Source organism: Rhodococcus sp. 2H158, assembly GCF_053764755.1.
In genome coordinates this window covers 112,593-168,262 of the sequence record NZ_JBSNCE010000007.1, presented here as the reverse complement: position 1 = coordinate 168,262, position 55,670 = coordinate 112,593, and the positions used below count along the sequence as shown (strand labels likewise).

At 68.8% G+C, this 55,670-nt stretch carries 57 protein-coding genes and 1 pseudogene (2 of these 58 cut by a window edge); 17 read left to right on the top strand and 41 right to left on the bottom strand.

Annotated elements, in window-relative coordinates; translation table 11 throughout:
• Positions 1 to 122: the 5' end (the start) of a DUF3703 domain-containing protein gene (locus ACWPOB_RS09015; protein ID WP_100056812.1), read on the bottom strand. 220 nt of this gene lie to the left of the window's left edge; 122 of the gene's 342 nt are visible here — the first part of the coding sequence; its start codon is at positions 120 to 122; its stop codon lies beyond the left edge, outside the window.
• A 168-nt stretch (positions 123 to 290) separates the two neighbouring features.
• On the opposite strand from ACWPOB_RS09015, the gene ACWPOB_RS09010 reads away from it, so the two are divergent.
• Entirely contained in the window at positions 291 to 446 is a 156-nt protein-coding gene (locus ACWPOB_RS09010; RefSeq protein ID WP_455400595.1) for a hypothetical protein, read from the top strand.
• On the top strand, positions 446 to 880 hold the full coding sequence (locus tag ACWPOB_RS09005; protein ID WP_050034502.1) for a hypothetical protein: 435 nt from the start codon (positions 446 to 448) through the stop codon (positions 878 to 880). The genes ACWPOB_RS09010 and ACWPOB_RS09005 overlap by 1 nt, the downstream gene beginning before the upstream one ends.
• A 103-nt stretch (positions 881 to 983) precedes the next feature.
• Here the strand turns inward: ACWPOB_RS09005 and ACWPOB_RS09000 are convergent, their stop codons facing one another.
• Positions 984 to 1,376 (bottom strand): hypothetical protein, encoded by a 393-nt coding sequence (locus ACWPOB_RS09000; protein WP_100056811.1) that lies wholly within the window; start codon positions 1,374 to 1,376, stop codon positions 984 to 986.
• A 246-nt stretch (positions 1,377 to 1,622) separates the two neighbouring features.
• Between ACWPOB_RS09000 and ACWPOB_RS08995 the strand changes: the two genes are divergently transcribed.
• Genes ACWPOB_RS08995 through ACWPOB_RS08980 form a run of 4 tightly spaced genes read left to right on the top strand, consistent with a single transcriptional unit; the run spans position 1,623 to position 4,175 of the window.
• On the top strand, positions 1,623 to 2,312 hold the full coding sequence (locus ACWPOB_RS08995; protein ID WP_100056810.1) for an energy-coupling factor ABC transporter permease: 690 nt from the start codon (positions 1,623 to 1,625) through the stop codon (positions 2,310 to 2,312).
• Positions 2,309 to 2,671 (top strand): PDGLE domain-containing protein, encoded by a 363-nt coding sequence (locus ACWPOB_RS08990; RefSeq protein WP_100056809.1) that lies wholly within the window; start codon positions 2,309 to 2,311, stop codon positions 2,669 to 2,671. The genes ACWPOB_RS08995 and ACWPOB_RS08990 overlap by 4 nt, the downstream gene beginning before the upstream one ends.
• Positions 2,668 to 3,426, top strand: coding sequence for a cobalt ECF transporter T component CbiQ (gene cbiQ / locus ACWPOB_RS08985; RefSeq protein WP_455400594.1), 759 nt, complete (start codon positions 2,668 to 2,670; stop codon positions 3,424 to 3,426). Before ACWPOB_RS08990 ends, cbiQ begins: the two co-directional genes overlap by 4 nt.
• Positions 3,423 to 4,175 carry an energy-coupling factor ABC transporter ATP-binding protein gene (locus ACWPOB_RS08980; protein ID WP_455400593.1) on the top strand — a complete coding sequence of 251 codons (753 nt, stop codon included), beginning with the start codon at positions 3,423 to 3,425 and terminating at the stop codon, positions 4,173 to 4,175. Before cbiQ ends, ACWPOB_RS08980 begins: the two co-directional genes overlap by 4 nt.
• Before the next feature lie 6 nt (positions 4,176 to 4,181).
• On the opposite strand, the gene ACWPOB_RS08975 is transcribed toward ACWPOB_RS08980, so the two are convergent.
• From ACWPOB_RS08975 to ACWPOB_RS08885, 19 genes are all read right to left on the bottom strand, one after another.
• Positions 4,182 to 4,922, bottom strand: coding sequence for a DUF6390 family protein (locus ACWPOB_RS08975; protein ID WP_455400592.1), 741 nt, complete (start codon positions 4,920 to 4,922; stop codon positions 4,182 to 4,184).
• A gap of 26 nt (positions 4,923 to 4,948) precedes the next feature.
• Positions 4,949 to 6,082 carry a hydrogenase formation protein HypD gene (gene hypD / locus ACWPOB_RS08970; RefSeq protein ID WP_006941958.1) on the bottom strand — a complete coding sequence of 378 codons (1,134 nt, stop codon included), beginning with the start codon at positions 6,080 to 6,082 and terminating at the stop codon, positions 4,949 to 4,951.
• 27 nt (positions 6,083 to 6,109) lie between these two features.
• Entirely contained in the window at positions 6,110 to 6,382 is a 273-nt protein-coding gene (locus ACWPOB_RS08965) for a HypC/HybG/HupF family hydrogenase formation chaperone (RefSeq protein WP_100058375.1), read from the bottom strand.
• 16 nt (positions 6,383 to 6,398) lie between these two features.
• Positions 6,399 to 7,484, bottom strand: coding sequence for a hydrogenase expression/formation protein HypE (gene hypE, locus ACWPOB_RS08960; protein ID WP_100058374.1), 1,086 nt, complete (start codon positions 7,482 to 7,484; stop codon positions 6,399 to 6,401).
• On the bottom strand, positions 7,481 to 8,161 hold the full coding sequence (locus ACWPOB_RS08955) for a D-sedoheptulose-7-phosphate isomerase (protein ID WP_455400591.1): 681 nt from the start codon (positions 8,159 to 8,161) through the stop codon (positions 7,481 to 7,483). The genes hypE and ACWPOB_RS08955 overlap by 4 nt, the downstream gene beginning before the upstream one ends.
• Positions 8,158 to 8,898 carry a HypC/HybG/HupF family hydrogenase formation chaperone gene (locus ACWPOB_RS08950; protein WP_455400590.1) on the bottom strand — a complete coding sequence of 247 codons (741 nt, stop codon included), beginning with the start codon at positions 8,896 to 8,898 and terminating at the stop codon, positions 8,158 to 8,160. Before ACWPOB_RS08950 ends, ACWPOB_RS08955 begins: the two co-directional genes overlap by 4 nt.
• On the bottom strand, positions 8,895 to 11,237 hold the full coding sequence (gene hypF, locus ACWPOB_RS08945; RefSeq protein WP_455400589.1) for a carbamoyltransferase HypF: 2,343 nt from the start codon (positions 11,235 to 11,237) through the stop codon (positions 8,895 to 8,897). The genes ACWPOB_RS08950 and hypF overlap by 4 nt, the downstream gene beginning before the upstream one ends.
• A complete protein-coding gene (locus ACWPOB_RS08940; RefSeq protein WP_455400588.1) occupies positions 11,234 to 11,491 on the bottom strand; it encodes a HypC/HybG/HupF family hydrogenase formation chaperone in 258 nt (85 codons plus the stop codon). The genes hypF and ACWPOB_RS08940 overlap by 4 nt, the downstream gene beginning before the upstream one ends.
• A 3-nt stretch (positions 11,492 to 11,494) precedes the next feature.
• Positions 11,495 to 11,992, bottom strand: a complete 498-nt coding sequence (locus ACWPOB_RS08935; RefSeq protein WP_455400587.1) for a hydrogenase maturation protease — start codon at positions 11,990 to 11,992, stop codon at positions 11,495 to 11,497.
• A gap of 1 nt (position 11,993) precedes the next feature.
• A complete protein-coding gene (locus tag ACWPOB_RS08930) occupies positions 11,994 to 12,113 on the bottom strand; it encodes a DUF6893 family small protein (protein ID WP_003935321.1) in 120 nt (39 codons plus the stop codon).
• Entirely contained in the window at positions 12,110 to 13,486 is a 1,377-nt protein-coding gene (locus ACWPOB_RS08925) for a hypothetical protein (RefSeq protein ID WP_455400586.1), read from the bottom strand. Before ACWPOB_RS08925 ends, ACWPOB_RS08930 begins: the two co-directional genes overlap by 4 nt.
• The gene (locus ACWPOB_RS08920) at positions 13,483 to 14,154 is read right to left on the bottom strand and encodes a DUF6084 family protein (protein ID WP_029547184.1); all 672 of its coding nucleotides are present in this window, start codon (positions 14,152 to 14,154) and stop codon (positions 13,483 to 13,485) included. The genes ACWPOB_RS08925 and ACWPOB_RS08920 overlap by 4 nt, the downstream gene beginning before the upstream one ends.
• Positions 14,151 to 14,777, bottom strand: coding sequence for a DUF5947 family protein (locus ACWPOB_RS08915; RefSeq protein ID WP_455400585.1), 627 nt, complete (start codon positions 14,775 to 14,777; stop codon positions 14,151 to 14,153). The genes ACWPOB_RS08920 and ACWPOB_RS08915 overlap by 4 nt, the downstream gene beginning before the upstream one ends.
• A complete protein-coding gene (locus ACWPOB_RS08910) occupies positions 14,777 to 15,649 on the bottom strand; it encodes a NifU family protein (RefSeq protein WP_455400584.1) in 873 nt (290 codons plus the stop codon). The genes ACWPOB_RS08915 and ACWPOB_RS08910 overlap by 1 nt, the downstream gene beginning before the upstream one ends.
• 3 nt (positions 15,650 to 15,652) lie before the next feature.
• Positions 15,653 to 17,437: a nickel-dependent hydrogenase large subunit gene (locus ACWPOB_RS08905; protein ID WP_003935326.1), complete on the bottom strand. Its 1,785-nt coding sequence runs from the start codon at positions 17,435 to 17,437 to the stop codon at positions 15,653 to 15,655.
• Between the two features lie 24 nt (positions 17,438 to 17,461).
• Positions 17,462 to 18,517: an NADH-quinone oxidoreductase subunit B family protein gene (locus ACWPOB_RS08900; protein WP_029547180.1), complete on the bottom strand. Its 1,056-nt coding sequence runs from the start codon at positions 18,515 to 18,517 to the stop codon at positions 17,462 to 17,464.
• Between the two features lie 111 nt (positions 18,518 to 18,628).
• Positions 18,629 to 19,420: a hydrogenase nickel incorporation protein HypB gene (hypB, locus tag ACWPOB_RS08895; RefSeq protein WP_100055088.1), complete on the bottom strand. Its 792-nt coding sequence runs from the start codon at positions 19,418 to 19,420 to the stop codon at positions 18,629 to 18,631.
• A gap of 4 nt (positions 19,421 to 19,424) precedes the next feature.
• A complete protein-coding gene (locus tag ACWPOB_RS08890) occupies positions 19,425 to 19,754 on the bottom strand; it encodes a hydrogenase maturation nickel metallochaperone HypA/HybF (protein ID WP_100055087.1) in 330 nt (109 codons plus the stop codon).
• A 72-nt stretch (positions 19,755 to 19,826) separates the two neighbouring features.
• Positions 19,827 to 20,219 carry an ArsR/SmtB family transcription factor gene (locus ACWPOB_RS08885; protein WP_100055086.1) on the bottom strand — a complete coding sequence of 131 codons (393 nt, stop codon included), beginning with the start codon at positions 20,217 to 20,219 and terminating at the stop codon, positions 19,827 to 19,829.
• Between the two features lie 163 nt (positions 20,220 to 20,382).
• Here ACWPOB_RS08885 and otsB point away from each other — a divergent pair, with 163 nt between their 5' ends.
• On the top strand, positions 20,383 to 21,195 hold the full coding sequence (otsB, locus tag ACWPOB_RS08880) for a trehalose-phosphatase (RefSeq protein ID WP_455400624.1): 813 nt from the start codon (positions 20,383 to 20,385) through the stop codon (positions 21,193 to 21,195).
• A 37-nt stretch (positions 21,196 to 21,232) separates the two neighbouring features.
• A complete protein-coding gene (locus ACWPOB_RS08875; RefSeq protein ID WP_100055085.1) occupies positions 21,233 to 23,665 on the top strand; it encodes a glycoside hydrolase family 65 protein in 2,433 nt (810 codons plus the stop codon).
• 84 nt (positions 23,666 to 23,749) lie between these two features.
• Here the strand turns inward: ACWPOB_RS08875 and ACWPOB_RS08870 are convergent, their stop codons facing one another.
• Together ACWPOB_RS08870 and ACWPOB_RS08865 are read right to left on the bottom strand one after the other, a co-directional pair.
• Entirely contained in the window at positions 23,750 to 24,259 is a 510-nt protein-coding gene (locus ACWPOB_RS08870; protein ID WP_100055084.1) for an O-acetyl-ADP-ribose deacetylase, read from the bottom strand.
• On the bottom strand, positions 24,256 to 25,254 hold the full coding sequence (locus ACWPOB_RS08865) for an ADP-ribosylglycohydrolase family protein (RefSeq protein WP_455400583.1): 999 nt from the start codon (positions 25,252 to 25,254) through the stop codon (positions 24,256 to 24,258). The genes ACWPOB_RS08870 and ACWPOB_RS08865 overlap by 4 nt, the downstream gene beginning before the upstream one ends.
• A gap of 77 nt (positions 25,255 to 25,331) precedes the next feature.
• Between ACWPOB_RS08865 and ACWPOB_RS08860 the strand changes: the two genes are divergently transcribed.
• The gene (locus tag ACWPOB_RS08860) at positions 25,332 to 26,012 is read left to right on the top strand and encodes an NUDIX hydrolase (protein ID WP_455400582.1); all 681 of its coding nucleotides are present in this window, start codon (positions 25,332 to 25,334) and stop codon (positions 26,010 to 26,012) included.
• An 18-nt stretch (positions 26,013 to 26,030) separates the two neighbouring features.
• On the opposite strand, the gene ACWPOB_RS08855 is transcribed toward ACWPOB_RS08860, so the two are convergent.
• The 3 genes from ACWPOB_RS08855 to ACWPOB_RS08845 form a co-directional block, all read right to left on the bottom strand.
• A complete protein-coding gene (locus ACWPOB_RS08855) occupies positions 26,031 to 26,438 on the bottom strand; it encodes a hypothetical protein (RefSeq protein ID WP_006942012.1) in 408 nt (135 codons plus the stop codon).
• Between the two features lie 80 nt (positions 26,439 to 26,518).
• Positions 26,519 to 27,067, bottom strand: coding sequence for a GNAT family N-acetyltransferase (locus ACWPOB_RS08850; protein ID WP_455400581.1), 549 nt, complete (start codon positions 27,065 to 27,067; stop codon positions 26,519 to 26,521).
• Positions 27,068 to 27,203: 136 nt separating this feature from the next.
• Positions 27,204 to 28,445, bottom strand: a complete 1,242-nt coding sequence (locus ACWPOB_RS08845) for an oxygenase MpaB family protein (protein ID WP_455400580.1) — start codon at positions 28,443 to 28,445, stop codon at positions 27,204 to 27,206.
• Between the two features lie 80 nt (positions 28,446 to 28,525).
• On the opposite strand from ACWPOB_RS08845, the gene ACWPOB_RS08840 reads away from it, so the two are divergent.
• From ACWPOB_RS08840 to ACWPOB_RS08830, 3 genes are all read left to right on the top strand, one after another.
• Positions 28,526 to 29,125 (top strand): TetR/AcrR family transcriptional regulator, encoded by a 600-nt coding sequence (locus tag ACWPOB_RS08840; protein ID WP_455400579.1) that lies wholly within the window; start codon positions 28,526 to 28,528, stop codon positions 29,123 to 29,125.
• Between the two features lie 603 nt (positions 29,126 to 29,728).
• A complete protein-coding gene (locus ACWPOB_RS08835) occupies positions 29,729 to 29,950 on the top strand; it encodes an SRPBCC family protein (protein ID WP_100055080.1) in 222 nt (73 codons plus the stop codon).
• Positions 29,951 to 30,002: 52 nt separating this feature from the next.
• Complete coding sequence (locus ACWPOB_RS08830; protein ID WP_455400578.1) at positions 30,003 to 31,052, top strand: nitroreductase/quinone reductase family protein; 1,050 nt, start codon at positions 30,003 to 30,005, stop codon at positions 31,050 to 31,052.
• A 115-nt stretch (positions 31,053 to 31,167) separates the two neighbouring features.
• Here the strand turns inward: ACWPOB_RS08830 and ACWPOB_RS08825 are convergent, their stop codons facing one another.
• From ACWPOB_RS08825 to ACWPOB_RS08795, 7 genes are all read right to left on the bottom strand, one after another.
• Positions 31,168 to 31,833, bottom strand: a complete 666-nt coding sequence (locus ACWPOB_RS08825) for a GAP family protein (protein ID WP_455400577.1) — start codon at positions 31,831 to 31,833, stop codon at positions 31,168 to 31,170.
• Between the two features lie 677 nt (positions 31,834 to 32,510).
• Entirely contained in the window at positions 32,511 to 33,281 is a 771-nt protein-coding gene (locus ACWPOB_RS08820; RefSeq protein ID WP_455400576.1) for a dienelactone hydrolase family protein, read from the bottom strand.
• A 548-nt stretch (positions 33,282 to 33,829) separates the two neighbouring features.
• The gene (locus ACWPOB_RS08815) at positions 33,830 to 34,981 is read right to left on the bottom strand and encodes a zinc-binding dehydrogenase (protein WP_100055077.1); all 1,152 of its coding nucleotides are present in this window, start codon (positions 34,979 to 34,981) and stop codon (positions 33,830 to 33,832) included.
• A complete protein-coding gene (locus tag ACWPOB_RS08810) occupies positions 34,978 to 35,808 on the bottom strand; it encodes an N-acyl homoserine lactonase family protein (RefSeq protein WP_455400575.1) in 831 nt (276 codons plus the stop codon). Before ACWPOB_RS08810 ends, ACWPOB_RS08815 begins: the two co-directional genes overlap by 4 nt.
• Positions 35,809 to 35,818: 10 nt before the next feature.
• Positions 35,819 to 37,288 (bottom strand): aldehyde dehydrogenase family protein, encoded by a 1,470-nt coding sequence (locus ACWPOB_RS08805; RefSeq protein ID WP_455400574.1) that lies wholly within the window; start codon positions 37,286 to 37,288, stop codon positions 35,819 to 35,821.
• Between the two features lie 34 nt (positions 37,289 to 37,322).
• The gene (locus ACWPOB_RS08800; protein WP_165038493.1) at positions 37,323 to 38,648 is read right to left on the bottom strand and encodes an MFS transporter; all 1,326 of its coding nucleotides are present in this window, start codon (positions 38,646 to 38,648) and stop codon (positions 37,323 to 37,325) included.
• Between the two features lie 260 nt (positions 38,649 to 38,908).
• Entirely contained in the window at positions 38,909 to 39,691 is a 783-nt protein-coding gene (locus ACWPOB_RS08795) for an enoyl-CoA hydratase/isomerase family protein (protein ID WP_455400573.1), read from the bottom strand.
• A gap of 214 nt (positions 39,692 to 39,905) precedes the next feature.
• On the opposite strand from ACWPOB_RS08795, the gene ACWPOB_RS08790 reads away from it, so the two are divergent.
• The gene (locus ACWPOB_RS08790; RefSeq protein WP_100055072.1) at positions 39,906 to 40,646 is read left to right on the top strand and encodes a GntR family transcriptional regulator; all 741 of its coding nucleotides are present in this window, start codon (positions 39,906 to 39,908) and stop codon (positions 40,644 to 40,646) included.
• A gap of 12 nt (positions 40,647 to 40,658) precedes the next feature.
• Here the strand turns inward: ACWPOB_RS08790 and ACWPOB_RS08785 are convergent, their stop codons facing one another.
• The 4 genes from ACWPOB_RS08785 to ACWPOB_RS08770 all read right to left on the bottom strand — a co-directional run bounded on the left by ACWPOB_RS08785 (position 40,659) and on the right by ACWPOB_RS08770 (position 45,670).
• On the bottom strand, positions 40,659 to 41,711 hold the full coding sequence (locus ACWPOB_RS08785; protein ID WP_100055071.1) for an MBL fold metallo-hydrolase: 1,053 nt from the start codon (positions 41,709 to 41,711) through the stop codon (positions 40,659 to 40,661).
• Entirely contained in the window at positions 41,708 to 42,895 is a 1,188-nt protein-coding gene (locus ACWPOB_RS08780) for a CaiB/BaiF CoA transferase family protein (protein ID WP_100055094.1), read from the bottom strand. Before ACWPOB_RS08780 ends, ACWPOB_RS08785 begins: the two co-directional genes overlap by 4 nt.
• Before the next feature lie 182 nt (positions 42,896 to 43,077).
• Complete coding sequence (locus ACWPOB_RS08775; RefSeq protein ID WP_455400572.1) at positions 43,078 to 44,307, bottom strand: CaiB/BaiF CoA transferase family protein; 1,230 nt, start codon at positions 44,305 to 44,307, stop codon at positions 43,078 to 43,080.
• A gap of 166 nt (positions 44,308 to 44,473) precedes the next feature.
• Positions 44,474 to 45,670 (bottom strand): FAS1-like dehydratase domain-containing protein, encoded by a 1,197-nt coding sequence (locus ACWPOB_RS08770; RefSeq protein WP_100055070.1) that lies wholly within the window; start codon positions 45,668 to 45,670, stop codon positions 44,474 to 44,476.
• A gap of 157 nt (positions 45,671 to 45,827) precedes the next feature.
• Here ACWPOB_RS08770 and ACWPOB_RS08765 point away from each other — a divergent pair, with 157 nt between their 5' ends.
• Positions 45,828 to 47,342 (top strand): MFS transporter, encoded by a 1,515-nt coding sequence (locus tag ACWPOB_RS08765; RefSeq protein ID WP_455400571.1) that lies wholly within the window; start codon positions 45,828 to 45,830, stop codon positions 47,340 to 47,342.
• Between the two features lie 143 nt (positions 47,343 to 47,485).
• On the opposite strand, the gene dctP is transcribed toward ACWPOB_RS08765, so the two are convergent.
• From dctP to ACWPOB_RS08750, 3 genes are read right to left on the bottom strand one after another with little or no spacing between them, the layout of a single operon-like run.
• Positions 47,486 to 48,589 (bottom strand): TRAP transporter substrate-binding protein DctP, encoded by a 1,104-nt coding sequence (gene dctP / locus ACWPOB_RS08760; protein ID WP_455400570.1) that lies wholly within the window; start codon positions 48,587 to 48,589, stop codon positions 47,486 to 47,488.
• Positions 48,590 to 48,628: 39 nt separating this feature from the next.
• Positions 48,629 to 49,921, bottom strand: a complete 1,293-nt coding sequence (locus tag ACWPOB_RS08755) for a TRAP transporter large permease (protein ID WP_455400569.1) — start codon at positions 49,919 to 49,921, stop codon at positions 48,629 to 48,631.
• On the bottom strand, positions 49,911 to 50,513 hold the full coding sequence (locus ACWPOB_RS08750) for a TRAP transporter small permease (protein ID WP_455400568.1): 603 nt from the start codon (positions 50,511 to 50,513) through the stop codon (positions 49,911 to 49,913). Before ACWPOB_RS08750 ends, ACWPOB_RS08755 begins: the two co-directional genes overlap by 11 nt.
• 398 nt (positions 50,514 to 50,911) lie before the next feature.
• On the opposite strand from ACWPOB_RS08750, the pseudogene ACWPOB_RS08745 reads away from it, so the two are divergent.
• Positions 50,912 to 51,832: pseudogene (locus ACWPOB_RS08745) on the top strand (Na+/H+ antiporter NhaA); the annotation flags it as partial.
• Positions 51,833 to 51,919: 87 nt separating this feature from the next.
• Here ACWPOB_RS08745 and ACWPOB_RS08740 read toward each other — a convergent pair.
• The gene (locus ACWPOB_RS08740) at positions 51,920 to 53,356 is read right to left on the bottom strand and encodes an aldehyde dehydrogenase family protein (protein ID WP_455400567.1); all 1,437 of its coding nucleotides are present in this window, start codon (positions 53,354 to 53,356) and stop codon (positions 51,920 to 51,922) included.
• Between the two features lie 154 nt (positions 53,357 to 53,510).
• Between ACWPOB_RS08740 and ACWPOB_RS08735 the strand changes: the two genes are divergently transcribed.
• Together ACWPOB_RS08735 and ACWPOB_RS08730 are read left to right on the top strand one after the other, a co-directional pair.
• Complete coding sequence (locus tag ACWPOB_RS08735) at positions 53,511 to 54,641, top strand: zinc-binding dehydrogenase (protein WP_100055066.1); 1,131 nt, start codon at positions 53,511 to 53,513, stop codon at positions 54,639 to 54,641.
• A 49-nt stretch (positions 54,642 to 54,690) separates the two neighbouring features.
• Positions 54,691 to 55,670: the 5' portion of an AbrB family transcriptional regulator gene (locus ACWPOB_RS08730; protein WP_455400566.1), read on the top strand. The gene runs 67 nt beyond the window's last position; the window shows 980 of its 1,047 coding nt (coding positions 1–980); the start codon lies at positions 54,691 to 54,693; the stop codon falls past the right edge of the window.

Here is a 55,670-nt window from a genome sequence, read left to right as displayed (position 1 = left end):
GGCTGAGACAGGATGTGCGCCCGTTCGAGGTGGCGCCACCGTTGCCGCGGGTCGCCGGCGGTTTTCGACGCGGACATCTCCCGTCGGTAGAGGTCCCGGGCGGCGGTACCGATGCGCGGCATGACCGATCCTTTCGGTGAACGTTGTCGAGCGAGTTGTCAGCAGCATTCCTCGGTCTCGGCTACCGAGCAAGAACGGGCCGCCACGGGTCGATCGTTCACACATGTGCGTGGCCGGAATTCCCGCTCCCCCTCTGCGCCACGAGTGATTCGAGGACGGTCAGGACCGTAGTGACCGCAGCGGCCCACGTGGTCGTCGTCGCTCTCGCACCGACGGCCCTCGTCCTCACCCTTCTCGCCGTGACGAAGGACGGCGGCGTCCCTGTCGCCGCAGGCGCCACTAGGATCGGCGGTCAGGTGCCGATCACAGCAGTCGAGGACGGGTGATGGAAACTCTCGCACGCTACGTGGAACTGTTCGTGCCGATGCTCTGGCTCGGGATGGTGCTCGCCATCTCCTTCCTCGAAGCACCCCTGAAGTTCCGGGCGCCGGGAATCACCATCCCCCTCGGACTCGGTATCGGTCGCCTGGTGTTCCGGGCGCTCAACACGGTGGAGGGGGTCCTCGCCCTCGTGCTGATCGCGGCGTGCCTGGTCTCGTCGCCCGGTACGACCGGGTGGATCCTGCTCCTCGTGACGGTGGCCGTGCTGGCGGTCCAGGTGGCGGTGATCCGCCCGCCGCTGACGCGCCGCTCGAACCGCATCCTCGCGGGGGAGGACGCACCCCGCTCGAAGGTGCACTACGCCTATGTGGCGCTCGAGATCGTCAAGGTCGCCCTGCTGATCGCGCTGGCGATCGTGCTGGCGCGCACGTTCGTCTGACGCCCCCGGCGCACCGGGCTCGTTGCTCCGCCCGAACAGCGCGTGTCCTCGGCGCGGTGCACCCCCGCCCGGCGGGGCCGCCGTCACCTCGGGTCGTGTCGGCTCACCCGGCGGGCCGCTCCTCGGTCGGCGACGTCGTGGCGCCACCCGGGGTCTCGGAGGGCTCCGCCGACTTGCGGGTCTCGTCGGCCACCGGCCGGCCGGCACCCCCGGTGCTCGCCTCTTCCCCGTCGTCCGGTGCGGGACGGACATCCCCGCGCTCCGTCCGTCCCTCGTAGGGCGGGACGACCGCGTCCGCATCCCCGACCGTCGTGGTGTGCCCGGGTCGGTGCGACCCCGCGTCGCCGGGGTCGGCGGAGATCATCTCGTCGTCCTCGAACGCGCCGGCGGGGCGGTCCGCGGGCCCTCCTCCGGGGCCGGTGGAGCCCATGTCGCGCGAGCCGGGGGCACCCCGCTCCGACTGCGGTTCCTCTTGCCTTCCGGTTCCGTCGTTCATCGCTTCTCCTCGGGGATTCGAGCATTCCGACGAATGGACCCCCTCGCTCCATCCGAGCACGCGGCGCCGCGTTTGTCGACAGTCGATCTCGCCGGGGAGACGGCAGGACGCCCCACTGCGGACCGCGCCGCACGAAGGTCCCGGCGGAACGGGACGAACCGGCCCGACGGCCGAAAGCCTGTTCAGTTGTTCAGGTGGGCAGCTAGAATCGCGTCGACGCATCCTCACGTCTCGGAGGTTCTTCCGATGGACGTCGTAGCCATGCACATGAGCGACGGTCTGCTCGACGCGCGGACCTCGCTGGTGTTCTTCGTCGTTGCCGCGCTCGGCCTCGCGGTGGCGCTCCGCAAGGCCCGGTCCGAGCTCGACGAGCGCACCGCTCCCCTGGCCGGCCTCGTCGCGGCGTTCGTCTTCGCCCTGCAGATGATCAACTTTCCGGTCCTGCCGGGCGTGAGCGGGCACGTACTCGGCGGCGCGCTCGCCGCCGTCCTGGTCGGTCCCGCGACCGCCGCCCTGTGCCTGACGGTCGTGCTGGTCGTGCAGTCACTGCTCTTCGCCGACGGCGGTCTCACCGCCCTCGGCGCCAACGTCACCAACATGGCCCTGCTCGGCGTCGTCGCCGGGTACGGCACGGCCGTGGCGCTGCGTCCGCTGCTGCGCCGGTACCCGTGCGGACCGGCCCTCGGCGTGATCTCTTTTGCCGCAGCGCTGGTCGCGACGGTCGCCGCGGCGACGGGGTTCCTGGTCGAGTACGCGGTCGGCGGCACCGCCGGGTCCGCCGGCACCGTCGCTGCGTTCCTGCTCGGCACCCACGTTCTCATCGGCGCCGGGGAGGGACTCGTCACCGCCGTCACCGTCGTCGCGGTGGCCCGGGCGCGGCCCGACATCGTCCATCTGCTCCGCCCGCTGCGGCAGCCGACCCGGGCACCGGCATGACGCGCCGGCGTGTCCTGATCCTGTTCGCGGTGGCGGCGTTCCTGTGCGCGGGGGTGCTGTCGTACCTTGCCGATTCGAGCCCCGACGGACTCGAGGCCGCGACCGCGCGGGGGTGTGCCGTGGTCGAGGTCGACGGTAGCGCCACCGTTACCGGGGAGTGCCCGGCGAGTGCGGCCACCGACCATCCGTGGGACGCAGGTCCGCTGGCCGGTTACACGGTCGGCGGCCACGCCGGATCCACCGGCGTGGCCGGGGTTCTCGGCGTCGCCGTGACCTCGGCGGTGGCCGCCGCGCTGTTCCGTGTGCTCGTCCGTCGACGGGACGCATCCGGGAACAGGACTCCGGGAGCGCGGCCGTGACCACCGCGCTGCGGAGCGGGCCTGCACGCGCGACGACTGCTGTACACCGCCTGCCCACCGAGGTGAAGATCGTCGCGGCAACGGCATTCGTCTTCGTCGTGGTCGCCACTCCGCGCGAGGCGATGTGGGCGTTCGCCCTCCATTTCGCGGTCGTCGCGGCGATCTGCGTACTCGCCGGGATCCGCTGCGCCTGGCTGGCGCCGCGCATGTCGATCGAGGCACCGTTCGTCGTGCTCGCCGTCCTGCTCCCGTTCGCCGAGGCCGGCGAGCGGGTCGGCGTCCTGGGGTTCTCCCTGTCGGTTCCGGGCCTGTACGCGGCGTGGGGCATCCTGGTCAAGGGCACCCTCGGGGTGCTCGTCTCCCTCGTCCTCGCGGCGACCACCCCGGCTCGGGACCTGCCCGCCGGCCTGGCCCGCCTGCGGGTTCCGGCACTGATCACGACCGTAGCGGTGCTCATGCTGCGCTATCTCGAACTGCTTGCCGCCGAGGCAAACCGAATGCACCGCGCCCGGATCTCTCGTGGCGACGACCCACGCACCGTCTACCGCATCGGAGCGACGGCCCGCGGAATCGGGGGGCTGTTCGTCCGTGCCTACGAGCGCGGTGAGCGGGTGCATCTGGCCATGCTCTCCCGCGGATTCACCGGTGCCGTCCCGGCCTTCGGTCCTCCCGCCACCGCGGTGGCCTGGGCCGCGGGCCTGCTGCCGGCCGCCGTCGCCGGTGCCGTGTGCGCCGCCGCCTGGGTGACGGCATGACCGCGGAGCCGGCCGTGCTGCTGTCGGGGGTACGGCACGTCCACCCCGACGGGCACTGCGCCCTCGACGGCGTCGACCTCGCCGTCGCCGCCGGTGAGCGGGTCGCGGTCCTCGGCCCGAACGGCGCCGGCAAGACCACCCTGATGCTGCATCTGAACGGCGTACTGGTGCCGTCGTCCGGGACCGTCCGGATCGGCGGGCTGCCGGTCGCGCGGCACACCCTGCGGGAGATCCGGCGACGTGTCGGACTGGTGTTCCAGGATCCCGACGACCAGTTGTTCATGCCGACCGTCGCACAGGACGTGGCGTTCGGGCCCGCCAACTTCGGCGTTCCCGCAGCCGAACTCGACGCCCGGGTCCGCGAGGCCCTCGAGGCGGTCGGCATGACCGAGCACGCCGACCGCAACACCGCACACCTGTCCGCGGGTCAGCGTCGACGGGTCGCCCTCGCCACCGTGCTGGCGTGCCGGCCCGACGTTCTGGTCCTGGACGAGCCGTCCACCGACCTCGACCCCGTCGCCCGCCGGGAACTGGCCGAGGTCCTCCTCGGCATCGACGGCACCCTGCTGCTGGTCACCCACGACCTCCCGTACGCCGCGCAGTTGTGCAGCCGGGCCGTGATCGTGAGCGACGGACGACTCGTCGCGGACGGTCCGATCACCACCCTCCTCGCCGACACCGAACTGCTCGCCGCGAACCGGCTGGAACTGCCGTGGGGTTTCGCCCTGCCGCAGACCGATCCGTGCTGAGCGTTGTCACCCCGCGGCGAGCCGGCCGTTGGTGCGGTCGAGCTGCCGCATCGTCGCGGCTTCGAGCCGCTCCACCTCCTCCTCCCCGAGCCGGTCACACAGGAAATCCCAGTGCAGCGCGACATGTTCTCCGCGCCGCAGTCCCGGCACGAACACACCGGCACCGGTGCGGCGCCGTACCGTCTCGGCGCGTTCCGCGCCGAGACGCAGGCGGGCACCGTCGAACTCGAGCCGGCGACTGCGCACCGTCGCCGTGTCGGCTTCGATGTCGACGACGGTGCCCCAGCGGATGCGGCACGAGTCGAGAACCTGTACCGGCTGGGGCATCCCGGTGGTCAGCAGTCGCGACCACGGGTACACCCCCAGCACGTGGAACGCGTGCGTCGGCGCCGCCTCGGCAAGCAGCTCGGGTGTCAGGTGGGTCCAGTAGTGACCGGCCCGCGTGCCCAGCCGCTCGAGCAGCCGCGTCCCGAACGCCACCGGATCGATCCGGTCCGTCAGCGCGTTCCCGGTCCAGTAGGCGCGCACCACCTCTGCGTCGAGGGGGTCGCTCCGGCCGGCCAGGGCCGCGATCAGCTCCTGGTAGGGCCACGCTCCGGTGAACCGCCGGGCGGCGGCCACGACCGCCGCGCCGTCGCCGTGCCCGCACGCTGCGGCCTCGAGGGCCGCCGCCCCTGCCGGGCCGCAGTAGCCGAGTGCGTTCGGCGCATGGGCGTAACGGGCGAAGAGCCGCTGCCCTTCCGTCACCACTGCCCCTCCGTCACTGCCACGGATCAGGCCGTTCCGCGTTGCCCCACCAGCGCCGCGGTGTCCCGGTGCAGCCGGCCGAAGTTGTAGTAGGCGGCACACGCCCCCTCCGGTGACACCATGCAGGTGCCGATGGGGGTCTCCGGCGTGCACGCCGTGCCGAAGACCTTGCACTCCCACGGTTTGATGACGCCCTTGAGCACCTCGCCGCACTGACATGCCTTCGGGTCGGCGACGCGCAGCCCGGGCATCGAGAACCGCTGCTCGGCGTCGAAGTCCGCGTAGTCAGGGTGGATGCCGAGCGCGCTCTGCGAGATGAATCCGAGGCCGCGCCACTCGAAGTGCGGCCGCAGCGCGAACGTCTGCGCCATCAGCCGGAGTGCCTGCACGTTTCCCTCGGGCCGCACCACCCGGCTGTACTGGTTCTCCACCTCGCACCGGCCGTCCCGGATCTGCCGCAGCAGCATGTGCACCGAGGCGAGGATGTCGAGCGGCTCGAACCCGGCCACCACGATCGGTTTTCCGTACACGGCGGGGACGAAGCGATAGGGACGCAGTCCCACCACGGTCGACACGTGACCCGGTCCGAGGAATCCCGAGAGCCGCAGATCCGGCGACTCGAGGATCGCCTTGATGGGCGGGACGATCGTCACGTGGTTGCAGAACACCGTGAAGTTGCTCAGGCCGAGCTGTCTCGCCCGCACGAGCGTCACCGCCGTGGACGGGGCGGTGGTCTCGAATCCGACGGCGAAGAACACCACATGCCGGTCCGGGTGGTCCACCGCGATCTTCAAGGCGTCCAGCGGGGAATACACAAATCGGACGTCGGCGCCGCGGGCCTTGGCCTCGAGCAGGTTCCCGCGCGAGCCGGGCACCCGCATCATGTCCCCGAACGTCGTGAACACCACGTTCGGTTGCTCGGCCAGCCACATGGCGTCGTCGATGCGGCCCATGGGGATCACGCACACCGGACAGCCGGGGCCGTGCACCAGCTCCACCGACGCGGGCAGCAGGTGTTCGATGCCGTGCCGGTAGATGGTGTGGGTGTGGCCGCCGCACACCTCCATGAACTTGAACTCCTCCCCGGCGGCGAGGTCGGTGATCGAGGCCACCAGGGCGCGCGCCGCCGCGGGGTCGCGGAACTCGTCGACGAATTTCATGATCCTGCTCCGCCTTTCATCCGGTGCTCACGCGATCTCGGACGCGTTGAAGGCTTCGATCTCGTTGACGTAGTCGGCGCCCATCTTCCGCACCTGATCGAGGGTCAGCTTCGCCTCGTCCTCGTCGATCCGGGCCATCGCAAAGCCGACGTGCACCAGCACCCAGTCCCCGACCTGCAGGCCGGTGCCGGCGAGCAGCCGGACGCTGATGGTCCGCTGCACGCCGTTGACGTCCACCTTCGCCAGATGCTGGGCGGGGTCGACCATGTCGACCACCCGGCCGGGAATCCCCAGGCACATTGCGTCTCTCCTCACTTCAGCAGATCCGGGGCAGCGGATCGCCCACGAGCATGTCCACGATCCGGCTGCCCCCGAACGCGGTACGCAACGCGACGATGCCCTCCGGTTCGGCCAGGATCTCCCCGATCTCCGCGGCGTCGCCGCCGCCGGGGCACGCTCGCAGTGCGGCGAGGGCGGCGTCCGCCTCGTCCGGGGCGACGACCGCGACGAACTTGCCCTCGTTGGCGACGTACAGCGGGTCGATGCCGAGCATGTCGCACGCCCCGGTCACCGTCGGCCGGATCGGCAGCGCGGCCTCGTCGAGCACCACCGCCAGGCCGGTGGCCTGCGCCAGCTCGTTGCAGACGGTGCCGACGCCACCGCGGGTGGGGTCGCGCATCCACCGGGTCGACGGCGCGGCCGCGAGCAGGGCCGCCACCATCTCGTGCACCGGCGCCGTGTCGGAGGCGATGTCCGCTTCGATCGCCAGGTCGCCGCGGGCCAGCAGCACCGCCATGCCGTGATCGCCGAGCGTCCCGGAGATCAGCACCCGGTCGCCGGGACGCACCAGGTCGGCCCCGAGGCGGCGCCCGGCGGGTACCAGGCCGACCCCGGCGGTGCTGATGTAGAGACCGTCGGCGGCGCCCCGGCCCACCACCTTGGTGTCACCGGTGACGATCTCGACCCCGGACCGGGTGGCGGCCGCAGCCATGTCGGCGACGATCTCGCGCAGCCGCGCGATCTCGAAGCCCTCCTCGATGACGAACGCCGCGGACAGCCACCGCGGCCGCGCGCCCGACACGGCGAGGTCGTTGACCGTGCCGTGGACGGCCAGGTGCCCGATCGAGCCGCCCGGAAACGACAGCGGCTTCACGACGAACGAGTCCGTCGAGAACGACAGTCTCTCCCCGGACGCGAGGCGCACGGTGGCGGCGTCGCCGAGTTGCTCGAGTTCGGTGTTGCGGAAGGCGTCGACGAACACCGAATCCACCAGTGCCGCGGAGGCCTTGCCCCCGGCGCCGTGCGAGAGCGAGATCACCGTGTCGCGCAGGCGCGGCCGGCGCCGCCGGAACGCCTCGATCCGTTCGAGGACCCGGTCCTCGCGTTCGGCCGATGTGCTCACCGTCCACCTCCCGTCGCCGATTCCGCGCGCGCCAGGTGTTCCTGCGCGGCCGACCACAGCCGGTACCCGATCAGGGCATGGCTCTCCTGGATCCGGTGGATGCTCTGCGAGCGGATCGTGAAGCAGAAGTCGAGATCGTCGGTGGCGGCCATCCGGCCGCCGTCGTGCCCGGCGAATCCGATGGTGAGCAGTCCCCGCCGCCGCGCCTCCGCCAGCGCCGTCATCAGGTCGTCGGAGTTGCCGGACGTGGACAGCGCGATCGCGACGTCGTCGCCGTGCGCGTGGGCGATGATCTGCCGCGAGAAGATCAGCTCGAACCCGACGTCGTTGCCGAGCGCCGTCACCACCGCCTGGTCCGCGGCGAGCGACCAGGCCGGCACCGGCCGTCCCCGGGCCGGCCGGCTGAACAGCGTCGCCAGGGTCGCCGCGTCGGTGGAGCTGCCGCCGTTGCCGAAGGTGTAGAGCCGGCCGCCGCGAGCGAAGCGCTCGGCCATGCGCTGCCCCGCCGCGACGAGGTCCTCGCCCCATTCGTCCAGCGAAGCCCGTTGCAGACGCGCGCTGTCGGCCGCCTTGCCGCGGGCCGATTCCGCAAGGTCGCGCAACAGGGCGGTGGCGTCGTGCTCCTGCGCGTCGATGAACGGGTACAGGAAGTCGGTGTCGTCCGGTTCGGTACTCACAGCCGTCCCCCCGCGTCGAGTTCCCGCGCGTCGAGTCTGGTGAGGGCGACGCCGCCGTGCACCAGCACCAGGTCGCCGGGCGCGACGTCGCCGAGGAGGGAGACGTCGACCCGCTCCCGGCCGGCCGCGGTCCGCACCGGCGCGGCGCCGGTGTCGTCGGCCGGCCACACCACCTCGCCGAGCCGGCCCTCGTCGCTGCAGGTCACGCACACCTCGTCGGTGCAGCCCGGGTCGGTGAGCAGGCCGGGATGCTCGAAGCACACGTGCGTCAGTTCCCACAGCAGGTGGTACAGCAGCACGAACCGCCCGGTGGCGGGCACCATCGGATCGTCCGAGTCCACCCACAGCACGTGGGTGGCTGCGCCGGGCGCGGGCCGCGGACCCGAGCCGATCCAGATCGTGTCGGTGCCCCACGCGGGTGCGCGCCGGGCGATCTCGCGCACGGCCGGCTGATCGGCGGAGGCGACCGCCAGGATGACGTCGCCGGGGCGGGCGGCGACCCGGCACTGGGCGACCGGGTCCGGCTCCACGAGCGACACCGATGGCAACGCCCGCTTACCCATGATCACGGGGTGCACGAACTCGACCGCCACGTGATGGGCGTGCGGCTCCCACTGCGGGGACACCACCCACAGGGTCGCCCCGGCATGGAACCGGCGGGCCAGGCTCAGCGCCGTCGTGGCGAGGTCGGCGGCGAGTTCCGCGCCGATCGGCTCGGTGTCGTGTGTCGATGTCATCGCGCTCGTCCCGTCCCGGCAGGGTCCACGGCCCGGCTGCGTGCGAACGCGGCACCGAGCGCAGCCTGCCCCAGCGACAGGCCACCGTCGTTCGGTGGCACCCGCCTGTGTGTCAGCACCTCGAACCCTCTGTCCTGCAGCATAGTTCGCACCATGCCCAGCAGGAGCCGATTCTGGAACACGCCGCCCGTCAAGCCGATGGTGCGCACCTCCGCCGCATCGGCGATCCGGGCCGCCAGCCGCACTGTTGCCGATGCCAGCGCACGGTGGAATCCCGCCGCGAGGTCCGCGGCGGGGACCCCGAGCCGGACGCCGGCGACGAGGCAGGCCAGCGTGCCGGCCCAATCCAGCTCGTCCCCGCGCAGCGACGAATGCACCGGCGCGGCATCCGTGGCGGTACGCGCCAGCACCTCGAGTTCGATCGCGGCCTGCGCCTCGTAGCTGATCCGGTGCCGCACCCCCAGCACGGAGGCCACCGCGTCGAACAGCCGGCCGGCGCTGGTGGTGCGCACGCAGCCGACGCCCGACGCCAGCTGCGAGTCCACCAGGGCGCGTTCGGCGGCACCGAGCGCGCTCACGCACGGCAGGTCCTCGATCTCCTCGATGCCGGCCTCCCGCAGCATGGCCAGCGCGACCCGGGCCGGGGTGCGCACGGCGACGTCGCCGCCGGGCAGCGGGAACGAACGCAGGTGCCCGGCACGCCGGGCGTCGCGGGGATCCGTTCCCACCAGCAGCAGCTCCCCGCCCCAGACGGTGCGGTCGCAGCCGTATCCGGTGCCGTCGAACGCGATCCCCAGCACGGGGGTACCGAGCCGGTGATGCTCGGCGAGCAGGGATGCGACGTGCGCGTGGTGGTGTTGCACTGCGTGCAGCTCGACGTCGTGGTCCTCGCAGTAGCGTTCGGCCCACTCCCGGGTCGCGTAGCCGGGATGCGCGTCGGCCACCACCACCTCGGGGGTGACGCGGTGCAGGGCGGTCAGCTGCGCGACCGACGCCTCGAAGGCGCGCCGGCTCTCCACCGTGCCCATGTCCCCGAGATGCGCCGAACAGAAGGCGTAGTCCTGCCGGGTCAGGCAGAAGGTGTTCTTCACCTCGGCGCCGACAGCGAGGACCACCGGCGCCGCACCGCCGAGCAGCACCGGCATCGGCGCAAATCCCCGGGAGCGCCGCAGCGGCAGTTCCACGCCGTCGGCGACCGCGACCACCGAGTCCTCGCACGGCACCGCGATGTCCCGGTCGTGCATCAGGAACAGATCGGCGATGCCGCCGAGCCGGGCCACGGCATCGTCGTTGCGGAAGGAGAGGGGCTCACCGGACAGGTTTCCCGACGTCGCCACCAGCAGCCGCGGCACGTGGCTCTCGTGCCCGGGCACCGGCGCGAACAGCAGATGGTGCAGCGGCGTGTACGGCAGCATCACCCCGAGCTCGTCGAGTCCGGGGGCGACCGCGTCGGCGACGGCCGCGCCGGGACGGGTCCGCAGCAACACGATCGGCCGGGCCGGCGCGGTGAGCACGGCCTGCTCGGCCGCGGACAGCAGGCACACCGCGGCGACGGCCGCGACATCCGGAGCCATCACGGCGAACGGCTTGTCCGGCCGGTGCTTCCGCTCCCGCAGCCGGTTCACCGCGGTGGGGTTCGCGGCATCGCACACGAGATGGAAGCCGCCGAGTCCCTTGACCGCCACGATGTCCCCGGCGGCGAGCGCCGCCTGCACCGTGGCCAGCACCTCCGCGTCTCCGTCGAGCCGGCGGCCGTCGCGTACGGCGAAGATCCGCGGGCCGCAGTCCGGGCAGCAGATCGGCTGGGCGTGGTAGCGGCGGTCCGTGGGATCGGTGTATTCGTGGGCGCAGCTCGGGCACAGGGGGAACCGGGCCATGGTCGTCGACGGCCGGTCGTACGGCAGGTCGGTGATCACGGTGTAGCGGGGCCCGCAGTGGGTGCAGTTGACGAAGGGATGCCGGTAGCGCCGGTCGGCGGGATCGTTCAGCTCGCGCAGGCAGTCGGCGCACGTCGCCACGTCCGGCGGGATCAGGGTGCGCACCCCGTCCGCGTGGTGACTCTCGACGATGCGGAAGTCGTCCTCGCCGCGCGGCATTCGCGGCGCGGCGGCCACGTCGACGAGCACGGCGAGCGGCGGTGCATCGTCGTGCAGACGGCGGGTGAACTCGTCCAGATCCGCGGCGGCACCCTCGATCTCGAGGAACACCCCGGAGTCGTCGTTGCCGCAGTACCCGCCCAGGCGCAACTCGCGGGCCAGCCCGGCGACGAACGGCCGGAAGCCGACGCCCTGCACCACGCCACGCACCACCAGGCGCCGTCGCTCGGCCACGGGGTTCACGGCGCCGCTCCCGGTTCGTCCCGGGGCCGTCCCATCAGTTCGAGCCCTTGCATTGCGCGCCGCGCGCCGGCCTCGTCGACCCGCTCCATCGCGAAGCCCATGTGGATGACGATCCAGTCGCCGGGCGCGAGGTCGGGGTCGTCGAGCATGCCGATGTTCACCTTGCGCTCCTCGCCGGCCACGTCGACGAGGGCGAGCTGCCCGGCGTAGCCGTCGAGCCGCCGGATCACCCGTCCCGGGATGCCGAGGCACACCGCTCAGCCCTCGTCCCCGGCGACCGCGGCTCCCGCCGGCGGCGCCTGCGCACGCAGGCGGCGCACGGTGCGCCGGACGGCATCGACGGCCGGGCCGACGGCCGCGGCGACCGCCGGCGACAGCCCGATGCCCTCCTCGACCGCCGCCACCTGGCAGCCCACCACCACGGTGGGGGGCGCCTGCCCGCCGAGCGCCTCGAGGCTCGCGAACACCGCGGCCGGGTCCATGCCGTGTGCGTCGAGGCCGGCGGGCCCCCGCGTGGCGGTGTCGGCTTCGAAGACCCGCACGGCGCCCGGCTCGCCGGCGCCGGGGACGGCGTCGACGAGCACGAGCGCGTCCCACCCGTCGAGCAGGTCGTAGGCCAGGTGCATGCCGCGGATCCCGTAGTCCACCACCCGGGTTCCGGGTGTGTCGGCCGGGATCCGCCGCACCACCTCGGGGCCGAAGCCGTCGTCGCCGAGGAAGATGTTGCCGATGCCCGCCACCAGGATCCGCACCACGTCACATCCTGCGCATCCGCAGGTACCGCTGGATGTCCGGCAGCGACTGCACCGTCACGACCACACCGCCGATCACCGCGGCGGCCAGTGCCGCGGTGGTCAGCATTCCGATGAATCTCATGGCTCCTCTTTCCTCCCGAGCGGCTCGAGTTCGTCGGGCGCGAAGTACAGGTAGCGCCCGTACCAGTCGTGCAGGTCCGCGGCCGGATCGTCGACGAGGACGACCCCGACGTGGGTCTCGCCGTCCACGTCGGCGTGCACGGTGGCCACGCGCGCCACCCGGTCCCGGAAGAACAGGTCCTGCGCGTCGGCCCGGCGCGACGGGTGCAGCCGCACCAGGCTGCCCTGCGCGACCCGGATCCCGCCGATCAGCACCCCGTCCGTCTCGGGTCGGACGCTGGTGTCCGCCTCGGGGGTCCACCAGTCGACGCCGTCGGGCAGTTCGGGAATCAGCCCGCCCTCGCGGTGCGGGTCCCGCAGGATGCCGTGCAGGGCCTGCATCTCGGCGGGGGTCATCGTCTCGCACCGTTCGACGATCTGCGCGGCCCGGGGATCGGTGGCCCGCGCCTCGGCCTTCTCCTCGTCGGTCAGCGTCAGGACCCGCAGGGTGAGGATCTCGTCGATCTCGGTGGCATCGAACAGGTCCCCGCCGCTCTGCTCGGCGACCTGCGGATGGTCGTACAGGATGATCGGGGACACCAGCAGCGTGGCGGCCTCGCCGGGCGTGGCGGGGTCGGCGTCGCCGGCGAGGACCGGGAAGCACCGGGTGTGTGCGCACTCGTCCGCGAGGCCGGCGACGTCGGCGGGCGGCTCGAGCAGCGAGACGAACCGCCCGCCGCGGGCGGCGAGGATCAGATGCGCGCCGATCAGCGACCGTCGCAGCGCGTCGGCGGCGTCCACGGGTGCCTCGCCGGTGTTCTCGACGGTGAGATCCAGGCGCATCGGCGCACCGGTTCCGGTGGACGGACCCCGCTCCACACGGACGACGGCGTGCACCGGCCATCGCGTGCGTACCACCCGGCCGGTGACGGCACCGTCCGCGGCGGTGAGCGGTTCGATGTCCGCACCGCCGGGGACGGCGACCGGAACCGTACGCGGGACGGCGAGTTCGGTGACCGGCAGCGGCCCGAGGGGAATCTCGCATTCCACAGCCTCGTCCCACCCGATCCACGAGCGGCCCGCGACGGTCAGTTCGGCCACGGTGACGTAGTCGTCGCCGTCGCGGCGCTGCACCGTGCGGGTCTGCAGTTGCAGGAACCGCACGACCACGTCGATCGTGGCGTCGGCGCGCAGTGGGCGCAGCACGCACTGCATGGCCAGCGCCGGCTCCTCGCCGATCCCCGCGGCGGCGGCGCCGGGCGGGCCGAGCACACCGAACTGCCAGCGGGAGTGGTTCTTACGGGAACTCGCCCGGTACGGGTACAACAGGTAGCCCTCGTACAGGACGGCGTCGGCCACCGCCCGCACCCGATCAGCCTGTCCCTGCACGGTCACGACGCCGCCTCCCCCGCGCCGGTCGCCGCGGCCGGCCTCGCCTCGGCCGCGGCGAGCAGTTCGGTGACCGCCGCGTCGAGATCGGTGTGCCCGTGCGCCACCTTGTACCGGGTCAGCGCGGCCAGCGTGTCGTGCCCCATGCGGGCGAACCCGGTGCCGGGGAAGTGGCTGCGGATCATCTCGTGCCACACCGAGACCGGCAGGTCGTAGCGGGCCTCGCGGTCCCACGGCACCGGCTCGACGGCCACCCCGCCACCGCCGCGGCCGAACACCGTCCCGCTGAACAGCAGCAGCAGCGGCACCGCGCCGTCGCCGAGGGCGTGCAGATACCGGGCGGCCGCGACCTCGAAGTCGTACGTGCAGGGCAGCGGCAGTGCCGTCTCGCACTCGCCGGCGAAGCCCGGCACCATCGTCGACGTCTGCAACCACGCGAACGAGGAGAGGGTGCTGCCCCACCGGTCGCGGGTGCCGAACAGGTCTCCCAGGGCGGCCTCGGCGTCCGGACCGTAGCGTCGGCGTGCCGGTTCCAGGCGCACCTGGCAGCGCAGCGCCACGCTGTGCACCGGCGCACCCGTGGTTTCCCGGATTCGGAGGCGCGCCGAGAGGCTCGGGGTGGCGGCATACGGTTCGGGAGCGATGTCGACGACCGTGAAGTCCAGGGCGGTCACGCCTGCCCCCTCGCCGGGGCGGGCCGGCTCCGCCGGGCGACCTCCGCGAAGAAGGCGTCGAGCTCGGCACGGGCATCGGTGCCGCCGTCGAAGCCGCGCCACACCCGTCGCAGCCGGCCGACCAGCGCGTAGCAGGCGTCGATGGGCACCAGATGGCAGTCGGCGGCGCCCCGTCGCGGAACCCGCACGAGCAGCGCCTCCACGTCCGGCAGCGGGGGCACGAGCGACGGGTTGCCGCCGCACAGCGCCTCCCAGGCGTCGAGCGGCAGCTCCGATTCCGTCGCGCCGGCCGGGCCGGGATAGAACGCGACGGTCCGGCCCAGAGACGAATTCCGGAAGAAGAACGCCAGGTTCACCGGGATCTCGAGGCTCGCCCAGGCGCCGGGGGTGAGCGCGAACTCCGGGAAGGACAGGTACCGCTCCGGCACCGCCCGGTAGCGCAGTTCCGCCCCGGGATCGGTGAACAGCAGACAGCAGGCCCGGCACACGCACATCAGCTGGCGTGCCTGCACGTCGACGACGTGCCCGTGCCCGTCGCCGATGCCCACGGCGCACATCTCGCAGCGCTCCCTCGCCGGCCGGGGTGCGGCGATACGCTGCAGGACCTCGAAGGGGGACGGCATCACGCCACCCCTGCGGGTACGGCCACCGACAGCACGCCGTCCCGCACCAGCACCGGCACCGGTTCGAGGTGTTCGTCGCCCGCGTCGAGCCGGACCCCGGCACCGCGCACGTCGAAGTGCGCCGCACAGGTCGGGCACCGCAGCACCGCCGCGTCCGCGCCGGCCCCGGCTCGCCGGTGCAGCGCCGCGCCGGCGAACGCGTGGGTGCAGACCGGGCACCGGTCCCGGTAGGCGAGGAGCTCACCGGCGACGCGGCACACCAGAACCGGCAGTCCGGCAACGACGAAGCCGCCGACCTCGCCTTCCGGGATCTCATCGAGTTCGGGCGCCGCACACCATGTTCCACGAACATCGGGATGCACTCGGGTGAACAGCGCCTCCGCGGGAATGAGTCCTTGCCCCGTGGAGCCGGCGGTCTCGACCTCGAGCTCGGTGATCTCCGGCGCCGCCGCCCGCACCGCCTCCTGCACGGCCAGCTCCAGGGTCACCGCCGACGACGGGCATCCGTGGCAGCTGCCGAGCAGACGCAACCGGACCACGTCGTCGCGGATCGCGACCAGCTCGACGTCCCCGCCGTGCGACCCGAGGTACGGGCGCACCCCGTCCAGCGCCGTGCGCACCCGGGTCTCCACGTCGTGCGGGTGCAGCCCGTGGACCAGCAGCAGGCTGGCGACCAGGTCGTCGCGGGCCAGGTCGTCCATCGCGCCGGGATACCGGGCCAGCGTGTCGCAGATTCCGGCGAGTCCCGCCCCGTAGAGTCCCATCACCTCCCGGACCAGGTCCTCGGCCCGTTCGCGCGCCGCCGGCCCGGCCGCAGAGCTCGCGTCCAGCAGTGCCTCGATACGTTCACCCGACTCCCGCCATCGCTCCATCCGTCACTCCCCGGTGACCGACTGGGTCGGCGAGTGCAGCTTCTCGAGGGTCTTCCCGTCTCCGAGATACATGTGCACCCCGCAGGGCAGGCACGGGTCGAAACTGCGCACGGTGCGCATGATGTCGATGCCCTTGAAGTGCTCGCGGTCGTTCTCCTCGAAGATCGGCTGCCCCTGCACCGCATCCTCGTACGGGCCGGGCGTGCCGTAGCTGTCGCGCGGGCTGGCGTTCCACGGTGTCGGCGGATACGGATGGTAGTTGGCGATCTTCCCGTCGCGGATCACCAGATGATGCGAGAGGACGCCGCGCACCGCCTCGGTGAACCCGCAGCCGATGCCCTCGTCGGGGACCTCGAACGGTTCCCAGGTCTTGGTGCGGCCGGCCCGGATCTCCACCAGCGCCTTCTCGGCGAAGTGCAGGGCGCACGCCGCGGCGTAGGCCTGGAAGTAGGTGCGGGCCCGGTTGCGTTCGAGGGTGTTGCTGCCGTGCTGCGGGATCTTCCACTCCAGCGTCACCGGCCCCTTCAGCGCGGTCTTGGGGAGGTTGATCTGCACGCTCGACCCGGTGGACTTGACGTAGCCGATGTCGACGAGCCCGGCCAGCGCCGTCGACCACAACCGGGCCAGCGGCCCGCCTCCGGTGTCGAGGGCCAGGTAGTCGGTGCCGTCGAACCAGCGGGGCGACATCACCCAGCTGTACTTGTCCTCGAGATCGCGTTTCTGTGGTCTCGGATTGGTGTGCTGGTTCCAGGGATGGCGACGGTCCACCGGGTTGCCCAGCGGATCGGTCTTCACGAACATCTCCTGATCCGTCCAGTCCTCGTAGTACGAGGAGCCGAGCAGGATGCGCAGGCCCAGGTTGATGTCCACCAGCGAGGTCGTCACCAGCTTGCCGTCGACGACCACCCCCGGGGTGACGAACATCTTCCGGCCCCAGTCCTCCATGTCCCGGTAGGCGAAGTTGCACGTCTCCGGGTCCTGGAACGAACCCCAGCATCCGAGCAGGGTGCGCCGCAGCCCCACCTTCTCGTACCCCGGCAGCGCCTCGTAGAAGAAGTCGAACAGGTCGTCGTGCATGGGCACGACCTTCTTCATGAACTCGACGTAGCGCATGAGCCGGGTCAGGTAGTCGGTCATCAGCTGGATCGTGGCGACCGTGCCGACACCGCCCGGGTACAGGGTGGACGGGTGCACGTGGCGACCCTCCATGAGACAGAACATCTCCCGGGTCGAGCGGCTCACGTGCAGTGCCTCGCGGTAGAACTCGCCGGTGAACGGATTGAGCGAGCGCATGATGTCCGCGATCGTGCGGTAGCCGTGCTGGTCCTCCCGGGGGGCACGGGTGTTCTCGGCCTTCGCCAGCACCCCCGGATTGGTCTCGGAGACCATCTTCTCGCAATAGTCGACCCCCACCAGGTTCTCCTGGAAGATGTTGTGGTCGAACATGTATTCCGCGGCCTCACCGAGATTGACGATCCACTCGCCGAGGTGCGGCGGCCTGGCGCCGTACGCCATGTTCTGTGCATAGCAGGAACAGGTGGCGTGGTTGTCCCCGCAGATGCCGCAGATGCGGCTGGTGATGAAATGCGCGTCGCGCGGGTCCTTGCCCTTCATGAACAGCGAGTAGCCGCGGAAGATCGACGAGGTGCTGTGGCATTCGGCCACTTCGCGGTTCGCGAAGTCGATCTTCGTGTAGATACCCAGACTGCCCACGATTCTGGTGATCGGATCCCACGCCATCTCCACCAGGTTGCTGCCGGCGGCGGGATCGGGGACGGTGGCTGTCATCGGGCTGCCTCTCTCGGGGCGGGACTACCAGGTACGGGTCGCGCCGGTGGTGAGTTCCGTGCCGGGCGTACGCCAGGACGGCTCCTTGTCCAATGTGCTCTTCGTCAGGCTCCGCAGCTGCCGCACGGCCGAGCCGTACACGCCGACCGCCCGCGTCGAGAGCTTCCCCCCGGGCGGCTCGTCCATGAACGGCATGAACTTGTCCGGGAAGCCGGGCATCGTGCAGCCGATGCAGATACCCCCGACGTTGGGGCATCCGCCGATTCCGTTCATCCAACCCCGTTTGGGGACATTGCATTTGACAACCGGCCCCCAGCAGCCGATCTTCACGATGCACTTCGGGGAGCCGTACTCCGTGGCGAAGTCGCCCTGCTCGTAGTACCCGGCGCGATCGCAGCCCTCGTGCACGGTGATGCCGAACAGCCACTGCGGCCGCAGCGCCTCGTCCAGCGGGATCATCGGCGCCTGATTCGTCGCCTGGTACAGCAGGTAGGTCAGCGTCTCGGACAGGTTGTCCGGCTGGATGGGGCATCCCGGCACGCACACGATCGGGATACCCGCCTTCGACTTCCATTCCCAGCCCAGGTAGTCGGGCACGCCCATCGCGCCGGTCGGGTTACCGGCCATGGCGTGAATGCCGCCGTACGTGGCGCAGGTGCCCGCCGCGACGATCGCCGTGGCCTTCGGCGCCAGCCGGTCGAGCCACTCGCTGGTGGTGATCGGTTGTCCGGTCTCTTCGTTGTTGCCGAAGCCGGACCAGTACCCCTCGTCGTGCAGCTTCTCGTTGGGGATCGAACCCTCGACCACCAGCACGAACGGCTCGAGCTCGCCGCGGTCCGCCTTGCGGAACCATTCGAGGAAGTCGTCCGCACCACCCTGGGGGCCGCATTCGAAATCGATCAGCGGCCAATGCACCGCGACCTTCGGCAGCCCCGGCAGCGCGCCGAGTGCAATCTCTTCCACACTGGGTTGCGTGGCGGCGGTGAGAGCCACGGAATCGCCGTCGCAACTGAGCCCGGCGTTGATCCACAACACGTGGATCAAGGCCTCTTCGGCCGCCTGGGCCTCGGGTGTGGGCATGCCGACCACCTTCCGGAGCGCCCCACGCTCCTACGCCGCAGGAGTCGACCCTCGGCCCACTTGCGCGGCGCTTTCTCTATTAACGCCCTGTTCCGGAGGGATGTCAACGAATCATGATCGTCCCGACCGGCGGTCGGCGATCCAGCGGTACCACGCCTGCATGCCCTCCCCCGTGGTGGCCGACACCGCGAGCACCTCCACGCCGGGGTTGACCGATCCGGCGTGGCGGACACAGGTTTCGAGTTCGAAGTCGACGTACGGCAGCAGGTCGACCTTGTTGACGACGACGAGATCGGCGACCGCGAAGATGTGCGGATACTTGAGCGGTTTGTCCGTTCCCTCCGGCGTCGAGATGAGCACCACCTTGGCCTGCTCCCCCAGATCGAAGAGGGCCGGGCACACCAGATTCCCCACGTTCTCCACGAACAACAGCGTTCCCGGAGCCGGATCCAGGGCGGTGAGCGCGTCGTGCATCATCTGCGCGTCGAGATGGCATCCGGCACCGGTATTGACCTGCACCGCGGCACATCCCGTCGAGCGGATGCGCTCGGCATCGAGCAGGGTCTCCTGGTCGCCCTCGATCACCGCGATCGGCGCAGAGCCGGACAGCTCACGGATCGTTCGTTCGAGCAGGGTGGTCTTGCCGGCCCCCGGCGAACTCATCACGTTGATCGCCGTCACGCCGCGACCCGCGAGCCACCCGCGCGTACGCTCGGCGAGCAGGTCGTTCTTCGCGAGCACCTGCTGTTCGAGAGTGACGGTCTCGGTCTGTACCGGCGCACTGTCGTACTCGTGGTCGTGCTCGTGGCCGTGGCCGTGGCCGTGCTCGTGGGGAAGGTCGTGCGCGTGCGGCACCGTGATCCGCGGCCCCGCCTCGTCGTCACAGCCACAGGTGGCACACATCGCTTCAGCTCACCTCCATCGACACGATGCGAAGCTCGCGGCCCGACCGCACTTCGACATCGGCACTTCCACAGGAACACAACAGGATCGGATCGAACACCGCGAACTCGGCCCCGCAGGCCCGACAGTGACCGACACCGGCGGGCGTCTCGATGTCCAACCGTGCACCTTCCGCGACGGTGCCCACCGTGACGAGTTCGAAGCAGAACAGCATCGAGTCGGGGATCACGGCACACAACGCTCCCACCGCGACGCGCACACTGTGCACGCGACGGTCACCGGCGCGCTCGCACACCGCGTCCACGACGCTCTGCGCGATCGACAATTCATGCATCGCGGCCCCACTCCGCCCACCTCACGGGCTCGTCTTCACGATAGGCCGCGGGTCCGCCCCGGGGACGCGGAATCAGATGCTTCCGCTGTCCGGGGCGGCGTGGTCACGGTCCGGGTGCGTGTGCCCGGCGTGCTGGTGGGTCGCGCCGATCGAATGCAGCAGCTCGTGGACCGTCTCGTCCACGAGGCGGTACCGCACCATACGACCCTCACGCTCCGCCGCCACCCAGCCCTGGTTGCGCAGCAGGCGCAGCGCGTGGGACACCGCGGTGCCGGTCATCTCCAGGGCTGCGGCAAGGTCCGTGACACAGATGCCCGGCGCGTGGTGCAGGCACAGCAACAAGCGCAGCCGGTTCACGTCGGACAACAGTTCGAAGCGGTGGGCCCACCGGTCGATGTCCGGCGTGTGCAGTGCCGCGACGGCGCGCTGCACGTCGGCGGGGTCGAAGATTGCGCCGGACGTCATGGCTGAAGTCTACGAACCCGCGGGCCGGCGTAGTGCCCACACCCGTACCGCGGGTGCGGACCGGACACCCCCCTCGTCCCACGACACGGTCCTACAGTGGAAGGGTAGACCGTGGCCGTGCCGCAGGCGCGGCGTCCGCCGCGCCACAGGGGGTGCTCCGATGATGGAGGAAACTTCGGTCCGCGATCTGCCTCGCGCGCTGGGGAACGAAAGCCTGACCCGCCGGCTGGCGGAGTGCCGGCCTGCGGTGTTCCTGGACTACGACGGAGTACTCACCCCGATCGTGCCGCGACCGGAGGACGCGGTGATCTCGGACGGCATGCGCACCGTGGTCCGGGAACTCGCGTCACGCTGCCCGGTATGCGTCGTCACCGGCCGGGACCGGGCGGTGGTGCAGCAGCTGATGGGTATCGACGACCTGGTGGTGGCCGGCAGCCACGGCTTCGACATCTGGACCCCGCAACGCGGCTCCGTCTCCGACGACCGGGTCGCCCGGTTCGCGGACCTCGTCGCGGCGGTGACCGACCGGCTCCGCACCGAGATCGGGGCAATCCCCGGTGCGCTGGTGGAGCCCAAACGGGCGTCGGTCGCCGTGCACTACCGGCTCGCCGAGCCCGCCGACCGGAACCGGATCGCGACGGTCGTGCAGGGGTTGCTCGCCGAGTACCGCGGCGAGCTGAAGGTCACCCCGGGGAAGATGGTGTACGAACTCGCGCCCGCCGTCGACTGGGACAAGGGCCGAGCCGTGCTGTACCTGATCGAGGTGCTCGACCTCGGCTCCGCCGACACGGTACCGGTGTACCTGGGCGACGACATCACCGACGAGGACGCCTTCCGGGCGCTGCGCGGACGTGGGATCGGCATCCTCGTCGGCCGGGCGGACGATCCGGAGATGGCAGGCCGGACCACGGCCGCCGAGTTCGTGCTCTCCTCCGTCGACGAGGTGGAGCGCTTTCTGACCGCACTGGCGCGGTGATCGCGGACCACGCCACGGGAGTCCGGGAGGGAACGTCGTGCAGGAGCCGAAGTTCGAGCTCGACTACGACCGGTTCGACAGCGCGTCGGAGGGACTGCGGGAGGCGCTGACCTCCACCGGGAACGGCTACTTCTGCACGCGCGGCACCGCCGAGTGGGAGGACATGAGCCCCATCCACTACCCCGGCACCTACGTGCACGGGATCTACAACCGCGAGACTACGATCATGGGCGGACGCCCGGTGCTCAACGAGGACCTGGTCAACGTGTCCAACTGGCTCGTCCTCAAGCTGCGCATCGAGGGCCAGGACGCGGTCCGGCTCGACAACGTCGACGTGCTGTCCTACCGGCACACCTACGACATCCGGCTCGCCACGGTGATGCGCGAGCTGCGGTTCCGGGACCGCTTCGGGCGGGAGACGACCCTGCGGAGCCGCCGCTTCGTGAGCATGGCCCACAGCCACCAGGCCGGGATCGAGTGGACGCTCGTCCCGGAGAACTGGTCGGGGCAGATCGAGGTGGTCTCCGCGCTGGACGGTCGCGTCACGAACCAGATCGTCGCCCGCTACCGGCAGCTCGAAGGCCGCCATCTGGATCCGGTGTCCCCGCGCACGTTCGGCACCGAGACGATCGCCCTGCGGGTACAGACCCGCCAGTCCGACATCTACGTCGCCGAGGCCGCACGCACCCGGGTCTTCCGCGGGGAAGGTTACGACGACGGACCCGTGGAGGTGGACCGCTCGCTGTACCAGATGGAGGACTACATCCAGCAGGTGCTCTGCTTCGACGTCGAGGAGGGCCGGCCGACACGCGTGGAGAAGATGGTCTCCTTGTTCACCTCCCGGGACAATGCGATCACCGAGGCGCTGGCCGCGTCCGGCCGGCACGTGCTGCGGTACCCCGACTTCGCCGCCGCGTACGCCGAGCACGAGGCGGCGTGGGACGAGCTGTGGGACATCTGCGACGTCCGGCTGCCCAGCGAGCCGCGCGCCCACCTGCTGCTGCGACTCCACGTGGCGCACGTGCTGCAGGTCTGTTCCCGGCACACGGCGCGGCACGACGTCGGGGTGCCGGCGCGAGGCCTCAACGGGGAGGCCTACCGGGGGCACGTGTTCTGGGACGAGATGTACATCTACCCCTTCCTGAACCTGCGGATGCCGGAGGTGACCCGGAGCCTGCTGCTCTACCGGTACCGACGGTTGTCGGAGGCCCAGGCCGCGGCCGAGGAGGCCGGGTACCGCGGTGCGATGTTCCCCTGGCAGAGCGGCAGCGACGGCACCGAGGAGACCCAGGCCGTCCATCTCAATCCCCTTTCCGGACAGTGGGATCCAGACCTCAGCCGCAATCAGCGGCACGTCAACGCGGCGATCTTCTACAACGTGTGGCGTTTCCTGCAGGCGACCGACGACACGGAGTTCCTGGCCGACTACGGCGCCGAGCTCATGCTCGAGATCGCCCGCTTCTGGGCGTCGACCGCCCACTTCAACCCCGAGCGCGAACGCTACGAGATCCACGGCGTGATGGGGCCGGACGAGTTCCACGAGCGCCATCCCGGCGCGGCCGAGGACGGACTGCGCAACAACGCCTACACCAATGTCATGGTGGCCTGGATCATGGCGACGGTGCCGTCGGTGCTCGACTCGCTCTCGGCCAGCCGCCGCAGCGCCCTGCTCGCCCAGCTCGCGGTGACCGACGAGGAGCTGCACACGTGGGACGACATGAGCCGGCGGATGTTCGTGCCCTTCCACGAGGGGGTCATCAGCCAGTTCGAGGGCTACGACGAGCTCGAGGAGCTCGATTGGGAGCACTACCGTGCCGCCTACCCCAACATCCAGCGGCTCGATCGCATCCTCCGGGCGGAGGGCGAGGATCCGAACCGGTTCAAGATGGCCAAGCAGGCCGACACGGTGATGCTGTTCTTCCTGTTCGACGACGACGAGCTACACGCGACGTTCGAGCGGCTGGGTTATCCGTACGACCAGGATCTGGCCCGGCGCACCATCGAGTACTACGACCAACGGACCTCGCACGGGTCGACGCTCAGCCACGTCACGTTCGCCGGCGTGCTCGCCGACATCCACCCGCCCAGTTCGTGGGAGCGCTTCATGGTGGCCCTCGAGAGCGACGTCAGTGACATCCAGGGCGGAACCACCAAGGAAGGCATCCACATGGGGGTCATGTCCGGCACACTGGACCTGCTGCAGAGCAGCTTCGTCGGGGCCCGGGTCTACAAGGGCGTGCTGCTGTTCCGGCCCCGGCTGGTGGACCGGCTCGACGGCGTGTCCTTCTCGATCCGGTTCCGGGGCACGCCACTGCGGGTGCGCATCGTCGGCAACGAGTTGACCGTGCTCGCTCAGCCCGAAGGGTTCCACGGCCCCGTCCGGGTGGGTCTCGACGGCCAGGTGTGCGAACTCGGGGCCGGGGAAAGTTGTGTGTTCACCCTGCCGTCGCAGGAACCGTCGATGTCCTGAGCGCCGCAGGATCACCGTGGCCGAATGTCACACGGGTTCGATCTGATCGAACCGCTGTGACATTCGGCCGCCGGCTCCAGCGCCTTACGGCAACGTGCGGCGCATCAGTTCGGCGACGCTCCGGTCGTACGCGACGAGCGTGACGATCTCGACCGCGGTCCGGGCGGCGGTCAGGGCGGCGACCGCCTGCCGGATCGCGTCTTCCTTCGGCCAGCCGTAGGCGCCGGCGGAGATCAACGGGAACGCGACGGTCCGGGCGCCGAGGGTGTCGGCGACGGCGAGGCTGCGGGTGTACGCCGACCGCAGCAGGTGCGAGCGGTCCTCGTGAGGCGAGTAGATCGGCCCGACGGTGTGGATCACCCAGCGCGCCGGGAGCTTTCCTGCGGTGGTGGCCACCGCCGCGCCCACCTCCAGACCGTTGGGCAGCGTCGTCGCGCGCAGGGCCTTGCAGGCGGCGAGGATCTCCGGACCGCCCGCGTGGTGAATCGCGCCGTCGACTCCGCCGCCGCCGAGGAGGGAGGACTTGGCGGCGTTGACGATCGCGTCGACGCGCTGGGTGGTGATGTCGCCGTGGACGACGTCGATCAGGGTCACGATTGCTCCTGGAATCCGGTGGAGTGAGTGGAGACGGCGGCGCGGCGGTCGTATCCCTTCCGCGCGGCCGCCGTGGCCAGATGGATCAGGTCGTGCGCGGTGTGCCCGGGCCAGCCGTGCAGGATGCACCGCCAACGATCGGGGACCGCCGAGGCTCCCCAGCGGGCGCCGAGCAGTCCGCCCGCGATGGCGGCGGTGGTGTCGGTGTCACCGCCGGCGCGGACCGCCGCCTCGAGGGCACGCCGCAGGTGTCCGGCGTCGGAATCGTCGGTGGTGTTGATCGCCCACCACGCGGTCTGCAGGGCGTGGACGGTCCATCCGTTGTTCGCGAAGTCGTCGGGCGAGCCGTGCTCGGCCCGGTCGAGCAGCGGAGCCCAGTAACCGGCGACGTCGGCGGGGCAGACCTGCAGGTAGCCGCGGACACCGTCGAAGGTGCCGTGCAGGACGGCGTGGCGGATCGCGTACGTCCACAGTCGGCAGGCCTGAACCGCCTGGGGGTCGTCGTGGGTCAGCAGCGCCACCTCCCCGGCGGCGGCGACGGCAGCGTCCGCGTCGCCCGAGCCGAGATAGGACAGGGCGACCGGGGCGGTCCGCATCAGGGCGCCGTTGCCGCCCTTGCGACCGGTCAGCGCGCGGGCGCGGGCCTGCATCGCCGCGGCGCCGGCGGGGCGATGCTCGAGCACCGCGCGGGTCTGGTTGCCGATGTCCTTCGGGCCCGAGTCGAACCATCGCACGAAGTGCGCGGCCACCGCGTCGAGACCTGCAGCGCCGCCGAGGTCGACGCCTGTGGCCGCGACCTCGGCGACGGCGACGGCCATCGCGGTGTCGTCGGTCCACTCCCCCGGTTCCCAGCCGAACACGCCACCGCCGATCATGTCGATCACCGCGTCGGCGGTGGGATGAGTGAACTCGTAGCCGGCACCGAGGGCATCCCCCGCCGCCGTCGCGAGAAGCACCCCCACCGCCCGGTCGCACTGCTGCGCCGTCAACGCCATTTCCCGCTCCCTCCGCCAGACCATTTCGATCAAATCTGCGCTATCAATTTAGATCAAAATCACGCTAAAGTGCAACCGTGAGCGACTGGACGGACGGGGCGGGCCGGAAGCTGGCCGAGTACCCGCACCCATCGACCGCGGTGGACATCGCCGTGCTGACCTACTCCGACGGCGAACTGCGAGTGCTGGTGGTCGAGCACAGTCTCGGAGACCTCGCCCTGCCCGGCACCTTCCTCCACGAACGCGAACGCGCTGCCGACGCCGCCCGACGCGCACTGCGCGACAAGTCGAGCCTCACCGGCATCCGGTTCCATCAGATCGGCGCGTTCGACGCTCCCGACCGGGACCCGCGCGGATGGGTGATCTCGATCGCCCACGCCGCGGCGTTGCCCCGCAAGGACCTTCCGGGCGACGCCCACCTCGTGTGCGTGCGCGACGGAAAGACCGAGCAGCCGTTGGCCTTCGACCATGCCGAGATGGTGGAGGCGGCCGTCGCGGATCTGCGAACCCGCTACGCGCAGTGCGTGGATCCCGACGGACTGCTCGGCGACGAGTTCACCGTCCTCGAACTGCGGCGTCTGTACGAGGTGATATTCGGCCTTCCGCTGCAGAAGGATTCGTTCCGCCGCCACGTGGTCGACGCTCTCGTCAGCACCGGGCGCATGTCGAGTCCGGGCGCCGGCCGGCCGGCGGAACTGTTCCGCCGCAAGGACGGCGCGCGGCTGCCGGCTCAGGCAGCGGTGTTGTTCACCGGCTGATATGCCCGCGGGGCGGATTCAGAGGATCGGGTAGACGAAGTGTCCCGGCCCGCCGCCCGGCAGACTCGAACCCGTGACGTTCGGCAGGTTGGCCGGCAGCCGGATCAGCTTGTGCGGCTGTCCGTTCTGGTCTGCCTGCCAGCAGTCGGTGGTCACGCCGTGGAATCCGACGCAGACGATCCGGGTGCCGGTGCCGAACGGTGACGTGAGCCGATTCCGGTTCACCAGCGGATTCCAGTAGTCGAGGTCCGCGGGGGTGAGGAAGTCCTTGGTCTCGAACGGCACCATCGGTGTCGGATAGGACGGAATCTCGGGCCACTCGTCCTGGGCCGCTGCCGGACCGGACGCACCGAGGACGGCGGCGGCCGTCAGCAGCAGCGTGGCTCCCGCTCGCCGGGCATGGCGGCCGATACGGTTGCTCGTCATCTCGCCTCCTCGCGGAACTCGTCCGACCATGGAAGCACGTCGCCGCCGCCAGCGCCGGGTGCCGCGCGGAGACGGACCGGTCAGCCGAGCCGCTTGTGGTAGACGACGACGTCGCATGGGACCGCGAGCAGCGGGACCAGTTCGGGGTACATGTCCTCGGGCCCGTCCGTCCGCACCGGCACGTAACCCATTCGCGGATACCACTGCGACAGGAACACCTTCGACGGGTGCTCGAATTCTCTCGGCTGGATGACCTCGAGCTGCATGATCTCGCTCCCGAGCCGTGCCGCATGGGCCTCGGCGAACCGCACGAGGGCACGGCCGATGCCGACGCCCCGCACCTCCGGATCGGCAGCGAGCATTCCGAACTCGGCGATGCGGGCGTCGAGCTGCACCACCTTCACGCAGCCCACGATCCGGTCGCCGAGCCACGCGACGAAGAGCCGGCCGGCACCGGCCAGCTCGGCGATCTCGCTCGCCGAGGTCCGGGTGGCTCCCTCCGGCCACATGCCTTCCTCGGCGACCGCATAGACGGCATTGACGAGGTCGGCGACCACCTTGGCCGTGTCGTCACTGCCGTCGGACGGGCGCACAAGGGGCCCGATGTTCAGCTTTCCAGAGTCCGTCAACGTCGTTCACCCGCTCCACTCGACGACCGCCGACCCCATCTCCTGGAGACCGGCGGTCCGGCTTGCCGGGACAAGCCTAGCGGCCGGGACGACGCGACCGATCCGGCTCCCCGGCACATGGGCGGGCGGGAAAAGCTCAGCCGGGCAGCGCGCCGACGGCGGGCCTCGACGCCCCGAACTTCGAGGCGAGTTCGCGCCGTGCGGCCCGGTCGCCGAACCGCTCGAGGAACCGCCTCCCGGTGCGCGTGCGTGCGACCACTGTGGAGAGGACGACGTTCTTGACCACCACCGGCGGAACGGCCCATGCCGGGGTGACGGGCAAATCCAGCTCACGCAGGCTCTGCGCGCCGAGGAAGTACCGGAGCATGCTCAGCAGGCGCTGCCGCTCGTACCGGCCGCGCACGTCGCCGAACCGGCCGTAGTCGAGGGTGCGCTGGCCCTCCACGAGGGCCCCGGACAGCGCGGCACCCGCGGGCGTGACGTCGTCCTGCACCAACAGCACGTGGTAGTTGAACACGTGCTGCTCGCGTTCGGTGTCGAACAGCCAGTCCTCGTCGATGCCCATGAGCCATCCGACGTATTTCCACAGGTGCATCACCGCCCGGGACTCCTCACGGGTGACGAAGTAACCGAGAGCCCGCATGCCGAGCAGCAGCGTGCCGTTGAACAGTCCCAGGGTTGCCGCCTGGTCGGTCTGGTTGATCGGCAGACCCCAGCGCTCGATGTCCCATCGACCGTTGGTCTCGAACTGGTGGTTGATCAACGCATGCATCGCGCGCACGTGCACAGTGAGCTTGAATCCCTCACCGTGCCGGCGCATTCCACCGGGCTCGCCGACCGCCGTTCCCCACTTCTGGGTTTCGCCGAGGCGTCGCATCGCGGTCGAGCCGGTCAGGCCCCCGGTCTCGACCAGCAGATCCGGCGGCCCACCGAACCGGTAGCCGCCGATGAGCGACAACTGGAGCAGCACGTCGATGCGGCTGCGGCCCATCCTGCGGAAGGCCCGGCCCCCCTTCTCCACCAGGTCGAAGTCCACCCGCTCCGGGACATGATCGACCACGGCGAAGAACCGTCGCAGTGCGTCCGGGGCGTCCGGTACCGCGTCGATGCCGTGCTCGAGCGCCCGATGGAACTGCGCCATGGTCACCCGCTCGGAGTCCGTCCGGGGGCGGCGCATCGCGCGCACCAGGTCCGCGCCCACCTCGTCGCGGGCGAACATCCGGCGGCCGATCCGATCGAGCAGTTCCTCGTCGACGGCGCCGATCCGCGCGTAGGCGCGCAGAGGGCGCCCGATGCGCTCGTTTCTGGGTCGGATGCCTGCGTACCGGTGCGGGTAACACACCGCCTGCGGGTCCTGTCGAATCTCCTGTGCCACCATGGGCCGATGCTTACACGAGCAAATACTCGCGTTCAATTCGCATCCGGACGGTGCCGATGAGGCCGGCGGAGCAGGGCCGAATGCGCCGGGTACCGCAGCAGCGCCGCTCGCAGGAGATGGTCGAACGCATCGTCGCCGCCGGCCGGGAGGTCCTGCTCACCGACGGATACGAGGGCGCCTCCACCAATCGGATCGCCGCCGCGGCGGGCATCAGCCCCGGATCGCTGTACCAGTACTTCCCCGGCAAGGACGCCATCGTGGCCGAAGTCGTCGACCGCTGGACCGAGGAGGTGCAGGCTCGCATTTCGCACGTGTTCACCAGTGCGCTCGACGCCCCCACCTGGACCGAATCGGTGCGAACCAACATGCGGGTGCTGCTCGAGGCACTCGGCGAGAACCCCCGCCTGCTGCGTGTGCTCATCGAGCAACTCCCCCGCACGCCGGACAGCCGGCTGGTCGCGTTCGAACACCGCATCGATGCGCTGCTGGCCATGTGGCTGCGCTTCAATCCCAGCCGGCGCCCGATCGAGCATCCCGAGGCCATCGCGTGGATGCTCGTCCGCACCGTCGAGAACGTCGCGGTCGGCTACGTGCTCGATCAGCCGCCCATCGAGCCGGGCGTCATCGCGGACCAGCTGACGGCCATGATCACCGCCTACCTCAAGGAAATGCTGGCCTGACATTCGACACCTCGCCCGCTTGTCCTCGACCGATCAGGCAGCTGAATGAAACCGGACCGAGTTCGATGCGGTTCGATGCCCCTCGGGGTCGACACAGGAAACGTGCCCGGACCGGCGAAGTCGAGGTCGGATACGTGCAGGACACCGGTAGGCCCGTCGCGACGACGCGCGAATGTTCCGATCGGCGCCATGGCCACCAAAGCCGAGGAGCTGCACGTGTCGGTGAGCACACTCGACCGGTGGGTCGCCGGCTATCAGTCGGCAGGTGTTGCCGGATCGGCCGATAGCCGCATCCGCAGTCGGTATGCCGTTAATGTGGATCCACCGCGGGACGCGGCGTGCGTGCGGGTGCTGGACCGGTATGTCGCCGCGTCCACGTCGACGCGCCGGTCACGGCTGCCACCTCGGGGCGTGCGACCCCGATGGTCGAGGACTGCAAGCTGCGCCTCGCCGGCGAACAGTACCGATTCGGAGGATATGAACCCGCGACCACACCGCTGCGCCCCAGTAGTTCGCCGAGTTCTTCTGCGAACTACTGGAGTTGCCGGCCGTATCATTCGAGGTAGTTTCCCAAGCATCCGAGAAGGTCGACGGGAGAGCACCATGGCGACCATCACCGGGGAGATCCTCATCCACCGGCCGGTTGAGGAAGTGTTCGACGTCGTCGTAGACGAGCGCAACGAACCTGCCTACAACCCGCGGATGCTACGTGCGAACAAGCTCACCGATGGGTTGATCGGTGTCGGCACCTGCTTCCGCTGCACAGTGACGTCCCCGTCGCAGCCGCCGGTACCCGGATGCCGAAGGCATCGTGGTGACCGGTGAGCAATCGGCCCCGCGGCCGCACCCCGCGCCCGCCCCGACGACCGCGTCAGCGATGCTGATCGATGAGTTCCTACCGCACTACGACTACTCCATCGCACACGCCGACATCGTCCGCGCCCACCCCCGATCGTGCTACCGCGCCGCGCGTCAGCTCGACCTGTTCCAGGCCCCGCTGATCCGGACGCTCATCGGTCTGCGCGCCCTCCCGCAACGCCTCATCGCGCACCGGACCGGCCCGGGAGTAGCTGCCGCCGCTGCGCCGACCTTCCGGCTCGCGGACATGACCGACCATGGCTGGGTTCTGCTCGCAGAAGCACCGAATCTCGAGATGGTCCTCGGCCAGATCGGTCGCCCGTGGGCGGCTGCCGACGCCTCGTCCGGTCCGAACGTCAGCCCGGACGGCTTCGCCACCTTCGAAGAGCCGGGCTTTGCCAAGATCGTGCTCAACCTCAGAGTCGCCCCATACGGCGCCGAGTCGTCGATTCTCACAGTAGAAACACGCGTCGCCGTGACCGATGCGGAGAGCAGACGGCGGTTCGGCCGCTACTGGACCGTCGTCGGTCCCTTCAGCGGCCTGATCCGCCGGAGCGCCTTACGACTGCTCGCCACCGAGTTGCGCAACTCCGATTCGAACGACCACACGAACAGTGCTGCCCGGCGCGTCGAACGGCTCGAGACACGCATCGAACACGTCGTCGACACCCGTTCGGTCGGGATCGGGGCGTGGCTCATCCGACGGACCCGGGGCCGGATCGTGCGTCCGTGGCACCGCCGAGCGCTCATCCTCACCACCCGCGGGCGACGCTCCGGCCTGCCGCGCACGGTTCTACTGCAGTACTTCCCGGACGGCCCAGACCTGATAGTCGTCGCAGCGAACAGCGGGCTGCCAACTCATCCGGGCTGGTATTTCAACCTCAAAGCCGACCCCCAGGCCCAGGTCGAGGTCGACGGCGAGACGAAACAGGTTCGCGCCGAAGAGCTGACACCCCAGCAGGCAGCCGCGTTCTGGCCCCGGATACTGCAGACCGCCCCCGACTATGCCAGGTATCTTCGCCGCACCGATCGCGTACTTCCGCTCCTACGTCTCATCCAAACCGTCTAGCGCAAACCCGTAACTCGCCACCGTGGAGACCACCACCGCAGTGCAGAATTGCCGACGTCGTTGCATCGATCCGGCGGCAACAAGCCTGCCGACGACGGAGCTTCAGGGCAGGCGTCTACAGCCCGGCGATCCCGTTGCCGATCAGAAGCACGCCCAGAATCAGCAGGACCGCCGCCATGATCGCCGCGTGGTGCCGGGTCATCCACTCATCGGCCACGGCGAGCGCGCGATCAGCGCGGTCGGTGAACACGCCCCGAATCACGGCCGGGGCGGCCACGCCCAGGCTCGCCACGACCGTGAAGACAACCAGCGCCACGACCTGCTCGAGCACCCGCGCAGTCGCGTCCGCGATGACCGCTGCGCCGGCCGCGACCAGGGCGAGGTTCTTCGGATTCGCCGCCGCAAACAGAAACCCCAGACGCAGAGCCCGTCGAGCGGTCATGGTCTGTGCGGCCGCCATCCACCCTGGCACGGTGGACTCCTCTCCGACCTGCGGCCGCGCCCGCCACTTCCGGACAGCCATCAGGACCAGCACGATCCCGAGCGCGAGTTTCACAGCACCGGCCCACCAGGTGGGCTCGTCGGCCAGCATGACCACATCCGCCACCGCGAGCACCACGGCGCCCACGACGAGCAGGCCCGCAACCCAGCCACCGACGAAGGCGTACGACACGCTCACCGGCCGCTTGGTGACCAGGAGCACCGACAGCATCACCATCGGCATCGCGGCCAGCAGCAGGCCGACCGCGATCGGTAGGGACTGCCCGATCGCGCCTATCACGAGTCACCCCTCGGAGTACCGATCATCGACGAAGGGTAGTCGCCTCAGCTATCCGGTGGGGACGGCACAGGCACGCGATCTTCTCCGGCCCCTGAGGATAGGGACTTGTTCGCAGGCGCAGCCAACAGGCCCTACCGGGACGGATGCCCTCTCAGGGATCCAACGTGGAGTTCCGACAAGATCGCGAGGATCCCTTCGCGACAAGGCCCGGGAAGACCCGAACGGCGGAGTCGATCATCGGACCTGACACGTCATTCCTGCCCACCAGTCGAGGAAGGCCGACGCCGCGCTCGGCGCCACGAGCGTCGACGACCCCGCGATCAGTTCCCTCGTCTCCGTCTTCTGGCGCGATTCGGGCGGTCAGCACTGGGCCGCATCGGTCGGCGCGAACCGTTCCGGATCGAGCGAGCCGAACGTCTGCACACCCACCACGTCGCGCCCAGGATTGGTCTCGGTCGCCTTCATCCCGCCCGTACGGCGGCCGCAGCCCCGCCGGCCGGTTTTCTCCCCTCGCCCCGGCGGGGCCTCTCCTTCCGAGCCGTCACCGGCCGTCGAGTAGGGCACGGCATCTGCTGCCGCATCCCGAGTACCGGGACCCGCAGCGCCGCTCCTACCGACTCGGCGCAGCCACCCTGCGCCCGAACATCGCGTTCGATACCGCTCTACTCCCCGCGCGCTCACCTCGCAGTTGCCAGAAAATCCAGAACCCGCCGCCACGCATCATCACACTCGTTCACGAACTCTCCATGCCGGCGGTCGAAGAACGAGTGCGGCGTACCTGGATAGGTGACGAACTCATGTTCGACGCCGTGGCGCGACAACGCCGCGTCGAAGCGGTCGATCATCTCAGGCGTGATACTCGGATCCGCTCCGCCGAACAGAGCAAGAATCGGCCCGGACATGCCGGCCCCTCGGTCCTCCGGCGACGGAAAAACTCCCAGACGAGTGCCGTCCAGCCCACCGTAGAACGCCACTGCACCGTCGAGCGCCAACTGTGGATTCGCCGTGCCGAGGTACGACTGCGACCCGCCAAAACAGAATCCGACAGTGACCACGCGGCGAGCACCCAGCGTCGACCTCAGATGGTCGACGGCCGCCGCGACATCCGCCTGGACCTGTTCGGGTGTGGTGCGCCCGATGTGACTCATGAAATCGAAGTCCTCGCTGCGCTCCCCCGTACCCGCGGTCCTACCGAAGTAGTCGATGGCGACAGCATGGTGCCCGACCGAGGCGAACCGAACCGTCAATTGCCGGTAGTACTCGAACAGTCCTCGGACATCCGGCAGCACCACGACCGCGGTCTCGACCGCCGACTGTGCACGGGATACGAATGCGCGGAAGCTTCCGTCGCCTTCGCCCAGAATCAGATCGTAGGACTCGACATCAGAGATACCGGACGTAACGCCCTCGGGGATGGCCGGAGGAATCGCGGTAGGATCGAAACACATAAGACACTATTATATATAGACAGGGGCGAGGCGGCAGCATTGACCAGGCTCATCGAAAGTGGATCTGGCGCGCATTTCGCGGTTCTGTTGTGAGGCTTCGTCATACGGTGTGGATGACGCGTTTACGGAACAGCGAAGGAGCCAAGACAGTTCGCCGTCGCGGCTGACGGCGCTCATCCAGGCGGCGCGGTCACCTCCACGGCGATCGGTCATGACCTCGGCGAAGTCCCGGACCAAGCCTCCAGTGGCAGCCGGGGCGGGACTGCGTTCCCGAGCCCGTCTGGGGCGATTTCCCGTTCGCGGGTGCGCATCACCAGAGGCAGTTCGGACCCCAACTCAGGCTCGGGCGGTTGCAAGGCGGGGGTCTCGAGGTCGGTGTCGGCGGCGGGCGGGCATTCTGGATGAGCGCCATCAGCTTCGCGGTGACCTACAAGCACCGGGTAGTGCCCCACACTGCGCCCGTTGCCCTTGCACCACCAAGCGCCGCCACGCCCAGCAGCAGGAGTATTCGTGGAACGAACGCTCCGAGGTTCAAACGGATACCACTGTCATCCGTCGAGCCCTGCGATTCCGCTCCCATTGGGGAGGATTACCGGCTTTATCTCGGTCAGACCCTGCATCCCCCGGAGAGCATCGGTGACCTTTTCGAGTCCGAATCGATTGGACAGCATGCGATCGAAATCGAACTTGTCCTGGGTTGCACTCATGAACTGAAGCGCACGCCAGTATTCTGCCTCCGATGCCGAGAATGACCCGATCACATTGATATTGCCGCGGGTGATTGCGGTCGGCTCGAACTCCACGGTGTGGGGTCCGACCTGGCCGGCGACGAGAAATCGTCCACCTCGACGCGCCATTGCCAACCCCTCACCGAATGCGGTCCGGGCACCGGAGAACTCCATCACGACCTCTGCCCCGGCACCCTCGGTGAGCTCCTTGATCGCCTCTACCCGCGCCTCGGGGTCGGGGCGCCCCGAAACGGAGATGGTGTCCGTCGCTCCCCATGCTCGCGCCAGCTCCAGCCGATCGGCGGGATCTCCGATCACGATGACCCGGGTAGCGCCCAGATGCGAGGCCACCGCAGTCGCGAACAGGCCGAGCGGACCGGCGCCTTGGATCACCACGGTCTGCCAGGACTGCAGCGGACCGAGCTGATCGAATGCCTTGATCACCGTGCGGAGCGCGCAGCTCGACGCCGACGCCCATTCGGACTTCACATTTGCCGGGATCTTGATCTTGCGCGAGGTGGGATAGACGTAGCAGTAGTCTGCGAATCCCCCGACGAGGTAGGGGAACCTCTCGCAGTTGACTCCATAATTGCTGCGGTTGGGACACAGGTTCGGCTGGTTTGCGACGGTACAGTGATAGCAGCTGCCGCACCGTCCCTGGGTGAACACGATCCGGTCACCCGGCACAAGTGGGGCTCCGACAACGTCGGTGGTGCCATCCGGGCCCAGCGCCACCACGGTGCCGGCCATCTCGTGGCCCGGAATGATCGGCAGTTCCAGTGGCCGGATCGCAGACAGCGAGCCGTCCCACAGGTGAACGTCGCTGCCGCACACCGTTGCCGCGTCGATCCTGACCAATACTGCTCCGGCTTCGAGTTCGGGGACGGCGACCTCCCGCACCTCGAGTGGTTCGTTGAAGGCCGTCACCACTGCGGCCCGTGCGGTCCGGGGAACCTCGAGGTTCGTCGTCATCGCGCTGCCCTTTCCAGATTGTCGTGTTCCACCGGATGCGCGATCACGGCGGTGAGGTCGAAGCAGTCCTTCTCAACCTCGGCGAAGGTCTGGCTCACCCGGGGGTCGTGACCGGGGATCACCACCGTTCCCTTGCGGCCGTTCAGGTTCCGAAGCTGCTCGTAACCGGCGAACATGTCCTCGAGATTGTGGAACATGGCGAACGGACGGTCGGTCTCGTACTCCTCGGCGAAGTGGGCGGCGTCCGAAGCCAGCACCACCTTCCCCGAGGTCGCCGATATCTCGACGAGCATCTGCCCGGGGGTGTGCCCGCCGATCGTCCACGCCTCGATGCCCGGCAACACTTCCGTGCGGGTGTCGACGAAGCGGAATCGTCCATCCCGAGCGAAGTTCTGGATCATCGTACGTTCCTCTTCCTCGACCACCCAGCAGGTCGGGAACCGGTTCGCGTAGGGCCCGGTTATCCAGTCGAACTCCGTACGAGCAAGGGTGAACTCGGCGTTCGGAAAGAGGCCGATGTTCCCGACGTGGTCGTAATGGGCGTGCGAGATCACGACGTGGTCGACCTCGCCCGCGGCGACACCCATCCGGGAGAGCAGCGCGAGGGGATTGGTCCCGACGTACCGACCCTTCCGCGCGGCGCGGTCGGTGTCGTACCCGCAGTCGACAAGAACGGTCTTGTTGCCGCTCTTCAGCAGCCAGAAGGACCAGTCCACGTGCTGTTCGGCATCCGGCTGCCCGGACAGGTGGTGGCCGTAGAAGTACGAGGAACGCTTGCCGACGCTCCGGGCGTAGCGAAGCGCGTGAACCGAATACTGGTCGGACATGGCTACCTCCCTACTTGACCGGCCACTGGATGTGGACCGGCTCGAGGAACTCTCGGATTCCCCCCTCGCCGAACTCCCGCCCGATGCCGCTGTTCTTCCAGCCACCGTTCGGGGCGTCCGGCCGCTTCGGACCGCCGCCGTTGATCGACACCTGCCCGACGTCGAGCCGCGGCGCCAGCTCCATCGCCTCGTCGTGGGGTCCCCACACGGTGGCATGCAGTCCGAAGGTGGAGTCGTTGGCGATGGCCACCGCCTCGTCGATCGTGTCGTAGGTCTGCACGCTGGCGACCGGACCGAAGATCTCCTCCTGGTTGCAGCGGGCGTCGTTGCCGAGTCCGCCGATCAGGGTGGGCGGTACCCACCATCCCGCGCCCTGCGGCTCGTGACCGCGGGCCAGCACCGTGCCCCCGTCGCTGAGCGCGTTGTCGATGTGGCCGAGCACGCTCGCGCGATGGCGTTCGCTGATGACCGGTCCGACCAGTGTCCGGGTGTCCCAGGGATCGCCCACCGGAACCGACTCGAAGTAGGCGCGGCTGGCCGCGAGGAAGGCGTCGAGTTGTGCTCGGTGCAGCAGGATTCGCGTCGGCGATGCACATCCCTGCCCGGCGTTGCGCAGGTATCGGGAGTGGATCGGCTCGACGACCGACTCGGCGTCCGCGGAGGGCAGCACGATCGCAGCGGACTTGCCGCCGAGCTCGAGCACGACGTCCCGCAGACCTTCCGCTGCGGTCGCCATGACCGCCCTACCCGCCGGGACGGAGCCGGTGAAACTGACCTTGGCCACCTCGGGCCGCGAGATCAGGTGCTGCGCGGCGTCGACTCCACCCGCCAGGACACTCACCGAGGACTCGGGCCAGCCGGCTTGCTGAACGTAGCGGCCGAAATTGAGGATGCCCAGTGGCGCGTTCGGCGACGACAGCAGAATACTCGGGCACCCGGCTGCGTACGCGGCGCCGACCTTGATCGCGGCGAAGAGCAAGGGATAGTTGTAGGCGGCGATCCCGGCGATGACCCCCGCCGGGCGATAGATCACCTTCGAATCGCTGGCCGGATGACCGGGGAACACCCCGAGGTGTTCGGTGCGATCGATCAGCGTGGCCTGCGCCATCCACCGCAGCACACTGATGGGGGTGTCCACGTGGAGGCCCTGGGCGGTGGAGACCGGGGTGCCGATTTCGTTCACCGATACTGCGAGGAGCTCGTCGGCGCGCGCTTCGAACACATCCGCCAGCCGGTCCAGCGCGGCCGAGCGCTCCTTGGCGTCACCCATCTCGTCGCGGTCCAGTCCGGCGCGGGCGATCGCCGCGGCACGGTCGATCTGGGCGAGACTCGCCTCCGCCACCTCGGCGACCACCTCCTCGGTGGCCGGGTTGTACACCGGGAAGTCGGGCCCCTGGCCGCGCTCGAAGGTGCCGCCGATTCTCAGGTCGAGTTCCTGGTCGACGCAGGTGGACCGGGCCGGGTGCAACGAGCTGCTCATCTGCCTTTTCCTTTTGTTGTGTGACTCGCGGGGATCAAGCCGTCGCGGGCACGGATTCGGTGGCGGGTTCGGCCTCTCGCGTGGCCGCCAGCAGGTGCCGGGTGTTCTTCCAGAGGGCAACGGTAAGCACGAAGGAGATCGCGAACAACAGCGATGCTGCGAGGTACATCGTTTTGCCGCTGACCAAGGTGATCGCGTAGCCGGCCACGATCGGGGCGAGGATGGAGCCGAACCGGCTGATGCCGTACATGTAGCCGAGTCCCTTACCTCGTAGCTTCACCGGGTAGAGCTGCGGCGCAGCGGACACGTAGGCGGTCATCGAGGCGAATGCCGCGAATCCGAGAACCGTGGCGGCGCCCATCGCGATGCCCCCCTCCATCGTCATCGCGAACACGAGCTGGGAGACGATTGCGATCCCGAGAAAGATCCAGCCGAGTTTGGGGGCAGCGACTCGAATGCCGATGATGCCGAAAGTGATTGCGCCGATCATCGCGCCGACGCTGATCAGGGTGCCGACCGTGGTTCCGACGTCGGCACTGCCGCTCTCGTTGGCGATCAACTGCGGGGTCCAGGATGCGACGAAGTAGTAGGCGGCGGTGAGGATCGCGTAGGCCGACCACAGCAACAGCGAACGCTTGCGGAACACGCTGTCGAGCAACGAGGCCTTCGTCTCGACACTCGTCTCCACCGGGTCGACCGGTGCCTTCGCGTCCGGATCGACATCCTCGAGACCCATGCGATCCGCGATCTTCGCGATGCGCCGCTTCGCATCGGGAGTCCCCTGCGCGACCAGGAAAGACAGCGACTCGGGCATCAGGGCGACGATGTACACCAGGATCACCGCGGTCAGGGCCGCGCCGGCCCAGAAGAACACCTGCCACGCCCCACCGAACGCGTTCACCAGCGACAGTCCAATGATCCCACCCCCGATCGTTCCGATCGAGAAGCCGATCGTGACCAGGCCAGCCGCGAGATTCCGCTTGTCCGCGGCCGCGTACTCCTGAGCGATCAAGATGCTCAGGGTCGCCAACACGCCGACCGCGACCCCGGTGAAGAAGCGAGTCACGAACATCACCTCGACGTTCGGTGCAAGCGCGGTTCCGATCATTGCGACCAGGTTGAGTGCCACGCCTGCGATCAGCAGGGTACGACGGCCGAGCCGGTCGGCCATCGGGGCGACCAAGATGGCACCGACGGCCATTCCGATCAGCCCGGTGCTGATCAGCCAGCCCTTCACCGCGGACGACGCGAACCCGTCCGGTAGGTGCGGCAACGCGAATCCGACTACAGAGAGGTCATAGCCGTCTGCCAGGTTGCAGAGCAAGGCCCCGAAGATCACCAGGTACTGACGGAATGTCATGCGGCTGTTAGCCACTGCGGACGTGACGTCCATATTCTCGCCCTTCCAGCAGAGAGTCAAAAGTATCGATCGCCCAAGCCTGTGGACACCACCGGAGTGCGATTAGAATATATCCTCTATTGTTTTTCGCGGTGTGTCAAGGCTCACTCTCCACTCTGGATCAGGTGCAAATCACGTGCACCGACGCCGGCGACGTCATGCGGCACCCCCTGCTTCCACCGGGCCCGGAGCTCCGCAGAAGCATGGAGCACGGCCGTCGACTACCGGCCGACAAAAACACCCTTGCGCTTCTCCCTGAAGGCCGCCATCGCCTCCACCGAATCCTCGGTGGATTGGATGATCGCCTGATGGGAAGAGATCAGATCCAAGGACGCCGCCAGGGGCAGCGTTTCGCCGTGAACGGTGGCGCGCTTGATCATTCGCATCGCCAGCGGCGGCTGCGCCGCCAGGCGGCAGGCGAATTCGTCGAGGTTGGCGTCGAACTCACCGTCCGGGTAGACGTGGTTCACCAGACCGATCTCCAGCGCGGTCTCGGCATCGACGAAGTCCCCGGTCCACAGCAACTCCAGGGCCTTTGCCTTACCTACGAGCCGGGGAAGGAAGTGGCATCCGCCGTCTCCGGGCAGCAGTCCGACCCTGATGTAGCCCTCCGACATCCGAGCGCTCTCCGCCGCGACGCGGATGTCCGCCATCAACGCCATGTCCATTCCGGCGCCCACCGCGACACCCGACACGCCGGCGATGTACGGCTTGTCGAAGCGTTCGACCGCGCGCGCGACGATGTGCACTCGGTCGGTCAGCATGGCCTTGTCGGAATACGGGGTGGCACGTTCGGTGGCGAAGTCCTCCAAATCGACTCCCGCGCAGAACGCACCGCCGGCACCGGAGACCGTCACCACACGAACGGCATCGTCGTGCTGTGCATTGTCGAGAATGGACGCCCAGTCCTCGAGCATTCCGAAGGTGAAGGCGTTCTTGCGGTGCGGCCGGTTCAGCAGGATGCGACCTACCCCGCCCTCGACGGTGAACTCGATGTCTGCCATTGGTTCAGCTCCTCCATGTGATTGGATAATCTAGAATATACTATTTATGAGTCCTCGAAAAGGGTGCGGCGACAACAGACTCGGGCCTGAGCCGGCCCATGCGACCGATAGATTCGGTCGGCGCACGAGGGAACGAACCGTCCGGTTTCCGGACGTTCAGCGCCGGGTCGCGATAGTATAGTATTTAGCCCCACTCCCCGAGAGAGGTACAGCCGTGGCGACCGCAAAGACAGCCGGAGCAGCGAAGGACAACAGGCCGGAGACACTGGTCTCGTTCATCGAGCGCCGCATCGAGACGGCGATCGCCGAGGGCGAGTACGGCAGCGGGGCCCGCTTGTCCCCCTCCGCCCTGGCCAAGGAATTCGAGGTCTCCCACATCCCGGTGCGCGAAGCGCTCAGTTCGCTGGCGGCGAAGGGCTTCATCGACTACCGGCAGGCGCGCGGTTTCTTCACCCGCGACCTGAGCTTCGACGAACTCGACGACATCTACACCTGGCGCACGGTACTCGAAACCGAGGCGCTCAGGCTGGCGATGCCCAAGATCACCGAGGGCGACATCGCGGAAATGCGCGGCATCCTCGAGGAGGAGAGCCACAAGCTCAGCGCCGCGGATCGCCTCGAATACCTCGAGCTGAACCGCAGGTTCCACTTCGTCGCGTTCAACCGGGTCGGGTCTCCGGTGTTGCTGCACCTACTGGGCTATCTGTGGGACATCACCAAGCCGTACACCGCGGCGGAGTTGATCGAGAGCACCCAGGGGCACGAGGACCACCTTCGCCAACTCGAGCTGTTCGAGGCCCGCGACATCGACGGCATGATCGCGGCGATGGACGCGCACCGCGGTTACCGCCGCAACATGCAGCGCGACCGCGAGGCGCGCATGGATGAGCCCGCGCCCGCGAAGAAGGCGCGGGCGAGAAAGCCGGCTGCGCGGAAGTCGACCGCCGGCAAATAACACCCGCGCTGGTCACGCGGTCTCGCGGCGAGGCATTCCGTCCGCGGCGCGGGACCAGCGTTCGGGGACCTCGGCATCGACGGCGAGCCGGCCCTCGTTGCGGAGCCGGTACAGGTGGGCGTGGGTCTCGCCGATCGCCTGCCGGCGCCCGCGCGAGGCCAGCTGCTCGAACGGCCGAGCCCACTTCAATGCCTGGGTCACCTCCCATACCGTCTCCGCGCCCGAGGCAACGACCGCCTCGACCTCCCGGCCGCGTTCGTCCTGGTGATCCTGCAGGAACTGTAGCCGAGGCTCGAGCGTGTCGAAGGCCCATTCGTGACCGGGCAGCACCAACGCATCGGACGCGACCCGCAGGCGTTCGAGGGAGCGGGAGTAGTCCGCCAGTGGGTCGTCGCCATAGCCCGGCCGCCGGGAGACGTTCGGGGTGACCCGGGGCAGCACGTGATCGCCGGTGAACACCAGGTTCCGTTCGGTGTCGTGGAAGCACAGGTGGCCGGGGGTGTGACCCGGGGTGTGCAGTGCCACCAATGAGCCACGGGTGGCGGGCACCTTGTCCCCGTCGCCCAACAGGATATCGGGTCTGACCGACGCGAATCCCGAGGTGAGTTCCGCTTCCTCGCTGTGGATCTCGTCGAGGACGTGCGCTGGCACACCGCAGCGGGTGAGCCAGACGGTCATGTCCTCGACCCGCGCCCGGATCGACGCCTCGTCCCGGACGACGTGCGGCAGCTCCCCCGGATGCATCGCGATCCAGGCGTCGGTGTGCTTCTGTACCCGGTCGGCCAGGCCGTAGTGGTCGGGGTGGACGTGGGTGACCAGCACACCGAGCAGGGAATCCAACCCCGCTCCGGCGCGCTTGAGGCCGAGCTGGAAGGCTTCCCAGGATTCGTCGGAGTTCCAGCCCAGGTCGACCGCGATCACGCCCCGGTCGACCGCAACGAGGTAGCCGAACGAGTAGGCCAGCGGGCTGGGGAAGGGCAGGGTGGTACCCCACACCCCGCGGGCGAAGGCGGTGCCGGTGACCCCTGCCTTGCGGGCCGGGTCCGCTGTTCCCGCCGCGCTCACAGCACACCGTCCTCGCGGAGCTTGCCGACCTCGTCTGCCGACATTCCCAGTCGGGAGGTGAGCACCTCGTCGGTGTGCTCACCGAGTCCGCCGGCGCGGGCGGGCTCGACGAGGGGCGAATCGGACAGCAGGATCGGGCTGCCGAGCGTGGTCCACTCTCCCCGCTCGTCGACCATCCGGCGGATGATTCCCCGCTCGCGCACGTGTGGATCCTCGAGCAACTCGGGTAGCGTAACGACTGGGGCGCACGGGATCTTGGCTGCCTGGAGGGCCTTGACCAGCTCGTCCTTGGGTCGTTGCTGCGTCCACCGCTCGATCAGAGTGTCGACCTCGACATCGTTGGCGCATCGACCCGCCATGTCGGCGAAGCGCTCGTCAGCGAGGTCCGGGTCGCCGATCAGCGCGCACAGTCGGTCCCAGTGCGCCTGTGTCGGTGCGAGCAAGGTGATCCAGCCGTCGCTCGCCCGGAAGGCGTTGTAGGGCACGACCGCCAGGCCCCCGTGCCGGTTGCCGGTCCGCTCCGGGATGGTGCCCTCGCTGTTGAGCCATCCCGCAATGTTCGAGGTCAGGGCTGGGATGATTGCGTCCTGGAGAGCCACTTCGACGTGCTGGCCTCGTCCGGTGACGGTGCGTTGGTAGAGGGCGGCTGTCACGCCGGCCACCAGGTGCGTGCCGGCCATGATGTCGACGACCGACGGGCCGGTGCGGACCGGTGGGCCGTCGTCGAAGCCGGTCGTGCTCATGACAGCGGTACGGGCCTGGATGGTCAGGTCCATTGCCGGCTCGCCTGCATACGGACCGAAGGAGCCGAACCCGCTACCCGAGGCCATGATCAGGCGCGGATTGACCTGGCTCAATTGCTCGTAACCCAGGCCGAAGCGCTCCATCGCGCCCGGAGACAGGTTCTGCACCAGCACATCGGACTCGCGGACGAGCGAACGCAAGATCTCCTGACCGGCGGGATGCTTGAGGTCGAGTCGCACTGTGCATTTGCCCGCGTTCATGAACTGGAACTGCACGGACATGCCTTCGTCGTCGACCGTGGGTAGGCGACGATAGGGATCACCCTCGGGGGCTTCGATCTTCACGACGTCGGCACCGAGCCGGGCCATCAGCATGGTGGCGTACGGTGCCATGTAGAACTGCCCGAGGCAGATCACCTTCACGCCCTCGAGAGCTGTCACGACGTACTCCTCCAACTAGTTCGATCAGGCGGGGATGCGCCTGTGGTTCGCGGGTTCGACAGTCTTGGAGACCGAGACCGAGTCCGATTCAGTGGAACGAATGTCCTCGGGCGCGGCTGCCGGCAGCCGCGCTCGAGTGTTCTTCTATGGCCTCCACTCGGCGCCACCGAAGACGCTTGGAGCTACGAGGAGACGTCGACCCGGTCCACTCCCACCGCGCCGGTGGATAGCAGCCGGTCGATCTCTTCCTCGCCCTTGCCGAGCACGTCCTGCAGCACGTCCACCGAGTGTTCACCGATTCTCGGCGGAGTCTGCGATTCGGCGAGCGGCCAGGACGAGGAGCGCACCGGGAACCGTGCTGTGGGGCAGGCAATTCCGTCTCGACCGACGTCCTGGACGATCTGGTTGTACTGTGCTTGCTCGCTCGCGACCGCCTCGTGCAGCTCCAGCACCGGGCTGGCCGGTACATCCGCGACCTTGAGAGTGTCCAGCCACTGCTCGCGGGTGCGGGTGCGGAAGATGTCCTCGAGCATCGGAGCCAGCACGCTCCGGTTCTCCAGCCGCTTGGCGTTGGTCTCGAAGCGGGGATCTTCGGGCCATTCCGGACGATCGACAGCGAGGCACAGTCGCCGCCAGAAGCCCTGGGTGAAGGCACCGACCATGACGTACGCGCCGTCCGAGCACTCGAAAGCCTGGTAGGGCACGATCTGGGCGTGGGTTCTGCCGCAGCGCGGAACGGTCTCGCCGAGGCCGGCGACGGCGGGCAGGTAGTTCGACATCAGCGCGATGCTGCTGTCGAGCATGGCGACCTCGATGTGCTGACCCTCGGGATGTTGGTCCCGCACGTAGAGTGCGCTGAGGATGCCGACGGTCCCGAAGAGTCCGGTGCTGAAGTCGCTGATCGGGGCGCCGACCCGGACCGGACCGCCGCCGACCTCGCCGGTGATGCCCATGAGACCGGAGACGGCCTGCATGATGATGTCGTTCGCCGGTCGGTCGCTGAGCGGGCCCTCGGGGCCGAAGGCCGACAACGAGCAGTAGACGACACCGGGCCGTCGGGCGGCGATCTGCTCGAATCCGAGTCCGAGACGGTCCATCACGCCCGGCCGGAAGTTTTGGACGACGATGTCGCACTTCTCGGCGAGTTGGAGCGCGACTTCCCGGCCCTCCGGGGTCCCGAGATCGAGGGCGATACCGCGCTTGTTCCGGTTGAGGGCGACGTAGTAGTCACTCTCGAGGGGGCCGAGCATCGGCTTGCCCATGTGGCGCGAGCCGTCTCCTCGTCCCGGCTTCTCCACCTTGATGACCTCGGCTCCGAGGTCGGCCAACATCACGGTGGCGAAGGGGCCGGCCGCCGCGTGGGTGAAGTCGAGAACGCGGATCCCCTTCATGGGGCGCTGAACTGTGGTCATGAGAGAGCTCCTCGATTCCGGAGGCACCGGAACTGGTGATGAATGGTCGCCCGCTGCGGGCACCGGCATCGGCGAGTGTGTCGACAGGCCGCGCCGCGAAGGGTCCGAGACGACGCGGCCTGCCGTACTGGCTCAGGAACGGTTCTTTCCTGGCCAGCTGCCGGGGTTAAGCCCGGCCGTCTTCCTGGACGTCGATCGGGAACTGGATCGGGCCCGTTTCCTTGCTCGGCAGAGCGAAGATGACGGTGCCCGGCATGACGTCCTGTCCACGCTGGTTGATCGAGGTGAACTTGCCCTTGACGTAGCCGGTGCCGGTCTTGGCACCACGCCACTTGTCGACGATCTCACCCTTGATCCGGTACACGTCGCCGATGAACACCATGTTGCGGTACTGGAAGTCGAGGTCGGCCACCCAGCCCTCGTCGCCCGGGTAGAGGCTGGCCCAGTAGGTGGCGTAGCCGCCACGCTGCGAACCGTAATCGTACGGGGCCGGCATACCGATCTCGGCGGCCATGAAGTCGTCCCAGTGCACCCGCTCGATCGCCTGCGGGATACCCGTCTTCGGATCGGTGACCGCGACCTTGGGGGACTGGCGACGGTAGTCGAGCCAGTACTTGCCGGCGCGCACGTGCGGCGAACCGATGCCCTGCAGCCACGCCACCATCTCCGGCACGGTCAGCGGGCCCTTGACGACCGGATCGATGGCGTCACCGACCTGCACGTCCTCCCAGTAACGGGTCTCGGCACCCCGGGGCTTCTCGGCGTCGAGCTCGGCATCGATCTGCGCGATCTCTTCGGCGGTGTACGTAGCAAGTTCCAGGGTGGCGTTCTTGCCGGTCGACTTGGACTCCCCACGCTCCATGCGGAAGATCGGCATGGTCTGGATGGCGACCAGTTCGTCACGCTGGTTGTAGTAGCGGATCTCGTCGGCCTGCACGAGCATCCTGTTCGCCATCCGGCCTTCCTTGAAGTCGGCCTTGATCAGCTCCTTGGTGGCCCGCAGCACGTCACCGTTGCGCACCGGCTGGAAGAACTGCCAGTGATCGCCGGAGTGCAGGCCGTGCACTCCGGGCAGGCCCTGTCCGCGGCGCAGATCCCAGCTGCCCCAAGCGACTCCGTAGAAGATGCCGGGAGGTGCGATCACGTCGCCGTGCGGGCCGCTCGTCGCGTACTCCTCGTCGAGGTACAGCGGGTTCTGGTCGCCCACCGCGCGGGCGAAGTGCGTGATGCTGTCCGGGTTGATGTGCCGGATGTACGGCTTCTCGATGGGCATCACCTTGCCCAAGCGGCTGCGCAGCCGGGCGACAGCCTCGTCCGACATGGTGCCGTATTCCGCGCTGACGTCGACGGTTTCGGTAGTCATACCCACTCCTTGGTTCTCCGGGTGCTTCGGTAGCTACAATATATTATAGCTAGTCAAGTGACAAGAGCCGCGTTTCACAGGCTGCGAAAGACAGCCCGACCTCGGCCTTCCCGGCGTCGTCGGTACACCGACCTACGAACACGTGAAGGACGCATCGATGAGCACATGCACCGCCCGCCCCGCCCTGCTGCCGGTCCTGGTCTACGCCAGCCTGACCAGTGCGGTTGTCAGCTCGCTGGGCATGCTGCTGGTACCGACGATCTCGCGCGACATGGACGTCTCCGTCAGCAGCGCGCAGTGGATGCTGACCGTCAATCTCCTCGTCGGTGCGGTGGCCACACCGATCATGGGTCGGCTCAGCGACGGCCCACACAAGAAGCGCCTCCTGTTGGTCTCGCTCGCCGTGATCCTCGTCGGGTCGGTCATCGCCGCGGCCGCCCCGAACTTCCCGATCTTCCTGCTGGGACGGGCACTGCAAGGCCTGTCCTACGGGATCGTCCCGGTCACGATCGCACTCGCTCGCCGTTATCTGCCGGAGGAGTCTGTGCGACCTGCCATTTCGAGCCTGTCGATAGCCGTCGCGGCAGGGATGGGCGTGGGCTATCCGCTCACCGGCGTGCTCGCGAGCGAGTTGGGCTTCCGCTCGGCCTTCGGGTTCGCGGCGGTGTTCCTGCTCACCGCGGCAGCCGCGGTGCACCGAGCGGTGCCCGACGGTCCCGACCTGCGCGCCCTTCGCGACACCTTCGATGCGGCAGGGGCCGTCCTGCTCGGTCTCGGGCTCTCGGCGCTGCTGCTGGTGGTCAGCGAAGGCTCGAACTGGGGCTGGGCGTCGGGTTGGACGCTCGGCGCCGTACTTTTTGCCGCTGTCCTGCTCGTCGCCTGGATAGTGGTCGAGCTACGAACGGGGGATCCTCTGGTCGACCTGCGGGTGTTCCGCAATGCGGACGTCGTGCTCGCAAACGGCACCGCGATCGGGCTCGGCGCCGCCCTGTATGTCGGCCTGTCGGTCGGTGGGTTGGCCGCACAGGCGCCGACGTCCACCGAGTACGGCGTCGGCCTGCCCCTGTTCTGGGCGGGTTTCGTGATGCTCCCATTGTCAGTGGGAAGTCTCGGCGCCGGTCGACTGGTCCGGGTGCTCACCCGGCGGGTTCAGATGACGACGATGCTGCCGATCGGCGCCGCTGTGATGACCGCCTCTGCCGTTCTGCTCTGGCGGGTACACGACAACCTCGCCGGGATCCTGGGCGGAATGCTGCTGTTCGGCATCGGACTCGGCACCACGTATGCGGCCATGCCGGCCCTGATCGCGCGGAACGTCGCCGCCGTCCAACTCGGCAGCGCGGTGAGCTTCAACCAAGTGCTTCGCACCGTCGGCGGCGCGTTCGGCAGTGCGGTCTCGGGCGCGGTACTGGCCACCCACCTGGCCTCGGACCGCCATCCGACCGAGGCCGGCATCAGTCTGGCCTTTGCGGCCGGAGCTGTCTGCAGTGCCGCGGTACTGACGGCACTCTGCTGCAATTGCATTCGTGACCGTCGAGGGCGGTCGAGGGCCGCCGTATGCTCCGACACGCGAACCACTCCACGCCGACCGCGATACCGACTGAAACGCAGCGACTGTTGCCTGCTTTCGGTCCGACCCCGTCGGGCCGGGTCACCGCTGCCGAAGAGGTGATCCTGGTCGGTTCTGTCCAGCAGGTTCATGTCTCATCGCCGGGTTGTCCCACCCGGCCGCGAAGCCGGTGCCTTCCGTATCGAGACGGAAGGCACCGGCTTCGGTGCGGGTAAGTCACGGTGGAGCGATCCCCACTGCGACTCTCAGGAGCCGCGCGCAGGAGCGTGCCGACGCTCGAGGGCATCTGCCCAGGCGTCCAGCACCTCGCGGGCCGGCTTGCCCGGCCGCTCGCGTTGGGCCACCCACTCCTCCTGGGACTGCGTCATGGCCGGCTCGAGGTCGGCCAACTCCTGCGGAGTGAGCTGGTAGAACTCGACGTCCGACGACATCGACTCGAGGGCCTTGGCGTTCTGGTCGGCGTAGAAGGCCGTCAGGGTCGCCAGCGCCACCTCCCGCGCCTCGGCCATCGCGGTCCGGATGTCCTCCGGCAGGTTCTGCCAGGCCTCCTCGCGGATTGCCAGCACGGTCGGTCCGGCACCGAAGGGGGCATTGGTCGACGCCGAGCGGGTCACCTCGTCGAGGGCCGCAGCGGGCATGGACTCGAGGGTGTTGATGCCGGCGTCGATCGTTCCGCGTTGCATGGCCTCGTACACTTCGCCCGAACTCATGTGAACGGGTGCGGCACCGAGGTTCTTGACAACGAAGTCGGATGCGCCACCGGCGCTGCGCACCGTCAATCCCCGCCAGTCGTCCCCGGTGCGCACCGGCTCACCGGTGCCGAGCAGCTGGTACTTGCCGGCCAGAATCCCCATCACCGGACGAACGTTCTTCGGCAGATAGTCCTTCTCCCCAAGGATCCCGCTGAGCAGCTCCCAGTAGGCGCCCTGCATCGATTCCAGCGAATCCTCGGCTCCGAAGCCGGGGACCGCCGTGACATCGCTCAACGGAAGCTCCGCTCCCGCGGCGTTCGCCGGCACGAAGTAGCCGAGGTCGATCACTCCCGAGCGGATCGCCGAGAAGACGTCGTTGGCCTCGATGAGCTGGCCGGCCGGGAAGTACTCGAACTTCACCCGCCCCGCGGTTCGCGTCTCGACCTCGTCCATCCACACCTCGAGAGCGTTCTTGGTGATGGCGTGCCGGGTCGAGAACTGGTGCGCGAAGCGCAAGGTGATCGTGCCATCGTCGGCAACCTCGCCGCGCTGCACCGCGGAGCTGCAACCGGACAGCAGCAGTGCGCAGGTGAGCACTGCGGCAAGCAGTCCGACGCCGCCTCCTCGCCTGTTCTTGAGGGATTTGAACGTGATCACGGAAGTGGTGTCCTCTCGTATGGTGCTCAGTCGAGCCGGTTACCCGCGCAACGAGGGCAGGAACGTGACGATGGTCGGGAAGGCGATGATCAGCGCCGCCGTGGCGACAGCGGCAAGGTAGAACCGGGTCACACCCCGGAAGGCCACACCCAGATCTCCCCCGGACGCGCCTGAAGCGACGTACACGTTGATCCCCACCGGCGGAGTGATCAATCCCAACTCGATGACCAGAACGACCATGATGCCGAACCAGATCGGGTCGTAACCCAAACCGACGACGAGAGGGAAGAACACCGGCAGGGTCAGCAGCATCATGCCGAGCCCGTCCATGAAGCAGCCGAGGACGGCGTAGACCAGGAACACGAGCACGATGACCAGCAGCGGCGGGATGCCCGATTCCTTGATCGTCTCGGTCAGGCTCTGCGTGACGCCGGTCAGAGTCAGGAACTGGGTGAAGAGCTTGGCGCCGATGACGATGATGAACACCGCCGCGGTGATCTCCGCGGTGCGCCGAAGCGAGGTCAGGATTCCGTTCCACCGCAGTCCGCCGAAGATCATCGCGACGATCAGCGCGCCGAAGGCGCCCACGGCACCGGCCTCGGTGGCGGTGACGATGCCCGAGTACATGCCACCCAGGACGAGCGTGACGAGCAGGATCGCCGGTCCGGTGTGCCGGACCGACTCGAGACGTTCCCGCCAGGTGGTTTCCGGGGTGGGCGGGGCGATCTCGGGACGCATCCGCTGCCACACCACAATCGTGCCCACGAAGAGCAGCCCCAGGATGATGCCCGGAACGATGCCTGCGGTGAACAGGTCGACGATCGACGTCTCGGTGGTGATGCCGTACATCAGCAGCGGCACACTGGGCGGAATCATCACAGCTAGGGTGCCGGACGAGGCGACCGAGGACAGCGACAGGCGGTCGTGATAGCCGCTCTTACGCATCTCGGGGATACAGATTCGCGACAGGCTCGCCGTGGCGGCCACACTCGAGCCGGAAATGGTGCCCATACCGGCGCCGGCTCCCACGCTGGCGATGGCGAGGCCACCCGGTAGCCGCCCGAACCAGGCTCTCGCGGCATCGAACAATCGGCCGACGATCGTGCTCGCGCCGAGGAACTCGGCCATCAGGATGAACATCGGCAACGCGGTCAAGCTGAAGCTTTGCGTCGCACCGTGTGGTCCGGTGGACAGCAGTGCGGCCGGGGTGTCGAAACCGTCGATGGCCCACAGACCGGCGATGCCGGCTCCGGCCATCGCGAATCCGACCGGGGTTCCGAGCGCCAGGAGGACGATCAGCACCAGGACCGGCCCGAGAACCTCAAACAACATCGGCGTGCCTTTCTGCTTCGCGCTCGTCGTCTGCCTCGCGTGCAACGCCGGCGGTGGCGATCTGCCAGAGGCCGCGCACGATTGCGCCGGCGAGGCCGATCGGGACGAACACCCAGGACAGGCCCAGCGGGAGCGGTGGGTAGCCGCCCAGGACCGCCCCCCACGCGCCGCCGAGCTCGTGGAGGGCGCCCTCGAGCATCACCATCATGATCAGGACCACGATCACGTTCACCAGCACCTTGCAGATCAGACGCCCGCGCGTACCCAATCGATCGACGACCAGGGTCGCCGAGATGTGCGCGTCCACCGCCTGCACGCGCGGAAGAGCGAGGAAGACGAGCGCCGGCATGAAGTACAGCAGCGTGACGTTCATGGCCCCGGGAAGGGGACTCTGGAACAGGTAGCGTGCCGCGGCGTTGGCCACCGTCAGCAACATGACCACGGTGAGGGCACCGAGCGCGAGTGTTTCCAGTACCCAGTCGACTGCCTTCATCGCCCGGTCCACCTGCCGTACCGGTTGTGGCCGATCCCGTTCGATGACCGCAGGTTCCATCCTCGTCTTGTCGGTGTCGAGGGCGGTTTCGGCACTCATGGTTGCCTCCGATCAGGTCCGTGAACGCTGCGCGCCCGCTCGCCGGCGGAAGGTGGGTGTAGCTGACCCATTGCATATCCCCTTGTCAGATGGATGTGTCGCTCTCGCCAGTCGGAACGCCAGTGGCGATATCCCGGCTCACCATTGTGAGCCGCGACACAAGCTAGATGATATACTGTAGATCAACGTTGGCGTCAACTGCTGTCGCGATTCACAGCGCATCCGAAAAATTCGACCGTTGCATCCGATCCGTGCCCGAACCCTCAAGTAGATAATGCACTGCGTCCCAAAGATGTTCGGCACAGCTACCGCGGCGGGTTGCAGTTTCCGCCGAAGACGCCGCCGCAGGTACCCGATCGGAGGATTGCCCGTGTCCGCTGAACCCATTCGCCTGCGCGATGTCGTTCGCCGGCCGCATCGCGACCATCCTGCGACAGGACACCGTCGCGAGAGTGCTGCTCGCCGCCGCGGCGGTCGCCTCGGTGTGGGCCAATTCTCCGTGGTCGCGGTCCTACCACGTGCTCCGCGACACCACCATCGGCCCGGCCACGATACATCTGGATCTCTCCCTCGCCGCCTGGACGGCGGACGGCCTGTTGACCGTATTCTTCTTCGTGGTCGGGGTCGAGCTCAAACGCGAGTTCGTCACACGCCAGTTGCGTGATCCCCGCCGCGCCGCCCTGCCGATCGCCGCGGCAGTGGGTGGCATGTCAGTGCCCGCGGCAATCTTCCTGCTGGCCAACCGCAACGGCGGCGCGGAGGCACTGGCTGGCTAGGCCGTTCCGACCGCCACCGACATCGCCTTCGCGGTCGCGGTCCTCGCGGTTATCGGCGCACATCTACCCCCGGCCCTGCGCACCTTTCTGCTCACCCTCGCCGTGGTGGACGACCTCCTCGCAGTCGGCGTGATCGCCGTCTTCTACACCGAGGACATCAATGTGCTCGCCCTCGCCGCGGCGGCACTGCCCCTGCTCGTCTTCGCCTGGGCCACCCGACGCGGCATCGGAAGCGTGTGGCTGCTGGCGCCTTTGGCCGCCGCGACCTGGCTGGCGGTGCACGAATCCGGAGCCCACGCCACCATCGCCGGCGTCCTGCTCGGACTGGCCGTTCCCGCGCGGTGTGCCCATCGCAGCGGACTGCGAATGCTCGAACACTTCGAGCACCGCCTGCGGCCGCTCTCGGCCGGGCTCACCGCACCGCTGTTCGTCTTCTTCGCCGCCGGTGTCGCCGTCGGAGGACTCGATGGCCTGGTAGCCGCCACCACGGATCTGCTCTTTGTCAGCGTCGCCGCCGCCCTCGTGGCCGGCAAGGTGATCGGGCACTGCCGACCTGAGCACCCACCGACCACAGGGGCCTCCGATTCTCGGTCGGAGTGCCCGTGTCCGCGCGGACGAGGGTCGGGCCGCTCAGCCGTTGAGCACGAAGAGCCGCTCCTCGGTCATCTCCCGAACCGCGAACTTCGGTCCCTCCCTGCCGATACCACTGTCCTTGACACCGCCGTACGGCATCTGGTCCGCGCGCCACCGCGAGGTTCCGTTGACGATCACCCCGCCGGTTCGCACGTTGCGCAGCGTCGCCAGCGCGAGGTCCAGGGAGTTGGTGAAGATCCCGCACTGCAAGCCGTACGGGCTGGCGCTGATCTCTTCGAAGATCGGCTCGATCTGCTCGTAGGGCTGCACCGACAGTACCGGGCCGAAGATCTCGTCCGTCACGATGTCCATCGACGAGTCGACGCGAGTGAGAACGGTGGCGTCCAGTTGCGCTCCGTTGCGGTTGCCGCCGCAGAGCAACTCGGCGCCGCGGTCGAGCGCCCGCGCGACCATGCCCGAGACCCGGATCGCGGCCTGCTCGTCGATCAGGGTGCCGACCTCCGTTGCCTGGTCGAGCGGATCGCCGAACCGGATCGAGCGTGTCTCCCGCACGAGTGCCTCGAGGAACTCCTCGTGGCGGTCCCGGTGGACGAACACGTTCTGCACCGATACACAGCTCTGACCGGCCAGTTGGATTCCGTTGCGCGCGCACGCCGTTGCCGCAGCTGCCAGATCGGCGTCGTGGTGCACGAAGGTCGGTCCCACCCCGCCGAGTTCGAGGGCCACGCGCTTCATCCCGACGTCCCGGCGGATGATCTTGCCGACCGGGATGGACCCGGTGAAGCTGACGAAGTCCACCCGCGGATCCGCCACCAGTTTCGGGCCCACGAGATCGCCGTAGACGACGTTGACGGCACCGTCCGGGACCCCCGCCTCCACTACGGCCTCGATCATCATGTGCACGCACAGCGGCGCCTTCGGCGACGGCTTGATCACCACGGCGTTGCCGGCGGCGAGGGCGGGACCGAGTTTGTGAGCGGCGAGGTTGATCGGCGCGTTGAAGGGCGTGATCGCGGCAACGACCCCCACCGGGAACCGCATGACCATGGCGATTTTTCCCGCGCCGGCAACCGAGGCGTCCATCGGGACGTGTTCGCCTTCGATGCGCACAGCCTCCTCGGCCGACAGGCGCAGGGTGTCGACGGCCCGCTCGACCTCCACCACCGCGTCCTGGATCGCCTTGCCGGTCTCGCGCGTCATGACCTCACCGATCTCACGGGCACGTGCGAGCAGAGTGTCGGCGATCCGGTGCAGCATCTTCGCGCGCTCGTACCCCGGCATCCGGGCCATCGCGGCGCTCGCGGCGTGCGCGGCCGCGAGCGCGTCATCGAGATCCCGCTCCGAGGAGACGGGCATGCGTCCGACCACGTCGCCGCGCCAGGGGTCGTGGACCTCCTGGGCGGTGTCCCCGTCCCGCCATTGCTTCCCGATCAACATCCGGGCGATGACCGGTTGTGAGTTGCTACCCGACACGTTCGTTCTCCTCTGTGTTGCGACGCTGCACCGGTCCGCACTCGGGCGAAGGTACGGGGCGCACCCGAGTGTCCGAGATCACCATAGAGTGTATATTGTTTATCAACTGATGGACCAGTCACACCACGAACACCCGGCGCCGAGGAGAGTTGACATGCGGATGAAAGCGGCAGTGATGCACGAGCAGGGCCTGGCCCTGCCCTACTCCGACAGCAGGCCCTTCCGAATCGAAGAGGTCGACCTCGAGGGCCCCCAGGAAGGCGAGGTCCTCGTCGAGGTCCGAGCCGCCGGCGTCTGCCACTCGGATCTGTCCGTCGTCGCCGGCCTGCGCAAGCGCGCGTTGCCCGTCGTCGGCGGCCACGAGGGCGCCGGCATCGTGCGCGAGGTGGGTGCCGGAGTCCAGGGGTTGCGGGCCGGCGACCACGTGGTGATGACGGTGGCCGGCGGCTGCGGCACCTGCGTGTACTGCGTGCAGGGGCGGCCTGTGATCTGCGACAACGTCGGCGTCAGCCGCGCCCAGGGGCTGCTGCCCAATGGTGCACGGCGGCTGAGCCTCGGCGGTGAGCCGGTCTACCACTACAGCGGCATCTCGTGCTTCGCCGAGTACGCCGTGACGGTGCCGAACTCCCTGGTCAAGATCGACTCCTCGATCCCGCTCGAGGTCGCGGCCGTCTTCGGGTGCGCCGTCGTGACCGGGGCGGGCGCGGTGTTCAACACCGCAGGGGTGCGGCCCGGCGACAGCGTCGCCGTCTTCGGGCTCGGCGGTGTCGGCCTGGTCTCCGTGATGGCCGCTCGTCTCGCCGGCGCATCGCAGATCATCGGAATCGACCTGCTGCCGGGCAAGTTCCAGCTCGCCAAGGAACTCGGCTGCACCCACACCGTCGAGGCCGGCGACCCGGACCTCGTCGAGAAGGTCCGGGAGATCTCGCACGGCGGTGTCGACCGGACGTTCGAGATCTCGGGCAGCACCGCCGCGCTGGCACCGGCCTTCGCCGTCACCCGCAAGGGGGGCGAGGTGATCTGTGTCGGCGTCGGCGCAACCGGAGCGGTCCACCAGTACCCGCACACCCAACTGGTTTCCGAGGAGAAGGTTTTACGGGGATCGTTGCTGGGCAGCGGAATCGCGGACAGGGACATCCCCCGGTTCCTGCGCTTCTACCAGGAAGGACGGTTGCCGGTGGACAGACTGTTGTCGGGAACCATCGATTTCGGCCAGCTGGACGGTGCGCTCGACCGCCTGCACGTCGGCACCGTGATCCGCCAGATACTGCTCCCCCACGCGTGAGACGATGACACGGACGCTCGGGCGCCGCGATACCCACGGGCGCGACAGTATGAGGTTCTGGCTGATCGTCGCCGGGACCTTCGCGGTGACGACGGCAGTGCTCGTCTTCGTCGGGGCACCGTCACCGTATCTGTTCGCCGGAGTACTCGCCGGCGGCCTGTGTGCCCTGAGCGTGCGCTCCCCCCGCAAGATGCCCGACACCTTCCGCGGAGTCACACTCGGCATCATCGGCGTACAGGCCGGCTCGATGATCGACTCGTCGGTCGTCGCCACCCTCGCCGCGCACCCCGTCGCCACCCTCGGCAGCGCGATGGCAACCCTCGCGGTCACCCTCGTTTTCGGGCAGCTGCTGCGGATCTCCCCGCACGTGCGCGGATCGACCGCCACCTTCGCTTCCATCGCCGGCGGTGCGTCCGGGCTGACCGCGATGGCGCGGGAACTGAAGGCCGACGAGGCGACCGTCGTATCGGTGCAGTACCTCCGGGTCCTCGTGGTGGTCTTGTCGGTACCCATGATTGCGCCCCTGCTCGGTGGGGGCGGTACCGGATCGGGCATTACGGCCGGCCACGACGGGTACTGGAGCGGACTGCCGTTCACCGTCGTGTCACTGCTGGCCGGGCTCGCGCTCGCTCGGGTACTGACGTTCACCGCATCGAAACTGATGTTGCCGATGCTCGTGGCCCTGGCGCTGACCCTGCTCGATGTGTTTCCGTCATACGACGTGCCGGTGCCGATCCTTGCAGTGGGGTTCGCCGCGATCGGGCTCATGGTGGGCCTGGACCTCACGCGGGACGTGCTGCGCAAGATCGCGACGATCATGCCTCTCGCACTGGTCTCGTTGCTGCTCAGTCTCGCCGCGTGCGCCGGAATCGGCGCGTTGATGGCCCATGCACTCGGAGTGAGCGTCTTCACCGGGTATCTGGCCACCACCCCCGGCGGTCTACCCGCTGTCACCGCCTTCGCCCTCGAGGCCGGCACCGACGTCGGTCTGATCGTCACCTGCCAGGTGGTGCGTCTGTTCCTCGCCCT

Bases quoted from the DNA above. Each gene is read 5' to 3' on its own strand.
- ACWPOB_RS08750 (WP_455400568.1), bottom strand. From the start codon at position 50,513: ATGAGTGCCGAAACCGCCCTCGACACCGACAAGACGAGGATGGAACCT.
- ACWPOB_RS08810 (WP_455400575.1), bottom strand. From the start codon at position 35,808: ATGTCCGACCAGTATTCGGTTCACGCGCTTCGCTACGCCCGGAGCGTC.
- ACWPOB_RS08890 (WP_100055087.1), bottom strand. From the start codon at position 19,754: ATGCATGAATTGTCGATCGCGCAGAGCGTCGTGGACGCGGTGTGCGAG.
- ACWPOB_RS08980 (WP_455400593.1), top strand. From the start codon at position 3,423: ATGACCGCGGAGCCGGCCGTGCTGCTGTCGGGGGTACGGCACGTCCAC.
- ACWPOB_RS09000 (WP_100056811.1), bottom strand. From the start codon at position 1,376: ATGAACGACGGAACCGGAAGGCAAGAGGAACCGCAGTCGGAGCGGGGT.
- hypD (WP_006941958.1), bottom strand. From the start codon at position 6,082: ATGAAATTCGTCGACGAGTTCCGCGACCCCGCGGCGGCGCGCGCCCTG.
- ACWPOB_RS08930 (WP_003935321.1), bottom strand. From the start codon at position 12,113: ATGAGATTCATCGGAATGCTGACCACCGCGGCACTGGCCGCCGCGGTG.
- ACWPOB_RS08815 (WP_100055077.1), bottom strand. From the start codon at position 34,981: ATGACGACGAACCTCGAGGTTCCCCGGACCGCACGGGCCGCAGTGGTG.
- ACWPOB_RS08820 (WP_455400576.1), bottom strand. From the start codon at position 33,281: ATGTGTTTCGATCCTACCGCGATTCCTCCGGCCATCCCCGAGGGCGTT.
- ACWPOB_RS08950 (WP_455400590.1), bottom strand. From the start codon at position 8,898: ATGACATCGACACACGACACCGAGCCGATCGGCGCGGAACTCGCCGCC.
- ACWPOB_RS08905 (WP_003935326.1), bottom strand. From the start codon at position 17,437: ATGACAGCCACCGTCCCCGATCCCGCCGCCGGCAGCAACCTGGTGGAG.
- hypB (WP_100055088.1), bottom strand. From the start codon at position 19,420: ATGTGTGCCACCTGTGGCTGTGACGACGAGGCGGGGCCGCGGATCACG.
- ACWPOB_RS08900 (WP_029547180.1), bottom strand. From the start codon at position 18,517: ATGCCCACACCCGAGGCCCAGGCGGCCGAAGAGGCCTTGATCCACGTG.
- ACWPOB_RS08805 (WP_455400574.1), bottom strand. From the start codon at position 37,288: ATGAGCAGCTCGTTGCACCCGGCCCGGTCCACCTGCGTCGACCAGGAA.
- ACWPOB_RS08830 (WP_455400578.1), top strand. From the start codon at position 30,003: ATGCTGATCGATGAGTTCCTACCGCACTACGACTACTCCATCGCACAC.
- ACWPOB_RS08915 (WP_455400585.1), bottom strand. From the start codon at position 14,777: ATGCCGTCCCCCTTCGAGGTCCTGCAGCGTATCGCCGCACCCCGGCCG.
- ACWPOB_RS09005 (WP_050034502.1), top strand. From the start codon at position 446: ATGGAAACTCTCGCACGCTACGTGGAACTGTTCGTGCCGATGCTCTGG.
- ACWPOB_RS08965 (WP_100058375.1), bottom strand. From the start codon at position 6,382: ATGTGCCTGGGGATTCCCGGCCGGGTGGTCGACATGGTCGACCCCGCC.
- ACWPOB_RS08845 (WP_455400580.1), bottom strand. From the start codon at position 28,445: ATGGTGGCACAGGAGATTCGACAGGACCCGCAGGCGGTGTGTTACCCG.
- ACWPOB_RS08885 (WP_100055086.1), bottom strand. From the start codon at position 20,219: ATGACGTCCGGCGCAATCTTCGACCCCGCCGACGTGCAGCGCGCCGTC.
- ACWPOB_RS08995 (WP_100056810.1), top strand. From the start codon at position 1,623: ATGGACGTCGTAGCCATGCACATGAGCGACGGTCTGCTCGACGCGCGG.
- ACWPOB_RS08770 (WP_100055070.1), bottom strand. From the start codon at position 45,670: ATGACTACCGAAACCGTCGACGTCAGCGCGGAATACGGCACCATGTCG.
- ACWPOB_RS08775 (WP_455400572.1), bottom strand. From the start codon at position 44,307: ATGACCACAGTTCAGCGCCCCATGAAGGGGATCCGCGTTCTCGACTTC.
- ACWPOB_RS08865 (WP_455400583.1), bottom strand. From the start codon at position 25,254: ATGGCGTTGACGGCGCAGCAGTGCGACCGGGCGGTGGGGGTGCTTCTC.
- ACWPOB_RS08990 (WP_100056809.1), top strand. From the start codon at position 2,309: ATGACGCGCCGGCGTGTCCTGATCCTGTTCGCGGTGGCGGCGTTCCTG.
- otsB (WP_455400624.1), top strand. From the start codon at position 20,383: ATGGAGGAAACTTCGGTCCGCGATCTGCCTCGCGCGCTGGGGAACGAA.
- ACWPOB_RS08835 (WP_100055080.1), top strand. From the start codon at position 29,729: ATGGCGACCATCACCGGGGAGATCCTCATCCACCGGCCGGTTGAGGAA.
- ACWPOB_RS08755 (WP_455400569.1), bottom strand. From the start codon at position 49,921: ATGTTGTTTGAGGTTCTCGGGCCGGTCCTGGTGCTGATCGTCCTCCTG.
- ACWPOB_RS08800 (WP_165038493.1), bottom strand. From the start codon at position 38,648: ATGACATTCCGTCAGTACCTGGTGATCTTCGGGGCCTTGCTCTGCAAC.
- ACWPOB_RS08765 (WP_455400571.1), top strand. From the start codon at position 45,828: ATGAGCACATGCACCGCCCGCCCCGCCCTGCTGCCGGTCCTGGTCTAC.
- ACWPOB_RS08735 (WP_100055066.1), top strand. From the start codon at position 53,511: ATGCGGATGAAAGCGGCAGTGATGCACGAGCAGGGCCTGGCCCTGCCC.
- ACWPOB_RS08840 (WP_455400579.1), top strand. From the start codon at position 28,526: ATGCGCCGGGTACCGCAGCAGCGCCGCTCGCAGGAGATGGTCGAACGC.
- ACWPOB_RS08795 (WP_455400573.1), bottom strand. From the start codon at position 39,691: ATGGCAGACATCGAGTTCACCGTCGAGGGCGGGGTAGGTCGCATCCTG.
- ACWPOB_RS08855 (WP_006942012.1), bottom strand. From the start codon at position 26,438: ATGACGAGCAACCGTATCGGCCGCCATGCCCGGCGAGCGGGAGCCACG.
- ACWPOB_RS08910 (WP_455400584.1), bottom strand. From the start codon at position 15,649: ATGGAGCGATGGCGGGAGTCGGGTGAACGTATCGAGGCACTGCTGGAC.